Below are 57,671 nucleotides of genomic sequence, written 5' to 3'. Positions count from 1 at the left end.
TTCCGCGAAGGCGCAATCGTCGCCGAGCTTGTTCGTGATGACATCACCGAAAAGAACATCTTGGCCGCGTCATTCAGCGAGGAGAAGGCTGCATGAAGCTTTCCTCCGGCACCCTCCGCCTGATCATCCCCGCAGTGTCGCTCGCACTGCTGCTCGCGGCCGTCTTCTACATGCAGCCGCGCGCCATGAGCTATACGGGTCTCAATCTGCTCTTCAATCTCGCCGTGCCGATCGCGCTCGCGACCGTGGCGCAGATGCTGATCATGGCGGTCAACGACCTCGACCTGTCGATGGGTACATTCGTCAGCTTCTGTGCCTGCGTCACGGCGACCTTCCTGCAAGCTTCGCCCCTAATCGGCGTCCTGATCTTCCTGGGTGCGATCGCCGCCTATGCGGCCATGGGTGTGATCATCCATGTCCGGGAACTCCCCTCGATTGTTGTGACTCTCGGGATGAGCTTCTTCTGGGGCGGCCTTGCCGTGCTGATGCTACCGTCTCCGGGCGGTGAAGCGCCGGGCTGGGTGCGTTGGCTGATGACCTCGAAGCCGCCCTTCGTGCCGATGGCAATCGTTGCGAGCGTCGTGATCGCGGCCGTCACCCATTTCCTCATCATGCGCTCTTCCTTCGGCGTGCTGATCCGTGGCGTGGGCGGCAATTTCCGCTCTGTCGAGCGTGCGGGCTGGTCGGTGATCCGCATCCGGGCCGCGACCTATGCCCTGGCTGCTGTCTTCGCCGTACTCTCGGGCATCGCGCTCGTCGGCCTGACAACCTCGGCCGACGCCAACATCGCTCTCCGCTACACATTGCTGTCGATCGCCGGAGTGATCCTTGGCGGCGGAGAGTTCGTCGGTGGCAGGGTTTCGCCGATCGGGGCCGTCATCGGTGCGCTGACTCTGGCGCTGGCCGGCTCCTTCCTGTCCTTCATGCGCATTTCGCCGGACTGGCAGATCGGTGCGCAAGGCGCGATCCTGATCGTCGTGCTGGCGCTGCGCCTCTTCCTGAACCGTTTGGAGCGGCGGGAGAAAATTCAATGAACGCGCCCCGCCTCATTCTCTCCAAGCCCTGGATCTGGTCCTTCGTCGCCACAATCACGGTCTGGATCATTACGGTGCTCTTCACCGGCGGTGCAAGCTCGCTCGGCCTGTCTCAAGCGGCCCTCACCTTCGCCGCCTTCTCGGTCATCGTCGGCATCGGTCAGATGTTCGTCATCACGCTTGGTCCCGGCAATATCGACCTTTCGGTGCCCGCCACCATGACACTCTCCGGTACGCTGGCACTGAAGCTGATGGATGTTCAGGACAGCATGATCGTCGTCGGCCTGTTGCTCTCCGTTCTGCTCGGCACCATGATCGGCATCGGCAACTACGCACTTATAAAACTGCTTCGCATCCCGCCGATCATCGCGACGCTCTCCATGAGCTTCATCGTTCAGTCGACGGCGATCTGGGCGAACCGGGGCCTGCGCATCAAGCCCCCGGAAATTCTTGCAAGCTTCACTACATCCAGCCTCTTCGGCATCCCGAACGTGGCAATCGTCGCCCTCGCCCTTTCCGCTATCGCATGGTTGCTGCTGGAAAAAAGCATCTACGGCCGCTGGATATCGGCGATCGGACAGAGCACGTTCGCGGCCCGGATGACCGGTATTCCCGTCGATGGCACACGGCTTGTGACCTATATGCTCTGCGCCGTGCTCGCCTCGATCTGCGGTTATCTGCTCGCCAGCTTCTCGGGCGGTGCCGCGCTTAACATGGGAGCGGAATACCTGTTGATGTCGATTGCGGTCGTCGTTATTGGCGGCACTGCGGTCGCTGGCGGCAATTCCAATATTCCGGGCATCTGGGGCGCCTCGCTTTTCATGTTCCTGGTGGTATCGATGCTGAACACCTATGGTTTCGGCGCGGGGTTCCGCCTTATCCTCACCGGCCTCATCATCATTGCCGTCATCCTCATGGCCGGCGGCCGCCAATCCACCCGATGAAACACCCTCCCAATCGGACGACAACCATGCCGCAAACGCCTTCCATTTACGAAATCCACGACGAACGTTTTCGACAGCTGATCGTCTCCAGCGCGCGCCTCGAAGAGCTTTATTCAGAGTGCCGCTGGGCCGAGGGACCGGTCTGGTTTTCCGATCTCAACTGCCTGATCTGGAGCGACATCCCCAACCAGCGAATGCTACGCTGGACACCGGACGGCGGGGTTTCGATCTTCCGCTCGCCCTCCAATTTCGTGAACGGCAACACGCGCGACCGACAGGGTCGGCTCATTTCCTGCGAGCATGGGGGCCGCCGCGTCATCCGCACAGAGATCGATGGCACACTGACGGTGCTGGCAGACCGCTATCAGGGCAAGAAGCTCAATTCACCAAACGACGTGGTCGTGCGCTCGGATGGCAGCATCTGGTTCACCGACCCGACCTACGGCATCAAGTCGGACTACGAGGGCTATCGGTCGGAGCCCGAACAGGAGACGCGCAACGTCTACCGGCTCGATCCCGAGACAGGAGAACTCGAAGCTGTGGTGACCGATTTCGGCCAGCCGAACGGCCTCGCTTTTTCGCCCGACGAAAGAAAGCTCTATGTGGCGGACTCGGCGTCAAGCCATGACGTCAAGGCACCCCGCCATATCCGTGTCTTTGATGTCATCGAGGGCAAGCGGCTCAACAATGGCAGAGTCTTCTGCAGTCTCGACAATGGTCTGCCGGATGGTTTCCGGGTGGACGTCGAAGGCAATGTCTGGACGAGCGCTGGAGATGGCGTGCACTGCTTCTCACCGGAAGGCAGGCTTCTCGGCAAGGTTCTCGTGCCGCAGTCGGTGGCGAACCTCACTTTTGGCGGACAGCGGAGAAACCGCCTGTTCATAACCGCCACCACCTCCCTTTACTCCGTCTACGTGGCGACCAATGGCGTAGCTCTCGGCTAACGACTGCACATCATCTCAACTCTTCGGCCGGTAGCCCAGGGCGCTGGAAGCTGTCATGCCCGCGGTTGTGAGCAGGTTCACATATTCCGACTTCCTTCCTTCATCGAAGCGAAAGAGGGGAAAGGAAATCGACATGGCAGCGATCGGCTTGCCCATATAATTGAAGATTGGCGCCGCCATGCAGCGCACGCCCGTCTCGCTCTCTTCCACTTCTTCGGCAAAGCCTCGGTCGCGGGTGAGTCGCAATTGGGCGAACAGTTCTTCCCGATCCGTGATGGTCCGAGGCGCCAGTTTGATCAGTTCCATCTTGCCCAGCCGCTCGCGGAGCTCATCGTCGTCTCGCCAGGCAAGCAACGCCTTTCCGAGCGAGGTACTGTGCAGTGGATTGCGAAGTCCAAGCGTCGACTTCATCGAAAGACTGTAGGCGGAATCATATTTATGGATGTAGACGACCTTCTGGTCCCGATCATCCAGAATGCCGAGGTTGATGGATTCGCCCGTGGCTCGGGAAAGCTTACCCATCGCCTTGTCGGCTGCCCGCAACAGGTCTGCCTGTTCATTCAAGGATCTGGCTCCGAGACTGAACAGTTTCAGTGTCAGACCATATTTCTCCGTCTCCGGATCCTGCTCCACATAACCGAGGTCTACCATCGTCTGCAGCAAGCGATGCGCGGTCGTCTTGGATGTCATCGCCCGCTGAGCGAGGTCAGCAAGACTTACCCTCTTTTCCTCGACAAGAGCCTCCACAACGGCGAAGACCTTGAGGACAGCGGCAACATTTTCCGTTTTGGAGCTGGGGTCTGACATTTTAAGTGTTCTGGATTTTTCGAAATCATATTCTGAAATTTGACCTCGCCTATGTCAAGACGTGGTCGGGCAGGTCCATGAGCTTTTGCAGCATCGCACAAAGCAGCAAAAAACAAGGTTGAAAAGCCTTTAGGAGTATGGTTTCCTAATTTCCGGAATAGCGTTCCGAAATATTGGGGAGAACATCAGACATGCATCCGCTGCTGAGGCAGAAGCAACCCCTTATCCAGCGCAATGATGTGTGCGATCTCATCGATCGGCTGACCGACAACCTCATCCATATCGAGGATCGTACCGGCGAATTCCTCCTGCGCCTCGATGACGGACGTGTCATCGATACGAAGGGCTGGGCCGGATGGGAATGGACCCACGGCATCGGCCTTTATGGCCTGTTCAAGTATTGGCAATTGACCGGTAACCAGGACACGATGGGCATCATCACGGACTGGTTCGACGCCCGGCTGAAAGGGGGCACGCCCACCAAGAATGTCAACACCATGGCCCCCTTCCTGACACTGGCTTATCTTTACGAACTCAAACAGAACCCGCACTGGCGGCCTTATCTGGAGACCTGGGCCGAGTGGGTGATGCATGACATGCCGCGGACCCGCGAAGGCGGCCTTCAGCACATTGTCTACAACAACGTCAACGACCAGCAGATGTGGGACGACACGCTGATGATGAGCGTGCTGCCGCTCGCCAAGATCGGCCTTGTCCTTGATCGCCCGGAATTCGTCGAGGAGGCGAAATACCAGTTCTTGGTCCATGCCCAATATCTCTGCGACACGGAGACCGGCCTCTGGTTTCACGGTTGGACCTTCGCCGGCAATCACAATTTCGCCCGCGCCCGCTGGGCCCGCGGCAATAGCTGGATCACAATCGCCATTCCCGAGTTCATCGAGTTGTTGGACCTGAAGGAGAGCGATCCTCTGTGTCGTCATCTCGTGTCGCTGCTTCGGCGCCAGGCAACGTCCCTGCAGCAATACCAGCACGCGTCAGGCCTCTGGCATACGCTGATCGACGACCCATCGAGCTATCTGGAGGCATCGGCGACGGCCGGATTCGCCTACGGCCTCATGAAAGGTGTGCGTAAGCGATATCTTACCAAGGATTATCTGGAAACCGCCGAACGCGCCATGAAAGGGGTCATCGACAACATCGGTCCCGACGGCGAATTGCAGCAGGTGTCCTTCGGCACTGCCATGGGCCACGACCTCGATTTCTACCGGCAGATCAAGCTGACTTCCATGCCTTATGGACAGGCGATGGCCATGCTCTGCCTGACCGAACTTCTGCGCAGTTACATCTAGGCGAACTGCCCGAAGGAAGATTGGAGCGTTTCCGGCAGGAGGGGCCGGAGCGCAAGAAGTCTCGAATGATATCGAACACCCGGTGCGAATGAGGCACGTCGGATTAGAGGAGGAGGATGACATGACCAAACTGACAAGAAGAGCCCTCTTGGGCACGATAGGCGCGGCGACCGCCGCTGCTGCATTTCCGATGCCAGTGATCGCCGCGGATCGGTCGATCCGACACTACTGGTGGGGGAATCCCGAACGTGACAAACGCACCTTTGCCGTAATCGACACCTTCCAAAAGAAGAACCCCGGCATCGAAGTTTCCGGCGAGACGATCGGCTGGGGCGATTACTGGACCAAGATGGCGACCCAGACAGCCGGCCGGAACATGGCCGATCTGGTGCAGATGGATTACCGGTTCCTGTTCGAATACGTCCATCGCGGCGCGCTCAAGCCGCTTGACGAATTCGCCGGCAAGAGCCTCATGATCGCAGACTTCGATCAGGGGCCGCTCGACGGCGGCAAGGTCGACGGCAAGCTCTATGCACTCAACATCGGCTCCAACAGCCAGGTGATGGTCCACAATACCCGTGCCTTCCAGGAGGCCGGCATCGATGTGGATCTGATCAACTGGACCTGGGATGACTTTTCCAAGACCTGCGAAGCGATCACCTCCAAGTCCGGCGGCAAGATGAAGGGCTCGGACGATCTTTCCCTGATGATCGAAGCCTTCGAAGCCTGGGTGCGCCAGAACGGCCGGGAATTCTATGGGCCGGAGGGGAAGGTCACCGCGACGGCCGAGGACGTGTCCGGATGGTGGCAGTTCTGGGCCGACCTGCGCAAGGCCGACGTCGTGCGCGACAAGAACAAGACCGTCATTCTCGATCCGCCGATTGCCGAGTCGGGCGTCCCCGTCGGCGACACCGCCATGTCGCATTTCTGGTCCAACCAGCTTGTCGGAATTCAGGCAGTATCGAAGGACAAGATCGGCGCCGCGATGATACCCCACAAGGCTGGCGGCAAGCAGGGCCAGTTCATCAAGCCGTCCATGTTCCTGTCGCTCACTCGTGACGCAAAGGACACCGAGGCTGCGATCGCCTATATGAACGCCTGGGTCAACGATCCGGAAATCACCGGCATTCTGGGCCTGGAGCGCGGCATCCCCTGCTCGCCGAAGGTCCGTGCCGCGCTGGCGCCGAAACTCACCGAAGTCGAGAAGCTCTCGGTCGATTATTTCGATGCGATCCAGAGCAAGGTCGGGCCGCTCCCCCTCCCCGCGCCCAAGGGTGCCGGCGAGGTTCGAGACGCCTTCATGCGCACCGGCACCGACGTAGTGCTCGGTAAGATGGAGGTCGCGGAAGCCGCTGGCATGTTCATCCAGGATGCACAGGATATCGTCGACCGCGCCCAGTAGTGACCGCCTGAACCGAGGCCCCGGCTGTTCCATCCGGGACCTCCCTTCCGACAACAAGGTTGTCTCGATGAAGCGTTTCTTTGCCCGCAATGCGCCGGCTTATGTTTTTCTTCTGCCCTGGCTGGTCGGGTTTTTCCTGCTTGCCCTGGGGCCTATCCTGGCGTCGCTTTATTTCTCGTTCACCCGCTATGACATGGTGAGCGACCCGCGCTGGATAGGCTTGGGTAATTACGAATATATGTTCACGCGGGACCGGCGCTTCTGGAAGGCGCTGGATGTGACCTTCACCTATGTGGTGCTGGCAGTGCCGGCGCGCCTGATCGTGGCGCTCGGCGTCGCCATGCTGCTCGACCGCGGCCTGCGCACCATCGGCCTCTATCGGGCGATCTTCTACCTGCCGTCCCTGCTCGGCGCCTCGATCGCGATCGCCATATTGTGGCGCCAGCTCTTTGCCGAGGACGGCGTCGTCAACCAGGTTCTGGCTCTCGTCGGAATTCAAGGCGCCGCCTGGATCACCGATCCCGATACCTCGCTTTACACTCTGGTCGTCCTCGCCATGTGGCAGTTCGGCTCGCCGATGCTGATCTTTCTCGCCGGCCTCAGGGGCATACCGCGCGACCTCTATGAGGCAGCGGAGATAGACGGAACGCCGCGCTGGCGCCAGTTCACACGGATCACCCTGCCCCTTCTCGCGCCGGTCATCTTCTTCAACCTGGTGCTGCAGACGATCGAAGCCTTCAAGACCTTTTCGAGTGCCTTCATCATCTCCAACGGCACCGGAGCGCCGGCCGACAGCCTGCTGTTCTATACGGTGTACCTCTTCAACGAGGCCTTCAAATTCTTCCGCATGGGCTATGCCTCTGCGCTTGCCTGGGTGCTTCTCGTCATCATCGCGGTCTTTACGGCGATCGCCTTCTTCACCTCGAAATACTGGGTGCATTATGAGAACGAGCGCGATTGATATGGACCTGTCCGTCGAGATCGAGGAAGCCGCCAGGATTGCGCATGAAATGCGCTTGCGCAGCGACAAGCGGGCACGCAACGGACGCATCCTGAAGCACATCTTTCTGATCGGCGTCTCCTGTGTGATGCTCTACCCGCTGTTCTGGCTGCTCGCTTCTTCCTTCAAGCCGGAAAACGAGATTTTCGGAAGCCTGACGCTCTGGCCGTCGGAGTTCCGCTTCGACAACTACACGGAGGGTTGGAACGCGCTGCCGCAGTCCTTCACACTCTTCTACGTCAATTCGGCGATCGTCACTGTGCTCTCGGTGATCGGCAACCTGATCTCCTGCTCCTTCGCGGCCTATGCCTTCGCCAGGTTGAGCTTCACGGGCCGCCGTTTCCTCTTCGCGCTGATGATGATGACCTTGATGATCCCCTATCATGTGGTCCTCATTCCCCAATATGTGCAGTTCCTTCGGCTCGGCTGGGTGGATACCTATCTGCCGCTGGTCGTGCCTCGCTTCCTGGCCTCCGACGCCTTCTTCATCTTCCTGATGGTGCAGTTTTTTCGTCAGCTGCCCCGGGAGCTGGACGAGGCTGCGATGATCGACGGCTGTTCGCCCTTCAAGATCTACTGGGCGATTATCCTGCCGCTTTCCCTGCCCGCGATGGGCACGGCCGCTATCTTTTCGCTGATCTGGGTTTGGGAGGACTTCCTCGCGCCGCTGATCTACCTCAACGACATCAAGAGCTATACCGTGCCGCTGGCGCTGCGCCTCTTCCTCGATCAGGAAGGCAAGTCGGCCTACGGCCAGATGTTCGCGATGTCCGTGCTTTCGCTGGTGCCGGTCGTGATCTTCTTCGTCCTGTTCCAGAAACTCATCGTTCGTGGCATCGCCACCTCCGGCATGAAATAGGAAACAAGACGCATGGCAGGATTGACGCTTCGAAACGTCGGCAAGCGCTACGGGGCGCTGTCCATCATCCAGGGTTTGAACCTCGATATTCGCGACGGCGAATTTCTTGTCCTTGTCGGCCCTTCGGGCTGCGGGAAATCCACCCTTCTTCGCATGATCGCCGGCCTGGAGGACATCAGCGAAGGAACAATCGCCATCGGCGGACGGATCGTCAACGACCTGCCCGCGTCCAAACGCGAGCTGTCGATGGTGTTTCAGAGCTATGCTCTCTACCCCCACATGAACGTCAGGAAAAACCTCGCCTTCGGCCTGCAGAATTTCAACGTTCCACGCCAGCAAGTGGAACACCGGGTGGCCGAGGCAGCTCGCATCCTGCAGATCGAGCAGTTGATGGACCGCAAGCCGCGCCAGCTTTCAGGCGGGCAGAAGCAGCGCGTGGCGATCGGTCGCGCTATCGTGCGCGAGCCGCAGCTCTTCCTCTTCGACGAACCGCTTTCCAACCTCGATGCCGAGCTGCGTGTGCAGATGCGGGCCGAACTGGCTTCACTCTATACGCGTCTCGGAACGACAATGATTTATGTGACGCATGACCAGGTGGAAGCCATGACCATGGCAAGCCGCATCGTGGTGCTGAGAGGCGGCAAGATCGAGCAGGTTGGAACGCCGCAGGAGCTCTACACCCGGCCCCAGAACCTTTTCGTTGCCGGCTTCATCGGCTCGCCCAAGATCAACATGCTGCAGGCAAAGGTGTTGCGTGAGGCAGGTGAAACCCTCGTCGACATTGCCGACCTGCCCCGGTTCGCCATTCCTGCTCTTACAGCCACGAGCGAAGTCATGACCCTGTGCGTACGCCCTTCGTCATTGCGGGTGGGCGGCGGCGATGTCACGACCGAGGGAACGATCCGGCTTGTGGAATATCTTGGTAGCGAGACACTGCTGCATGTGGCCCTGCCTTCGGGCCAGGTTCTGCTTGCCAGCGATAGTGGCCGCAATCCCTGTCGCATGGGCGATCCGGTGACGATCGGCTTCGACCTCTTCGACCTCCATTATTTCGATAGCGCCGGTCAGCGCGTCGAGCCCACTCAGAACGAAAGCCTGGTCCAGTGAAGATTGCCATTGTCGGATGTGGCTCGCGGCATCAGATGTTCCGCGATTCCGTGATCGAAGATTACGCAGACAAGCACAAGATCGTCGCGCTCTGCGACAGCAATGCCCGTCGATTGGGAGAAGCAGCGAAGGCAGTCCCCAAACCGGGAACGAACGGCGTCGCGACCTATCTTGCTTCCGATTTCGACCGCCTGATTGCGGAACAGAAGCCGGATACGGTGGTCGTGGCAACGCCCGACTTCCTGCATGCCGACTATATCGTCCGTGCTTTCGAGGCCGGCTGCGATGTCATCTGTGAAAAACCGCTGACGATCGACCTTTCCCGCCTCAAGCAGATTGTCGATGCCCAGAGGCGGACCGGCCGGAAGGTCACGGTCACCTTCAACTACCGGTATTCTCCTGCCCGCACCCAGATCAAGGAGCTCATTGCGTCCGGCACGATCGGAACGGTGACGGCCGTCGATTTCCGCTGGCATCTCGACCGCGTTCATGGCGCCGACTATTTCCGACGCTGGCACCGGCAGAAGGAGAACTCCGGTGGGCTGCTGGTCCATAAATCCACGCATCATTTCGATCTGCTCAACTGGTGGCTCGGCTCGGTGCCGACCGAGGTTCTGGCATCCGGCAAGCGGGTTTTCTATCGCCCGGAAACGGCGGTCGAACTGGGGCTTGCAGGCCGCGGCCCACGCTGCACGGGCTGTCCCGTGGCCGCCAGATGCGATTTCGAGCTCGATCTGTCGGCCGACGAGAACCTTCGCGCGCTCTACCTCGAGGCCGAAGGCGAAGACGGCTACTTCCGCGATCGCTGCGTCTTCGACGAGGAGATCGGCATCGAGGATACGATGCAGGCGCATATTCGCTATGCGTCCGGCGTCACGGCCAATTACACCCTGACCGCCTATTCGCCATGGGAAGGGCTGGAGATCAAATTCCAGGGAACCAAGGGCGACATCACCCATCGCCATGTGGAAGTCCACGGCGTGTTCGGCGGCAAGCGCGCGCATGCGGACGAAGATGCCATCACCACCGAACTGCACCTGGCTGGAGAGCCGCCACGCCTGGTCCAGGTTCCAAAGGCGAAGGGCGACCACGGCGGTGCCGATCCGGTCATGCTCGGATATATCTTTGATCCGGAAGGCATGGAGCCGGACCGCTATGGCCGCGCTTCCGACCATGTCGCCGGCGCATGGTCCATTCTCACCGGCATCGCCGCCAACGCCTCCATCGAAACTGGCTCGCTCGTCAATATCCAGTCGATGCTGCGGGCTCGCGGCATCCACCTCAAAGGATAGTCCTCATGGCCTTCGACCTTCGCATCGGCGTCATCGGCATAGACCACGGGCATATCTACGGCATGATGGATGGCATGCGGGAGGCCGGCGCCACGCTCGTCGCGTGGACAACGGGCGATGAGACCCCTGATGAGGCACGCAAGACCTTCCAGGACACCTATCCGGATATGCCGCTTCGACCGAGGCAGGCCATTCTGGAAGACGCGAGTATCGATCTCATTCTTTCTGCAGGCATCAACAGCGAGCGTGGAGGAATTGCCGTCTCGGCTATGATGCATGGAAAGGATGTATTGGTCGATAAACCCGGCTGCACGAGCCTGAAGCAGCTTGCGGATATCCGTACAACTGTGGTGGAGACCGGACGCCGTTGGCTTGTCTCTTTCTCCGAGCGTGTGTCCGTTGAAAGCGCCACCTTGGCGGACCGCCTGATTGCCGAAGGCCGAATCGGAAGAGTGGTCCAGACGGTGGGGCTCGGGCCGCACCGTCTCAATGCACATCTCCGGCCGGGCTGGTTCTGGGACCGGGCGCGATGCGGTGGCATCCTGACCGATATCTGCGCCCACCAATTCGACCAGTTCCTGCATTTCACCGGGTCCACCGAAGCTCGGGTGATCTCCGCTCATGTGGCCAATGTTGCGAATCCGGATCGGATGGATTTCCAGGACTTTGGCGAAGCGCTGCTGGAAGGCAATGGGGGCCGTGGTTATGCACGGGTGGATTGGCTGACGCCACATGGCCTTCCCGTCTGGGGAGATGGGCGAATGACCCTTCTCGGGACCGACGGCTATATCGAACTGCGCAAATATATCGATATCGCGGGCCAACCCGGTGGGGATCACGTCTTTCTCGCCGACAAATCCGGCGTCCAGCGGTTCGATGCCAAAGGCGCGGGCAAGCCTTTCTTCGGAAGACTCGCCGCCGATGTGAAAAACCGAACCGAGACCGCCATGTCTCAATCCCATGCGTTCCTTGCGACCGAACTGGCGCTACAGGCACAGCTTTTGGCGGAAGGCGGCGCAATTCGATGAGCGATCACATCCGGGTGGCAGTCGTCGGGGCGGGCATCGGCAAAGCCCACGTGGCCGCTTATGCAACGCTGCCAGAACTATTCGAGGTGCGTTATGTCTGCGATCTCAACTTCGCCCGCGCGGAAGAAGCGGCCGAACAGGCGCCTAGCAGCCGCGCCATTCGGGACATAAACCAGGTCTTCTCAGACCCCGAAGTGGATCTCGTCGACATCTGTCTGCCGCCCCAACTGCATGCCTCGATGACCCTGGCCGCGCTGAAGGCCGGGAAGCACGTGGTCTGCGAAAAGCCGTTGGCGGGTTCAATCGCCGACGTTCGGCGCATTGCGGACCTCGCGGCGGAAATGCGCAGACAGGTCTTCCCGGTATTTCAGTATCGCTATGGAGCCGGCTATCGTGCAGCGCACGAGTTGAAGATACGCGGCTTGTTGGGAAAGCCCTATTTGGTGGCCTTGGAGACCCATTGGCAGCGTGGCCCCACCTATTATGAGGAGCGGTGGCGAGGCACCTGGAAGGGAGAGCTCGGTGGCGTCCTCGTCAGCCATGCTTGCCATATCCATAATCTGATGACCCACCTTGTCGGCGATGTCACCGAAATAGCAGCCTTTCTGGACACGCGCGTCAATCCCGTGGAGACCGAAGATTGCGCCGCCCTTTCCATGCGCACCAGCGAGGGGGCTCTGGTCACCTCCTCGGTCACTTTGGGTGCCGCGGGGAACAGCTCACGACTTCGTATGTGCTTCGAGCACGTTACCGTAACCTCGGGCACGGAACCTTACCAGATCGGCGCGGGTCCCTGGAGTTTCACGGCCACCGATCCGCCACGACAGGCAGAGATCGATGCGGCCCTCTCCGATATTCCCGAGACCCTTTCGAGATTCCCCGGCCTGTTTGCCGACATCCATGCCTGCCTCACGGGCCAGCCCGACCTCTATCTGCCGACGCTTCAGGAGAGCTATCACTCAATCGAGCTCATTACCGCGATCTACGCATCGGCTCGCCATAGTCAAATCGTGCGGCTGCCCCTTGGCTCGGATCATCCCTTGGCGGCGGGATGGATGCCGCAATAAAAGCTGGCACTCAAGCTTCAAATACAGGCCGACTTGCGGCTCATAGGTATCCGCGGCGGTGCCGCTGGATCACGCGTGCCAAAAACCGCGGAAAGCACTCTTTACAACTAGAAAACATAGTTGCTAAGTTATCTCCCAGATTGAACGACATCAACCCTGGATCGGTGCTGTTCATCCATCTCTGTCTTTCCCAGCCGCGCTCCAATCAAGGACATTTAACGATGACCCAAGCCTATACGCCCTTTGCCGATGACAGTTACGCCGGACGAACCGTTCTGATCACCGGAGCCGCGAGCGGCATGGGGCTGGAAACCGCCCGCGCTTTTGCCGCCAAAGGAGCAGAAGTGGTGATGGCCGATCGCGACGAGGCGGGGCTCGAACGCCATGGTTCAGAGCTGCGGAAAGGCGGAGCGAAGATCCACACCATCAAGTTGGACGTCAGCAATCCCGAGAGCATCGCAGAGGCTTTCGCCTATTGCGATGCGCATCTCGCGCGGCTGGACAATATCGTCACCTGCGCCGCAATCATCACCGCCAAGCGCCTCTTCGAACAGGATTGGGGCCATTGGCAGCGCGTGCTGAACGTCAATCTGCTCGGGACCTTCTTTACGGTGCAGGCCGGCGTGAAGCGCATGCTCGAAAATCCGGCAGGCGGCAACATCGTCTGCGTGGCCTCGGATGCCGGCGTTCATGGGGGCGGCGGGCTGATCGCGGACACCGCCTATGCAGCATCGAAGGCTGCGACACTGTCGCTGGTCAAGTCCGTAGCGCGTGAACTTGCCGGCAAGAAGGTCAGGATCAATGCCCTCAACCCCGGACCGACCGATTCCCCCATGCATGCTCATATCGATCCTTCGCTGAAGGAGCGCATCGCTGCAAATCTGCCCATGCGGCGGATGGGCAGGCCGGAAGATATGGCCGCCGCCATCCTGTTCCTCTGCTCGGACGCGGCCAGCTTCGTCTACGGCGCAGCGCTCGACGTCGACGGCGGCTCGATGTTTCGCTGATACCGAAGGGGAATGGGATGGAGGAGACTGAGCAGCGCTACGCCTATTCGGCCGATATTCCCGAACTCGATGACGTCGACGTGCTCGTCATCGGAGGCGGACCTTCGGGAATATCGGCCGCCGTGGCGGCGGCGCGCCTGAATGTGCGAGTTCGCCTGATCGAACGCTACGGCTTTCTCGGAGGAAACCTGACAGCGGGCCTCGTCGGCCCGTGCATGACATCCTATTCGCTCGACGGGAGCCAGCAACTCATCCGCGGCGTATACGAGGAATTCGTGCAGCGCATGATGGCGATTGGGGGTGCCCTGCATCCGAGCACCATTCCGGCCGGATCGGCCTACTGCGGCTTCATCGTCTATGGTCATGACAAGGTCACGCCCTTCGAGCCGGAGGCGGCAAAGGTGGTGGCGCAGCGTATGTGCTTGGAAGCCGGTGTCCACCTGCTGCTGCATACGATGGTCGTTGATGCCATTGTCGACGACTGCGAGGCGGTCAATCCGCGGATATTGGGTGTCGTCTGCGCGGGCAAAGGCGGCCTGAAGGCCGCCCGAGCGAAGGTCGTGGTGGATTGCTCCGCCGATGGCGACGTCGCCCACTTCGCAGGCGTGCACACGCGACAGGGGCGAGACAGCGACGGCCTTGCCCAGCCGCAGACCCTGTTCTTCCGCGTCCAGAACGTCAACGATCAGGTGGTTGAGGAATACGTCCGGTCTCACCCGGAGGACTACCGGCCTTACGCCTCGATTGTCGCGAAGGCGACCGCGGAAGGCCGCTTCCCGGCGCCACGGCGTGGCATCGGGCTCTACAAGACCATGGAGCCCGGCGTCTGGCGCATCAATACCGGCCGTGTGCTCCGCCGTAACGGTGCTGATGCAAAGGAGTTGACCCTGGCGGAGATCGAAGGCCGCGAGCAGACCTTGGCATTGCTCGATTTCTTCCGCAACAATCTCCCCGGCTTCGAAAAGGTCGAACTCAGAGATACCGCAACGCAGATCGGCGTTCGGGAGACGCGCCGCATCGATGGCGACTATGAACTGACCCTGGACGACCTCCGTTCGGGCCGCTCGTTCGAAGATGTGATTGCCCTTTGCGGCTATCCCCTCGACATTCACGATCCGACAGGATCGGGCGGCGGGACGGGTGGCGATGCACCGGCCACAGCCAATATCTACCAGATACCCTACCGTGTAATGCTGCCGCGCTATCACGATGGCCTTCTCGTATCAGGCCGGGCAGTTTCAGCCACCCATGAGGCACTGAGCGCCATCCGCGTCATGCCGCCCTGTTTCGCACTCGGACAGGCCGCCGGGATTGCTGCCGCGCTCTCGGTGGGCAACCGGGCGAGCCCTCGACATGTCGATTATGAAGACCTGCGACGCGAGCTTCTGGCGCAGGGCGCCTATCTCGGCTGAATGAAACGATAAAGGGGGGAGAGATCTCTGCCCTTTATCATTCAGGCTTTTAGATGCAGCGTAACCAGCACGGTGCATTCTGCGCCATCCTCGAAACGCGTCGCAACGCGCAACCAGTTTCCGAAGCCTTTGAGACGGGCGACAGCGATGCCGTCGCGCTGCAAAGGCATGGCGAATTCCGTTCCCTCCGGCACCCAATGCATGCCATCGGGGGAGATCTCGACCCAGCCCTTGGGCATCTTGCCGACCGGATCTTTAAGGGCGCGGACAAAGAAGACGGCTTCATGCGCCCAGCCGGCTTCATAGGGCTCGCTCGCGGCATCGCCGCTCCAGCGCTCGTTGCGGGAGACGACGGCGGTGATATTTTCGGGCAGCATCAGAAATCCCCGGAAATGCAAATGGAATCCACATACAGGAAGGCGCGCTTGGCGACGTCCGTCTCCGCGAACAGGCAGAAATTCAGCATGCACCACAGGTTCTTCATTGCCGGAATGCGGATCGAATCGAAGCCCGAGAGATCGAAGCTGCGGTCGTTGCACTGAAGACCGAGCGCCTTCATCGAGACGAGGTCGAAGTCAAAGCGCAGGTAGCTCCAGTTCACTTTGGTCGGAATTTCGTTGTAACAGAGTCGTTGCTCGCCATCCGGCAGATCGAGCCATCCCTCGGGGGCAAGGTGATAGTGGCTGACGGTCTTGTCTTCGCTGCCGATCGGCATGAGGCGCGTGGTCTCGCGCTTGTACTGCCATTTCTGCAAATGCTTGCCGTCGAGCGCGTTCAGAAAACGCAGATGAGGCATGACACGTTCGCCGTCGCCGTCACGGTCGCCGCATTGAAGGTCGAACAGCAAACCGATCGAGCGCACATCGGTCTCAGAGAGTTTCAGCTCCGTCGCTTCAGGCTTGAAGGTGAAGAAGAGCTCGAAGCGGATCGGTCCGCGCCTCCGAAACGTGTGGCGTTTGATCGCAACGTTCTGCGCGCCGGACCGCGCCCTCGTGGCAATTTTCAACGCATAGGAGGAATCCATGCCGCCATGGGAGCCGGCATCCCAATGCCCCAGAGTAGAGAGCATGGCGCTGGAATGCTGCGCATAACCCGGCAGCATGGAATCGAGACTGTCCTCATAATTGCCGACCAGCTGCGACCAGCCGCAATGGCCGCGCGAAAAGTCGTCGAAGGAGAGTATGCGCGGCAGTGGGTCGAAGCGGCTCAGCGCGGGGTCGGCCCGGAGCATGGCCAGGCGCATTGCTTCGGTCATTTCGGCCATGGGGGAGTGAAAGGGTGTCGTCATCGTGTCATGGCCTCACTGCACGCGGAGCCGCTTTACGGCGTCCCAATTGATTTCGATGCCGAGGCCGGGGCCGGTCGGAACATCAAGCGTGCCATTTCTCTGCCGCAGGCAGCCCGGATCGAGATCGGCGAGCTCGCGCTTGAAGGGGCTCAGGTCGCATTCGCATTCCATGACCCGAAAATTCGGAAGTGCGGCCGCCAGATGAACGCTTGCCGTTTCGCAGATAATGCCGGACATGCCGATATGGGGAGCATAAGCGACATCATGCAAGCCGGCATAATCGGCCATGCGCCGCGTCTCGGATATGCCGCCGGCGCGGGCGACATCCGGCTGGAGGACGGAAAGGGTGCGGTTGGCGACGAGCCGCTGTGCCTGATCGGCAGTGAAGTTGCTCTCGCCAGCAGCGATCGGCACGTCGCAACGCTTGCGCAGTTCTTCGTAGCCCTGCTCGTTTTCCGGCGGCAGCGGCTCCTCGAACCAGAAATAGCCATTGGCGCCCAGTGCCCGTCCGACCTCGATCGCCTCATCGAGATTGTAGGCCCAATTCGCATCGACGCAGAGGCCGATGTCGTCGCCAGCGCGCTTGCGCAAACGCTCGATACGCCGGCAGGCTTCCTTCACCGGGTTCGCTACCTTCACCTTGATACGCGGAAACCCTTCGTTGATATAGCGCTCCAGTTCCCTGTCGGCCTCGGCGTCGTCTACCCAGTTCACGGCGGCGGCATAGACATCGATTCGCTCGCGCCCCATGCCGCCGAGCAGTTTGGCGACCGGAAGGCCCGCCGCCTTTCCGAGAATGTCCCAAAGCGCGATATCGACTCCCGCGATCGCTTCGATCAGCATGCCGCCGGCGCGACCGGAGAGCGAGCGGCGCATGGATTGCCACAATGCACCGATGTTGCGTGCATCCTGCCCGACAAGGCGAGGGTTGAGCGAGGTTTCTATCAGTTCCGTATAAGCCTTGGGTGAGAACCGCGCGAGCGTCTCGCCGACGCCGATGATACCGGCATCGGTTCGCACCTCGACCAGCACGATCGAAACCTGACTGTAGGTGCCCCAGGACGTTACCGTCGGTTTCGGCAGCGTCTGACTCAGGGGATGGGCGATCACATCCGTTATGCGGATCGCCTTCTTGGTTGCAGGATGCGGGGGCTCCATCGGCGTTGTCGTCCTCCAAAATTCAGTCGCCGCTTTCGGGCGATTTTGTTAGTTTTAGCGATCAGCTATCATCTTGGCAACTGATAAACCTAGTTGCTAAGTTATAAACCGTTGTGCTAGTGTTAAAAATATGAGGACACAGATGACCGACAACCCGGAACGGAAACCCGTATTCACATCCAAGCCAGCCAGCCCGTCGCGACTGGCGGACGGGGTGTCCGACGCGATCGCAGCCGCCCTGTTCGATGGTCGCATTTCGCCCGGCGAACCTCTGCCGCCGGAAGGTGAAATCGCCAGGGAATTCGGCGTCTCCAAGCCGATTGCGCGCGAGGCGCTGCGCCAGTTGACGGCAGCCGGGTTGATTTTCACCCAGCAGGGCAAGGTCGCGCGCGCCAAGGCGCTCAGCGGCGAGCCGATGGATCGCATCTATGGCTACGCGGTACGTTCCAGCCTGAAGCGTCTGCAGGAAGCCAACGAAATGCGCCGGGTAATCGAGACGGGCATCGCCCGGCTCGCCGCCGAGCGTCGCGATCCGGAAGGTCTTGAAGCCATGCGGCAGGGCCTGGTCGACATGCAGGCATCGCTGCATGAACCTGCCGGCTTCACTGCGGCCGATATTCTTTTCCACCTCGGCCTTGCCATGGCCACAGGCAACGCCATGATCCGCGTGCAGATGGAGGGCATGCGCTCCGTGCAGCGCGAGGTTTCCGAACTGTTTTCGCGCCGGGCCAACCGCAGCGATGCCGATTGGCGCGCCACGATCGCCCGCCACCAGGCGATCTATGACGCGATTGCCGCCGGCGATGCCGATCTGGCCGAGCAGAGCATACGGGTTCATTTCGACGCTGCCGACATCGCATCGCTGGAAGTTGCCGACAAGTTGGGTGGCGGTGCGTCATGACATCGCCGTGTTTCTCGCTGAAAGGCAGGCGTGCGCTGGTGACCGGCGCAAGTTCCGGCATTGGCCGGGCTGTGGCGCTCGGACTCGCCGAGCAGGGCGCCGACGTCATCCTCCACCATTTCGGCAACGAAACGGGTGCAAGAGAAGTAGCGCGCGCGATCGGCGATGACACCCCGGTGCTTGAGGCGGACTTCACCGATCAGCGGGCCATAGCGGCATTTGCAGATAATGTGGTCAACCGGTACGGCCCGATCGGCATTCTGATCGCCAATGCCGCCATCGAACGCCGCCTGCCCTGGCAGGAGGTGGATGAAGCCCATGTCAATGCCCATGTCGCAGCCAACTTTTCGGCGTTGCTGGCCCTCACGGGCAAGCTTGTTCCGCCAATGGCTGAACGCGGCTGGGGCCGGGTGATTGCGACCGGCAGCATCATGGCGACACGGCCCCGGGCCGAAACCGTGGTCTACGCATCGCTCAAGGCGGCACAATTGACGGCGGTGCGCGCCATTGCCCGTGACGTCGGGCATCGCGGCGTTACGCTCAATGTCGTTTCGCCGGGCGCCATCCAAATCGAGGCCAACGCCGAACGCTACAGTGATCCGGAATTCCTCAAGGCGGTTACGGCCAAAATCCCCGTGGGCCGACAGGGCCAGCCGGAGGATCTGGTCGGAGCTTTCGTTTTTCTCTGCAGTGATGCTGCAAGCTACATCACGGGCGCGAACATTCCAGTCGACGGAGGATGGTCGATCGGTGATACGCCCGGCACTCTTCCCGGAGCGTCCGGATGATCGGCGCGCGCGGGATTTGAAGACAACTGTGGCGGATCTATTCGCCGCAAGGGTGGCCTGTTCAAACAGGCCGCAGCTAACTGCCCACAATCGGAGGGAATGCCAAGGCATTCACTCGATGAGGGCCGATGACCAGCGACCAAAGGGGAGGAAACCATGAGGGCCACACTAGCAGGTATAGCAGCATCCGCTCTGACATTATACGCAATGACGTCCACCGCCTTCGCGACGGATCTTCGCATGACGGTATGGACAGGCAGCGAGGTGCATCTCAAGATGCTCAACGGCATCGCCGAAGGCTTCAAGGCCAAGCATCCTGACGTCAACGTGAAGTTCGAGACGGTGCCGGTCAACGACTACACCCAGAAGCTGACCTTCCAGGTTGCCGGCGGAAATCCGCCCGACATCGCCTGGATGATGGAGGATGCCGCGCCGGCCTTCGAGAACGCCAATCTGCTGATGGATCTCGGTCCGACGCTCAAAGCCACCGAAGGCTATGACTTCGCCGACTTTTCTCAACCGGCAATGGGGCTCTGGCAGAAGGGCGATACGGTATACGGCATTCCCTTCTCCACCTCGCCGTTCATGATCTATTACAACAAGGACATGTTCGACAAAGCCGGCCTCGATGACCCATTGGCGCTCGCGGCAAAGGGCGATTGGAACATGGACAGGTTCCAGGAGGTCGCCAAAAAGCTGACCGCAGCCAATCCCGGCAAATGGGGTTTCGAGTTCAAGGACGGCGAAGGTTATGCGTCGCGCATGACCCACGCCTTGTTGCCGCCGATCCGGGCCTATGGTGGCGACATCTGGTCGAACCATGAATGCGGCTTCGACAAGCCCGAGGCGGTCAAAGCGGTCAAGCAACTGCACGATATGGTGTTCAAGGACAAGTCGATCGTGCCGCCCGGCGAACAGGGTGATTATTTCTCCGGCAATTCGGCCATGACGGTGAACCAGATCTCGCGCGCATCGAAGATGGCGGAAGCCGGCTTCAAGTGGGGCATCGCACCGCTGCCGTCCGGACCCGGTGGTGAATCGCCCGTGATCGGCCAGGCCGGTCTCGTCGTCTTCGCACAGGGCAAGAACAAGGACATTGCTGCCGAATTCATAGCCCATATGACTAGCAAGGAGAATGTCGCCATCATGGCGCAGTTCTTCCCGCCGGCGCGCAAGAGCGTGCTTGAAAGCGACGCCTTCATTAACGGCAACAAGCTCATTCCGCCGGAAATGATGAAGAACGTCGCAGCGGCAATCGCCAACGGTCGGGTTCATCCGGCTCACGAAAAATCGCCGCAGATTCTCGCCGCCATGGCGCCCCGCGTCGATGCCCTGTGGAAGGCCAATGCCGATGTCGACGCAGCCATCAAGGGAATCTGCTCGGCGATCCAGCCGCTGCTCTGACACGACCGAAGATGACCGATATCATTCACAACCTCAAGACGACGCGCAGTAGCCAGAAGCCCTGGCTCACGCTGAAAGCAAGGGAGATGATGGAGGCGTGGCTGTTTGTCAGCCCGTCCTTCATCGGCTTTCTTATCTTCTTCCTCGGCCCGTTGTGCGCTGTTGTCTATTACTCGCTGACCGAATGGAACCTACTGACCCAGCAGGCGACTTTCGTCGGCCTGCGCAACTTCGAGAATGCGTTGCTGGAGAACCCCGATTTCTGGCATGTCGTACGCAATTCGGTCATCTTCGCACTCGGCCTCGTGCCGCTCAACATGGCGCTGGCCCTGACGCTTGCGCTTGCGCTCTCGCGACCCTTCTTTGGGGTCGTATTCTTCCGCACGGTGTTTTTCGCACCGGTGATTACTTCGGCGATCGCCTGGGCGATCGTGTGGAAATTCCTGCTGCAAGGTGAAGGCGGCTTCATCAATCAGGTGCTGGCTCTGGTGGGCATCACCGGACCCAACTGGCTGCGCGAGCCCGGTTGGGCGATGGCAGCGGTGATCATCACCCGCGTCATCAAGATGGTCGGCCTCAACATGATCCTCTACATTGCGGCGCTGCAGGCCATTCCGCGGGATTACGAGGAGGCCGCGCGTCTTGAAGGTGCCTCACGCCGGCAGATCTTCAGCATGATCACCTGGCCGCTTCTCGCGCCGACGACGCTGGTGATCATGGTCATCACCACCATCGGCTCGTTCAAGGTGTTCGACCACATCTACCAGATGACGGGTGGTGGTCCGGAAAACGGCACACTGGTGCTCGCCTTCTACATCTACCAGCAGGGTTTCAAGTTCTTCAACGTCGGTTACGCCTCGACGCTCGCCATGATCATGTTCGTCATCGTCATGGCGCTGACCATCGTGCAGGTGATGCTGAGACGAAAGGGCATGGAATGACACAGCGCCAGATCCAGATCCTTTATCGCGCCTGCTGGACGATAGCCTTGCTGATTGCCGCAATTCCCTTCGTCTTTCCGTTTATCTGGATGGTCTCCGCGGGCTTCAAAAGCGTGACCGAGATTTTCGGCGCGCCCACGCTCATCCCGCGTGTCTGGCGCTGGCAGAATTTCATCGAGGTCTTCACCTATCAGCCCTTTGCGCGGCAGTATTTCAATTCGCTCTATATCGCGATCCTGGTGACGGTGCTCACCCTCCTCATCGCCTCGCTCGCAGGCTACGCGCTGGCGCGCATGCGCTTTGCGGGTGCCGGGTTGCTGATGCTGTTCCTCATCTCCGCGCTGATGGTGCCGGAAGAGGTGACGATCATCCCGAACTTCTTCCTGATGCGCTGGGCGGGTCTGGTGGACACGCACTGGCCGCTGATCCTGTTGCCGACCTTCGGCCCCCATGGCGTGATGGCGACGTTCCTCATGCGACAGTATTTCCTCGCGCTGCCGAAGGAACTGGAGGAAGCCGGCAAGATGGACGGCCTTTCCCGCTTCGGCGTCTGGTGGCAGATCGCACTGCCGATGTCGCGCCCGGCGCTGGCGGCCGTTGCCATCATCACCTTCCTCTTCTCCTGGAACCTGTTCCTGGAGCCGCTGATTTTCGTGAGCTCGCTGGAGATGTTCACACTGCCGCTCGCGCTCTCCAATTTCAACGACAGCTACGGTTTACCCCTTTGGAACCTGCAGCTCGCCGCAACCAGTCTCGCCGTGGTGCCGATCCTGATCGTCTATCTGATCGCGCAACGACAAATCATCGAGAGTTTCGCGCTTTCCGGCGTGAAGGGATGAGAAAGCTATTCCCATGACCAGTCTATTGCTCAAAGGCATCGAAAAACACTTTGGCAGCGTCAACGTCATCCGCGGCGTCGATCTAAGGATTGATGACGGCGAGTTCGTCGTGTTCGTCGGCCCTTCCGGCTGCGGAAAATCCACGCTCCTGCGGCTTATTTCCGGGCTCGAACATATCAGCGACGGGGAGCTGATGATCGGAGACCGGCTGGTGAACGAGGTCCAACCCTCCGAGCGCGGTGTTGCCATGGTCTTTCAGTCCTATGCCCTTTATCCCCATCTGACAGTCAGGGACAACATGGGCTTCGGACTGAAGGTGCGCAAAGTACCGGCAGGGGAGCGCCAGCGGCGCATCAACGAGGCGGCCGCTACGCTCAAGCTCGACGCCCTGCTCGATCGCTACCCGCGCGAACTCTCCGGCGGTCAACGCCAGCGCGTGGCGATCGGGCGCGCTATCGTCGGCCATCCGGACGTGTTTCTTTTCGACGAGCCGCTTTCCAATCTCGATGCCGAGTTGCGCGTGCACATGCGCTCGGAAATCGCAGCCCTGCACAAACGGCTGTCGACCACGATGATCTATGTCACTCATGACCAGATCGAAGCGATGACACTGGCCGACAAGATCGTGGTGCTCCGCGACGGGCGGATCGAGCAGGTAGGCTCACCACGCGAGCTTTACGAAAGGCCCGCCAATATGTTCGTCGCCCAGTTCATCGGCAGTCCCAAGATGAACGTGCTGCCGGCAGCCAATGCGCAGTTGCTCACTCCCGCGGCCATTGTTCCGGCTTCGGCTGAGAGCGTGGGTGTGCGCCCCGAGCATCTGAAGGTGAGCGAAGCTCGAGACGGCATCTTGCGCGGCAAAGTCAGTCTCTGCGAATATACCGGTGCCATCACGCTTCTCCATGTCACGTTGCCGGATGGACAGCTGTGCCTGGTAACCAGCGATGACCATATGGCGCCACCCCTCGGCAGCGAGATCGGACTCACGGCGCAAGCGGAAAAACTGCATTTCTTCGATCATCAGGGCCGCAGGGAAAAGCCGGCGCCCGACGCTGGAGTTCAATAACCGACGCAGGAAAACGCCTGCCCGGCAAGCGCCACGATCCACGGCATACATTAATCGCCTCGACGATCCCGTCGGGTCATTCCGCTGCCGCCGCAAGGCAGCCATTGATGATCCCTCTGATCTCGGCGCGGCATGAGCCGCAATTCGTCCCGGCTTTAGTTTCTCTCCCCACCGCCTCAACGCTGTAGCAACCGCCGCGAATGGCGGAGATGATGCCGTTCACGCCGACCGAGAAGCAGGAACAGACAGTCGCACCGGGATCCGGCTGATCGGCGCCCGGGCGCCCGGCAACGACGGCAAAGCGCCTGCGAAGATCGACATGCTTGGCGGCAAGCTGACCAACCGCCCAATTGCGCGCGACTGCAACCGGCTCGCGTGCGAGAAAAAGCGCGGCAATCAGTCGTTCGCCCTCGAAGAAGACAAGCCGTAGATCCCCGGACTGAGCATCGGCATAACCCAGCGGTTCGATCTCTTCAGGGATGCCGAACGCGGTACGGCACCAGCCCACCCAGTCCTCCATCGCATCCATGAAAGCGAGCTCTATTCGCCAGCCGCCGGCCGCCTTGGCGAGCGCCCAGTATTCTGCCTGCGAAACAGCTGGCCTATCGACGGAAATCGCGAAACCATAGAATGCAGCCTTGAAGGGGCGGACAGCAATTGCGACATTCTTGGAAGCCGGCTGACCGGAGAAGGGGTCGGTAACGGGTGCGACCAGCGCATCGATACGGGCCTTGGCGGCGAACTGGTCGTTCCAGTGCATCGGCACGAAGATATTTCCGCGCGCCTGCCGTTCGGTCACCAGTGTCCGGACCACCGCCTTGCCATACGGACTTTCGAGTTCGACCAGATCGGCATCCCGAATGCCAAGTTCCATCGCATCTGCTGGATGCATCTCCGCGAAGGGCTCGGCGATGTGGCTGCTAAGCCGGGCGCTTTTGCCGGTCCGCGTCATCGTGTGCCAATGGTCGCGGATGCGGCCGGTGTTCAATGTCAGCGGGTATTGTTCATTGGTGCGGCTGGTGGCAGGGGCCTGCACGGCTATGAACCGCGCGATGCGATCGGAGTGATAGAATCCGCCGTCTGCAAAGAAACGGGTCACGCCGGGTTTCATGCCGGCAGACCGCGGCCACTGAAAAGGGGCGATGGCGTCATAGGCGGGACGGTCGATTCCGACATAGGCACCGATATCGAAATCACGGCCGCCATCGTTCTCGAACGCCGAGAGCGCCGCGTGCTCGGCAAAGATGTCGGCCGGCGAATGGAAATCGAAGCCGGCAAAGCCCATTCGACGTCCGACTTCTGCTACCTGCCACCAATCAGCCTTCGCTTCGCCAGGCGTGGGAAGGAACGGCCGCTGACGGGAGATGCGTCGTTCGGAATTGGTGACCGTGCCGTCCTTCTCGCCCCAGCCGAGCGAAGGCAGCAGCACATGCGCATGGCGGGCAGTATCGGTTTCCCTCAGAATGTCCGAGACCACGACGAACGGACAGGCCTTGATTGCCGCCTCGACCGCATCGGCATCCGGCATAGAAACGGCCGGATTGGTCGCCATGATCCAGAGCGCCTTGATGCGTCCATCGGCGACAGCACGGAACATGTCGATAGCCTTGAGCCCGGGCTTAGACGCAATGGTTGGAGAGACCCAGAAGCGCTGCACGCGATCGCGATCCTCGGCGCTCTCGATTGCCATATGGGCTGCCAGCATGTTGGCGAGCCCCCCCACTTCGCGCCCACCCATCGCATTCGGCTGGCCGGTCAGCGAGAAAGGCCCCATGCCGGGCCGGCCGATGCGGCCTGTCGCCAGATGACAATTGATGATGGCATTGACCTTGTCCGTGCCGGAAGAGGACTGGTTGACGCCCTGGCTATAGCAGGTGACCACCTTTTTCGTCGTCTCGAACAGGCGGAAAAATTCGCGGATCTGCATGGATGGCAGACCGGTGCGCTCCATAAGGTCGATGAAAGAGAGCGCCGAAGCAGTAGCAAAGGCTTCGGCAAAACCCTGTGTATGAGCGGCGATGTAGTTCTGATCGATCGCGGAACTGGCCACCAGATGGGCAAGCAGCCCCATGAACAGCGCAACATCGCCATCGGGCCGGATCGCAAGATGGAGGTCGGCAATATCGCAGGTCATAGTGCGGCGCGGATCAATGACCACGATCTTCATGCTTGGCCGTGCAGCTTTCGCTGCGCCCAATCGCTGATAGATCACCGGATGGCACCAGGCGAGATTGGAGCCGGTGAGGATTACAAGATCTGCAAGCTCCAGGTCCTCGTAAGCACCTGGCACTGTGTCGGACCCGAAGGCGCGGCGATGGCCGGCGACGGAAGACGACATGCAAAGCCTTGAATTGGTATCGATATTGGCCGAACCGATGAACCCCTTCATCAGCTTGTTGGCAATGTAATAATCCTCGGTCAGCAATTGGCCGGAGACGTAGAACGCAACTGAATCCGGTCCGTATTCGGCTATCGCCTTCGAGAATTTTTGCGCGACGAGATCAAGTGCCGCGTCCCAACTGGCGCGCTGGCCCCCGATCTCGGGAAAAAGCACGCGCCCGTCCAGATCGATGGTTTCCGCGAGCGCGGAGCCCTTGGAGCAGAGCCTGCCGAAATTGGCCGGATGCTCCGGATCGCCTCTTACCGTCACGACGCCGTCATCCGCCACGGAAGCGATGACACCGCAGCCGACACCGCAATAAGGACAGGTAGTCTTCACATCGGTTGCCATTTATTCCGCCGCCACCGTCATCAGAGTCTCAAGCGCGGTGAAGAGCCTGCCGTTGTCGTTTCTGAGGGGGATGGTGCGAACCTCCCCCTCGTCAGCACCGAGCGCCTTTCCGGTTTCGAGCGAGATCACCCAGTTATGCAGCGGGCAGGTGACGGCTTTGCCATGCACAATGCCCTGGCTGAGCGGCCCGCCCTTGTGGGGACAACGATCGTCTGTCGCAAACACCTCGTCTTCCGCCGTCCGAAACACCGCGATCCTGCCCTGCGGTGTCTTCACGCACCGCGCACCGCGCAGCGGAATGTCGGAAATATCGCCGATCAGATGCCAGTCCATAGGTCTACCTTCCTCCGTAATCGGTACGGGCCTTCGCTGGGGCTGTTAATCTCAGGACCTCAGGTGGCGGCCACCGGCTGAGCGGAGAGCCCCTGACGGTCGAGTTGCTTTACCGACAAGTGCATCCAGACGAGCGAGATTGCGACGATCAGAAAGAGCAGCACGAAGCAGCTGGACCAAAGGCCGGTCATGTCCTTAAGCACGCCGAAGGCGATCGGAAGAATGAAGCCGCCGAGACCGCCCATCATGCCGACGATACCGCCGACGGCGCCGACACTTTCCGGGTAATATGCCGGAATATGCTTGTAGACGGCGGCCTTGCCGAGGCTCATCATGAAGCCCAAAACGAAAATGACGACGATGAAGACGCCCGGCGTGATCCCGAGTGCGGAGCCGGTTCCGGCTGCCGGTAGCGAAAGGATGAGCGTAGCAACGGCCGATACCGCGAACATCGCATACATGACGCTGCGCGCACCCTTCCTGTCCGACAACACGCCGCCGAAGGCACGGAAGATGCTGCCCGGAATGGAATAGGCAGCCGCGATTATGCCGGCGACTCCAAGGTTGAAGCCATAGACGCCGACGAGATAGCGAGGCAGCCATAACGACAGGGCAACGAAGCCGCCAAAGGCGAAGAAATAGTAGAGCGAGAAGCGCCAGACCTGAGCGTTCTTCAGCGGTGCGAACTCCTGAAGCAGGCTCTTGGAAACAACACCATGCTCGCGGCGAAGGCGGAAGGCCGGATCATCCGTCGTGGTGAACCAGAAGACGATTGCCATCAACGCCAGCCCTACGGCCCAGATCTGCGCGACAGCCTGCCATCCCCATGCGATGAGCACGAACGGTGCAGCGAATTTGGTCACGGCCGCGCCGACATTGCCGGCGCCGAAGATGCCAAGTGCCGTCCCCTGCTTTTCGGCCGGGAAGAAGGGCGAGACATAGGCGACGCCGACTGCGAAGGAACCACCGGCAAGGCCGACACCGAGACCGGCAATCAGCATCTGTGTGTAGGTTTGAGCATAGGACAGCAGGAAAGTCGCCAATGCAGCGGCCAGCATGGTGAGCGTGTAAACGAGGCGGCCGCCATAACGGCTGGTCCAGACGCCAAGGAGGATGCGGATGAGCGAACCGGTCAGGACCGGCGTGCCGACCAGCAATCCGAACTCGGCTTCGTTCAGTCCGAGATCCTGCTTGATGCGGATCCCGATGATCGCAAAGATCGTCCATACGGCAAAACAGACGGTGAAGGCGATCGTGGACATCCACAATGCTTTGGCTGGTTCGCCGGCGGACATGGGCTGTGTTTTCTCAAGTACAGACATGGCTTCTCCAGGGCCCGACAAGGTCGTGCCGATCCATCGCTAGGGGTTAAAAACAAAAAGCCGCTGGCCAGGTACGCGGACACCAAAGGTGTGCGAGATATCCTGATCAGCGGCTTTGCCTGGGGCGCCCGTCGTTGGACGCTAAAAAATGCGGCCCTTTGGCCTCACCAGTTTAGAAGCAAGAGCTGTGCCAAATGCGAAAAGGTAATTAAATCCGTTATTTCGCTCTCAAGTCGTGCTCGCATCTGCCAAACATCAATCACATAGGCGCCAAAAATTGTGCAGTGCGCCCAAAATAGGCACGGGCTCAACCCCATATTCGGCACCGCGGGGACGACCCTGTGCCTTCAATCCCTCCTATTAGAGTTCAACGCCGGCAGGAGAGAATGAAGCGCCGGTAAAGCAGCGTTCTCAATCGGTTTCTCAGATTGGCGGTCTTGCGCTGTGCCGCGGCGATCGGCCGGTGGGAGGAAATCTCTATGTCCTCAAAGCCCGCCGCTTCGACCAACGGCTTAAGCCTCTCCACGGTAAGGCCCTCACCAAACGGCAGCCAGGCCATGATGTTCTGGTGCCGGTCACTCATGGCGCCATCATAGTGCGGATCGATTCCGCTCAGCCGGTCGATGAGACGGATGGCGTAAGACGCGAATTTCCCAACCGGCGTCGGCCTTGCCCAATCGCCGTCGAAGATCAGGAGTTTCCCTCCCGGCTTCAGGACCCGACACCAATCGGCAAGGGCCTGTTCAGGTTCAGTCAGCGTCCAGACGAGATGACGGCAGACGACGGCGTCATAGCTTGCGTCCGGCTCCATCGTCTGCTCCGCATCGGCAAGGATGAACCGTACCCGTTTCCGCCCCGCATGCTTGCGCCGCGCGACATTCAGCATTGCTTCGGAAAAATCGAGCGCCGTGACCTCGTGCCCCAGGGAGAGGAGCACATTGGTCACCTCGCCGGTGCCACAGGCAAGTTCGAGCACCTTGAGCGGTTCGTTGCCGAGGCTCCGACGGACTGCGGCGGCCCAGGCCTCAAGTTCCGGCCCAGGCGGTATGCGATGACCAAAGGCGAGATCGAAGGTTTCCGACCGCTTGGACCAATATTCGCGGATATCCTCCTTGAGGTGGTGGTTGCGTCCGTCCATGCTCACGATCCCCTATTTGCAATCGACTTCAGCCGTGCATCTTTCCCGAACGATGATGCCGTATGGGGCGAACCCATGGCTATGTATGTAGCGGATGAAGCAACTGCCATCGCTGCCCTGATCGATCTCCGCCTCCACGCCGAAGACCTCCCGAATGCATTCGACCGTCAGCACATCGCTCGGTGCGCCGAGCGCCACCAGTTGCCCGCCCTGCATGACGGCAAGGCGGTCGCAGAACATGGCCGCATGATTGAGATCGTGCAGAGCCGCCGCCACAGTCAAACCTTGCCGGCGCACCAGATCGAGCAAGCCGATCTGGTGGCCGATGTCGAGATGGTTGGTGGGCTCATCGAGAAGTAGGATTCGCGGATGTTGTGCGAGCGCGCGGCCGATATGCAGGCGCTGGCGTTCGCCGCCGGAAAGCGTGTGCCACAACCGGCTGGACAGGTGGAGCATATCGACGTTTTGAAGCGCCGCCTCTACGATCGTGTCGTCCTCCGGCGACCAGGGCGACAGCGGCTCTAGATAGGGCGTGCGTCCAAGTTCGACCGCCTGCCGGGCGGTAATCCGCTCGCCGGTCTCCGCCTGCTGCTCCACCAGCGCCAACCGCCGGGCAACCTCACGCCGCCCGAGCGTGCCGATCGGCACACCGTCCAGCAGGACTTCGCCCGACTTCGGCTTGCGGATGCCGGCAAGCAGCGCCATCAGGCTCGTCTTTCCCGAACCGTTCGGGCCGATGATGCCGAGAAATTCGCCTGACCGCACGTCAAGCGAGACATCGCGCAGGATTTCGGCGCCTCCGGCTGCCCATGAAACATTCCTGGCTGAAAGCATCATGCGCGGCCTCTCCTCTGTCCGAGAATCAAGGCGAAGGCCGGCGCTCCGATGAGCGCGGTGATCACGCCGATTGGCAGAACCTGGCCCGGAATCAAAATGCGCGACAGGATATCCGCCACAATCATGAAGGCGGCGCCGATCAGCGCCGCCGCCGGCAGGAGCACGCCATGGCGGACCCCAACCAGCATGCGCGCCGCATGCGGGATGACCAGCCCGACGAAGCCGATCGACCCGACGATGGAAACCATGATCGCGGTCATCATCGCGGATATGCCGACCAGCGTGAGATAGGTCCGGCGAACCGAAATGCCGAGCGAAGCGGCCGATTCCGCGCCGAAGGTGAAAGCATCAAGCGACCGGGCATGCCAGAGGCAGACCGCGAGGCCGAATAGAGCCGCAGGAATGGCGAGCCAGGCATCCGGCCAACGGACGCCGGAAAGATTGCCGAGCAGCCAGAACATGATGCCGCGCGCCTGCTCGGCGGTCGCCGCCTTGGTGACGATAAAGGAGGTGAGCGCGTTGAAGAGCTGCGAACCCGCGACGCCGGCAAGGATGATGGCGGCCGTACCCCTGCCCGCCTTGGCGGCCAAAAGGCCGACAAGCGCGAAAGCGACGAGGGCACCAATGAAGGCTCCCATCGGCAGTGTCAGGAGGCCCGCACCAACTCCCAGGATCGCCACGCCGACAGCACCGGTGGAAGCCCCGGCCGATATGCCAAGGATATAGGGATCGGCCAGCGGATTGCGCAGCAGCGATTGCAGCACGACGCCGGATAAAGCGAGTGAGGCGCCGCAGCAGGCTGCGACTACGGCGCGGCTTAACCGATAGCTCCAGACAATGCCTTCGTCGATCGGTTCCAGCGGATAACCCGCATCCCATAGCCGGTTAGCGACCGTCTTGGCGACCACCTCGAGCGGGATCGCTGTCTCACCGATCGCCGCACCCAGCCAAAGCGCGGCGACAAGGACGACGAGCGCAAGGAAAACCGCGCCCATTCGTCCGATTGAGGATATCGCCCGGCCCACTTGGAGGGTCACTTCGCAAGGCCGGCAGCGGCGATGGCATCGGCCAACGCCTCGATGCCTTCGATGGTGCGGATCGTCGGGTTCATCGCCTGTGCATCCATGTCGAAGACATGACCGTTCTTCACGGCCGGCATCAGGCTTGCGACGGGATCCATCTCAAGGAACTTGTGCTTGGCTTCGATACTGTCCAGCGGATAACGCCGCCGCTCCATGGCGCCCGCCACGATCATGGTCGGATTGGCCTTGGCGATGGTTTCCCAGCCGATCGTCGGCCACTCGTCATCGGTCTTTATGATGTTCTCGATGCCGAGAGCCGACATGATATAGCCGGGCGCGCCATTCTCACCTGCCATATAGGGATCAGAATCCTGCTGGGCGCTGGAGAACCAGAAGACGGCGGAAAGCTTGCCTTCCGCCGGGGCGACCTTGGCGCGGGCAGCCTCCTCGCGCCGCTTCAGGTCGGCCACGACCTCCTCGCCCTTGTCCTGGACGTTGTAGATCTTCGCGAGATCGCGGACTTCTCGATAGACGAGTTCCATGGTGAAGACCTGATGGCGGATGCCGTCGCTGGCGGCGGAATTTTCCTTGCCGATGCAATCGGATGGCGACGTGTAGACCGGAATACCAAGTTCCTCGAACTGCTCGGGCTTGGCGACCACGCCCTCGGGCCCGACCTGCCACTGGAACTGAACGGCAACGATGTCCGGTTTCTTGCCGAGCACGCTTTCGAAGCTAGGCTCGTTGTCTGCAAGCCGTTCGATCTTCGTATTCACATCCTCATAGCCTTTGAGGACCGGTCCGACCCAAAGCGCCGTACCGACCACCTTGTTCGCCAGCCCCAGGAGATAAAGGATTTCGGTGCTGCTCTGACCGATCGAGACCGTACGCGACGGTGCCTTCTCGAAGGTGACCTGCCGGCCGCAATTTTCGAGCGTGAGAGGATAGCTGGTTTCCGCCGCAGCGGCGCTGTGGAACAGGCCGGAGGCGATCAAGGAGAAGGCGCCGAGGCCAACATGCAACGGCCGTTTCAGAAAGATATGCATCGTGTTTCCCCGAAATGTGACGTGAACGCCGGCGGCAAGCCCGCGTGCCGGACGGTGGTGAGGCTCAGAATGCCCGTGAGGCAGCCCGATCAACGGAATAATCGTCGAGATTTGGGGGATACGAAGTGCCAGGGCGCCAAAAGGCGCGGATGATAGTCATGTCCTGCTCCTGTTCCGGGCATCCCCGCCCGTGACGATGGATCGATATTCGACGGCAGGTCTCCTGGCTTGCGGATATCTGTCGTCCATCTGCCTTCCCGCGCCGGGCTGCGCAGTGGCATGGCACCTTTCGGCGCCACGAGGATGGACGGCAATCCGCTTACAGTTGCGGGGGCAGCCACGGTCTTGGATCCCCTTCGGGTCTCCGCACCGTGTTCCCATTTCATCCCTTCGCATTGAACTCGGGGAACCGTCACTCGCCAGATAAAGACCACTCGAGATCGCAGTCAAGTGGCGAATGATTGTGAGCGAGCCATTGGCTTCTCCCGATGTCGGCATTTATGTAATGTAATATCATTACATATGCAAAGGATGCTCACCTGTCCAGCGGCTTTCAATCTCAGCCGTCTTTTTTTGTTTCAGAGCCGGAGCGCAGCAAAATGCCGATGAAATATCAGGAGGGAAGGCTACTTTGGCTTGGTCGCGCAAATCGCATACCGATCCTGCACCATGCGCTCGAGCCCGCGCAGGAAGGGCATCTTGCGGGCTTGCGCCCAGTGGATGTCGAACAGCTTGCGATCGACGACAATGTCCTCGAAACCGGCTTGACGCAGCAAATCCACAATCGCTTCCGCCGGCATTCGTTCGGAGAAGTAGACCCGTGATCGGATGCTTTGATGCCGTGCCATCATCTCTGGCGCCATGTGGCTCACAAGCTGCTTGCCTGTCATTTTCGCCCAGAACTTCTGAAGGCTCTTGACCCAGGTTTCCTTGCCCATGTTTCCGTCGACGATCAGGACCTTCCCCCCTGGCTTCAGGACGGAGAGCCATTCGCGGAAAGCCGCCGGCGGATCGACCAGCGTCCAGACCAGGTGGCGGTTGGTGATGGCGTCGTAGCTCTCCTTCGGCTCCATCGTGTTTTCCGCGTCGCCCGAGACGAAACGGATATCCGCGCCTCGCGTCTTCGCCTTGGCGCGCGCCTGCGCCAGCATCGCATCCGACCAGTCGAGGCCCGTCACCCTGAAGCCAACGTTGTTCATCAGGTGCGAGATGACCGCCGTGCCGCAGGCGAGATCGAGTGCCGCCCGGCCTTCTCCTTCGCCCAGATGCTTCCTGATCAACCGTAGCCATCCTCTCCGCTCCTCTTCGGAGAAGATTTCATGGCCGACGCTCTCGTCGAACGTTGCAGCCCTTTCCGACCAGAAATCACGAATTTCATCGCGGATAGAGTAATTGGTGTTCATCAGGTTCATCACAGCCACCCCTGCACATCAGCACTTTGGAAAAGCTCTAAAACATAAAACTTGATTCCAAAAGTCATAATTCTTATGCCTGTTGACATTATCAGTCATCGGGGGAGTTTCCAGATGAATTTCATGAAGTTGTCTGCAGCAACTGCGGTTGTGCTTGGAGGCCTTCTGGCCTCGCCTGCAATGGCACAATCCTTCACGGTGAAGGACGTGGCTGGCCGCGAAGTAGCCTTCGACAAGCCGGTCGAGCGCGTCATCCTGGGTGAAGGCCGCATGCTCTACGCCGTGGCGCCGATCGAAAAGGAGGATCCCTTCGCAAAGGTCGTCGGCTGGCGTAACGACCTGTGGACGACCGACAAGGACGGCTTCAACACCTATGTCACGAAGTTCCCGAAGGGCAAGGAACTTCCCTTCCTCGGCAACCTGACGGATGGCACGCTACAGACCGAGACGGTCGTCAAGCTCAATCCCGATGTCGTGCTGCTCCCGATTGGCAACAAGCAGGCCGCCGACGAAGTCAAACTCGAGGATATGCTGAACGGCATAGGCGTGAAGATCGTCTATATCGACTTCCGCGAACACATTCTCGACAATACGGAACCGAGTCTGAAGATTCTCGGCAAGATCCTTGGCCACGAGGACCGTGCCGAAGCCATCGCCGCCTACTGGAAGGAGCAGATGGCGCGCGTCACTGAAAAGCTCAAGGCGGCCAATCCGCCGAAACCCAACGTCTTCATGTACCGCGCTGCCGGACTCGTGGAGTGCTGCGGCACGTTCGGCCCGGACAATTTCGGCCTGATGGTGGATTGGGCCGGCGGCCACAATCTCGGCTCCGATTTCCTGCCTGGCTACACGGGCTCCATCAATGCCGAACAGGTTGTTGCTTCCAATCCGGATATCGTTGTCGTCACGGGATCCAATTGGAGCCAGACGAAAAATGCCAAGGACTATGTGAACGTTGGCCCGAGCGCCGCGTCCACCTTCAACGATAGCCGCAAGGCACTGAATGCGCTGATGGAAAATCCTGCTTTCACCGGTTCGAAAGCTGTCGCCAGTGGCAATGTTCATGCGATCTGGCATCAATTTTATACGAGCCCCTATCAGTTCGTCGCCGTGCAGCAGATGGCCAAGTGGTTCCACCCGGACCTTTTCGCCGATCTCGATCCGGACGCCACCTTCAAGGAATTCCACGAGAAGTTCCTGCCGGTCGCCTATCAGCCGGGTTATTGGATCAACGCGAAAGAGGATCGGTAAGCGCCGATGGCCGAGGTCGCAGCTCCGTCGATCGAAATCGAAGCCGGGCGGGAGCGCTATCGCGCCCTCGCCCGGCGCAAGCTGACAATTCTTGCGGTGATGACGGGCGCGCTTTGCCTGTCATTTGCCGTCGATCTCGCCTGGGGGCCGGCCCGCTACGACCTCGGTGAAGTCGTCGCTGCCCTTCTCGATCCGTCCTCCGTCTCGCCGCAGGTCCGGGCCGTCGTCTGGGATATCCGCATGCCGGTCGCCATCATGGCAATCGTGGTCGGCGCCGCTCTTTCCGTTGCAGGGGCTCAAATGCAGACGATCCTGGCCAACCCGCTTGCGAGCCCCTTCACGCTCGGCATTTCGGCCGCGGCGAGCTTCGGTGCCGCGCTTGCGATCGTCACCAGCGTCTCGCTCCTGCCGGTTGCGGCCGGTATGCTCGTGCCTGTCAACGCCTTCATCATGGCATTGATCGCCACGCTTTTCATCCATTTCATCTCGCAAGCCCGCGGCGTTTCGGTTCAGACGGTCGTCCTGCTCGGCATTGCTCTGGTTTTCACCTTCAACGCCCTGCTCGCCTTCCTGCAGTATCTCGCCACCGAGCAGGCTTTGTCGGCGGTCGTCTTCTGGACGATGGGAAGTCTCACCAAGGCGACCTGGCCGAAGATCTGGGTCACGCTTGCCGTCCTTCTGATCGCCCTGCCGCTGTTTGCGCGCAATGCCTGGGCTCTGAGCGCCATCCGTCTCGGCGAAGACAAAGCCGCCAGCTTCGGCGTGAACGTCCGCCGCATCCGGCTGGAGACCATGCTGATCATCTCGCTGCTGGCCGCTGTGCCGGTGAGTTTCGTCGGCACGATCGGCTTCGTGGGCCTCGTCGGACCGCATATCGCCCGTATGATCCTAGGCGAGGATCAGCGCTTCTTCCTGCCGGGCTCGATCCTCTCCGGCGCACTCCTGCTCTCGCTGACATCGATCGTGTCGAAATCGATCATTCCAGGCGTGGTTTTTCCGATCGGCATCATCACCGCGCTGGTTGGGGTACCTTTCTTCTTCTCGCTTATCCTCTCCAACAGGAGCCGCTCATGGTAGCGTTGCAGTTGCAATCGGTCGGCGCCTACCACGGTCGCAAGCTCTTCGTCGAAGGCGTGACGACACCGATGATGAAATCCGGTGAAATGATCGCGGTGATCGGTCCGAACGCAGCCGGCAAGTCAACGCTCTTTAAGCGGATCACCGGCATACTGAAGGGGCCTGGCAGTGTTGTGATCGACGGAGCCAGGAGAGGGAATGCCATCGGCTACATGCCTCAGGACACTTCCGCCAACGCCGTTCTGACCGTGTATGAGTCTATCCTGCTGGCCCGCAAGCAGGGCCAGTCCTGGGCCGTCAGTGACGGCGATCTGCGTTTCATCGACGAGATCATGAAGGCGCTGAATATCACTTCGATCGCCTTCCGAGACCTTGGCGCACTTTCCGGTGGCCAAAGGCAACTCGTCTCCATAGCCCAGGCGTTGATCCGGGAACCGGAAATCATGCTGATGGACGAACCGACCAGCGCGCTCGACCTTCATCGCCAGGTCGAGGTGCTCGACTTCATGCAGCGCCAGGCGCGCACCAAGGGCATGATCGTGCTGATTGCAATCCATGACCTCAATCAGGCGCTGCGCTTTGCCGACAAGGTGTTGGTCATCGCCAATGGCCGCATGCGCGCCTGCGGCAAGCCTCGCGACGTGGTCACCGCCGAAATGTTGCGCGAGGTCTACAAGATTCATGCGCGCATTGAAAAATGCTCACTGGATCATGATCACGTCATCGTGGATGGAACCGCACACTGACGACCGAAGGCTTGACTTAGCCCTCGCGGCTGCCGACGCCAATGGTAGGCGTCTGAGTTGCCTTGTCGTGACGAAGGCCGCACGATGATGAGCAGGCCGCAAAGATCATCATACTAATCGCGCTGGGATCAGGTCACTTGAAGAGACCGGTCGCTTGAGCCTGATCGACCTCGAGCATCAACTTATCTTTTGAGCAGTGAACCGCTCTGGACACGAGCAGCGGCATAAGATTCTTGCGTCCGATAACGATAATTGGTCGGGGAGAGATATCCGCCGTCGACTCGTCCATTGAAACGAAGCCCTATTTGTCATACATGTCTGATGAATCGAAATTTCAGGATTGCACATTGAGGTGGTGCTCCGAAAGGCCAATGCAAAGGGATCAAGGCGTGGCAGTACAAATGAAGGATCGCAGCAGGGGTCCCGGATCGCTGGTCTCACAAGTTGGAGAAAGCCTTCGGCAGGCTATCTTGAGCGGTCAATACTCTCCCGGCGACAAGCTTCCGAGCGAAATCGAACTGACCGAGACGCACGGCGTCAGCCGCACCGTGATCCGGGAAGCGGTCGCGGCACTTCGCTCCGATGGGCTTGTCGAAGTGCGCCAGGGAGCCGGGATATTTGTTCTCGGCACCGAGGCGTATCCATCGCTTTCCGGACGACGGGTCGACAAGGCGCGCGTATCCTCCGATCTGGAAGTCCTCGAAGTCCGCGCGCCGCTCGAGATCGAAGCGGCAGGCCTTGCGGCGCTGCGCCGGTCGCCGGCGCAGGAGGAGGCGATTTTCGAGTGTCATCGGAAAATTCTCAGATGCATCGAGAATGATGAATCGATCCGCGAAGCGGATCTCGCCCTCCACTTCGCCATTGCCGAGGCCACCAATAACCCGCTTTTCAAGCAGCATCTGGAGTTCCACGGTTCCGCGGTCATTCCCCAATCAAAGATTGTCAACGAGTCGCGGGCGGCCGAACAAACCGCTTATCGAAAAATGATCCACAAGGAGCATGAGGCAATCGTCGTGGCGATCTCCGATCGGGACGAGGAAGCCGCACGCAACGCCATGCGCGACCATTTGAGAGGCAGTCAGATCCGATATCGAGACCTGCTCAAGGACTTCCGAACATTTCCGGGCTAGGTCAGCCAGCACCTTACATGGGTGATCCTCGCCACCCATACCCGGCCCTAGTCAACGTCTCTTCCCCACACTTCGATCTGTGTCAACGCCGGAAAGAATGAAGGGTCTTCGGCCTTGACGAGGCTGTGCAAGCGGATCCATTCGACAGTCCTGGGCCTTATCGAAAAGGATTGCCCTGCCCCTGACTTAGCCAATGGAAAGCAAGCGGTTTCGCCGTCCGAAAAGGTGATGCTTGCCTTTTTCCACCATGAGTCATGCGGGAAATCCGCTCGCAGATAGAAGACGACTTCGTCGATCCGAACCTGACGACCGAACCCCACCGTGAGTGCCGCTTCCGGATTTCTATTGATACCCCAGCTCGTGTAGGGCCAGAAACCGTGATTGTCGTTGGCCTTCTCGCCGTCGATCGCATTGCGCGCGGCAAACACCGCTTCGCCGCGCGTCTCCGCATTGGCTTTCACATGCGGGAACAGCGTCGTATTGGCATGATCATCCCATGGATTGAGAGCCAGGTTCCTCCGTGAGGCGATCTCGTCCGGCCGGGCCTTGCGCACATGGAGCCGGTGGATATCACCCTGAAATGCACGGGGGGAATAGCAGGCGCGCTTGTCGCCGAAAGGGACTTTGAGAGAATAGCAGGGACTCTTGAGGTAGGCTGCCGCAGAGCCGATCGTGTCGTCAAGCGCGAGAACGACATGTCCCGGTTCCGATGCCAATACAACGATCCGATCACCTTCCCGGTAGTCCTGGCGGTAAACGAGAAAGACCTCGTCCTTTCCTGTCGCACTTGCCAGGACGGTCCCATTGACGCCAAGGACCTTCAACGTCAACTCCATCCCGTCCTCCTCAGGCGATCCGTAGTGTCAGTTTTTTTCCGGCAAGAGGGATAAGCAGCCGGTAGATCCTGGCGGGCCAGGATTCCCTCAACCGTGCATCCTCTATCTCGATGGGCTCCACTTCCACTCTGCCGGCGCCTTGCAACTCGATCCGGCCGAGGGGCGGCACTTCGATCACCCCCGTCGCGACTGATGGTTCGAAGCAGGTCATGAGCGACAGAACAGCCGGCAAATCCCCTTCACAAATATCCGAAATCTCCACGTGGCGCCCCCGAAGGAGTGAGACAACGCGCCGGTAGCTATGGACCTGCGCCTCCGGCGGATAGGCGCCGGCGATATCGAGGGAAATGCGCGCTTCCGCCTCATCGAAACTGGTCTCCACATCCCGCGCAGCAAAGCCTTCGCCATCCGACTGCATGACGCCGCCGAAGGTCGGCAGGTTGTGAAATGCCGACTGCATCGTCCATATCTCGTATCGTCTCGGAGAAAAGGTCTTGGCAGTGTAGGTTTCGACGCCGACATCGATGAGGAATGGCTGGCCATCCTTATAGAGCGTCACGCTTCCGACGTCGTTGTGGTTGTGGCTTTCGCCGTTATGGCCACCCTTCACTGCGAGCGCGAAGTGTTCGTCGCGTGCAATGAGCAACTCGATGCCGGGATAGAAGATATCGCGTGCCGGAATCTGATCAGGTTTATCGGAGATCTTCGGTCCCGCCAGCAACTCCTGCACCCGGTACCAAAGATTCCATTCCTGCGGCAGGTGCGGGTTTTCCGCACGCACTCTGTCGGCTGCGGCAAACGATGCCAAAGCCTCTGATCCGACCGCCTTGCCGAAGAGATACTCGCGCATGCTGCAGGGCTCGACGATCGCAGAGGAATCCGCGAAATTGAAATAGTGACGGCCGCAAACATGCATGTTGAGAATATATTCGGCCATGTTGCGGATTTTCGGCTCGCTCCGGAGGGACGTGAAAACGCCCGGTGCTGCAGCATCCAGGATGGTCATCGCGCCATGCACGCAGAGCGCGGCATGCCGGTAATAGACAACGCCTTCCTCGCAAGCACCATCCTCGGCATAATCTTTCAGAAAAGCATCGAGGCTGCGGAGGGCCTTTTCGACGACTTTCCGGCGCAGTTGCTGCTCAGTGCGAAGGGAGAAAACGGACAGAAGGACATTCTGGGTTATCCAGGCCGTCCAGTTGTTCATCCGCTCGCTGCCGCGGCCCATCCACCAGAAATGCCTGGCCAAGTAAGGTTCAAAGATGCGAACCCCGATCTCCCGTTCGATACGGGCGACGATCTCGGGGCTCATCGCATCCAGTTCGTTCCGCATCAATGCCACGACAGTGGCAAGCAGCGCTGCGGTTTCGGCTGCAAAAAGATCGATCACGGGCCGGGCGGTATCGGGAAGAGCAGAACGCGGGCCACCCCTCTCATAGGAATTGTGTGCCGGCAACTGCCAGCCGCTTTCCTCGGCAATCAGGAAAATGCCGTCGACGATGGCCGGTAGGAAGCGTTTCCTCCCCTCGATCAACTCCCCGAGCACAAGGTTGTTCAACATGCGTCGCCGGCTGAAGTAAAGCTCCTCGAAACGGGACCGATTGCCCGTTTCACCGTATTCCCGGTAGTCGGATGCCAGGATAAGCGACCATGGCCGCTTGAGCGTTTCTTCGGCATCCTGAAGAACCACGGCGCGAAGGGGAGCGGGCACAGCAGTCCAGGCAGCGCGGTCCGAGAAAGGAGCACCGGGGCAGAAATCGACCAAATTGCCTGGCAGCTTCCCCGTCATCTCACCGAACATGTTCCTCCTCCCAAAGCGCAGCCAGTTTCAGATCGCAACCCTCACCTATCATACGTATTCTGCCGTCGCCACAAAATTCATATGATTTATTCATAACTTGTTTGACCAATGTGGAAGATATGCTATGTGGTGCAGCAGCAGGAGGCAGGGAGGAGCGCAAGGATGCGCCCGTAGGCAAGAACGGAATTGCGTGCCTGGCGGCTTTCATGTCGCAGGCGGTCAGCCGGGAGGAGAGGATCGGTGTCCATTTCGAATACGGCCACGGCGATAGACCATGCACCGGCAGATCCCCGGCGCAAGGTGAAGGCCTTGTCAAAGCGCCGCCGCAAGATACAGAATGCGCTGGTCGCCTATTCCTTCATCGCACCGAATTTCATCGGCTTCGCCGTCTTCACTCTCGGACCGATCGCCTTTGCGTTCGCGCTGGCCTTCATGCATTGGGATGGCTCCAACGCGATCACCTTCGCAGGGCTGGATAATTTCTGGCGGCTTTTCGAGGACAAGGCCTTCATCGCCGCTTTCTGGAACACCATCGTCTACACGGTCGTTTCCGTGCCGGCGACGCTTCTCTGCGCGCTCGGACTCGCAATCCTTTTGAACCAGAAGATCTTCGGCCGCGATTTCTTCCGAACCGCGATGTTCTTCCCATATGTCGCGTCGCTGGTCGCCGTGGCCGTCGTCTGGAACATGATCTTCAATCCCGAAATGGGACCGGTGAACATGATCCTCTACACGCTCGGCCTCGATCCAAAGGACATGCCGGGCTGGGCGGCCGACCGGCATTGGGCCATGGTCACGGTCGTCCTCTTCGGCATCTGGAAGAGCATGGGCTATTACATGGTCATCTATCTGGCCGGCCTGCAGGGCATCAATTCCGAACTCTACGAGGCGGCCGACCTCGACGGCGCCAATTCCTGGCAGAAATTCATTTATGTTACCGTGCCGCAGCTCGCGCCGACCACATTCTTCGTGACGGTCATGCTGACGATCCAATCCTTCAAGGTATTCGATCAGGTCTACATGATCACCCAAGGCGGTCCGGGCACATCCACGCTCGTCCTCGTTTACCACATCTACAACGAAGCCTTCATCTCCTGGGATCTAGGCTATTCCAGCATGATCGCGCTGGTTCTTTTCTTCCTCGTGCTCGCCGTCACGGTCATCCAGTTCCGCCGTCAGAGGGAGGACTGAGGTCATGAGGATCGCCGGACGCAAAATCACGGCCAAGACCGTAGCCATCTATACGATCGCCATCGTCATCACCGCAGTGATGCTGATGCCCTTCGCCTGGATGCTGTCGGCTTCGCTGAAGCTCAGCCGCGACGTCTTCGCCTTCCCGATCGAATGGATCCCGTCCGAGCCGCAATGGCAGAACTACGTGGACATCTGGACGAAGATTCCGCTGGCGCTCTTTATCTATAACACGTCCAAGCTGACCATCATCGTCACGCTCCTCCAGCTCCTGACGTCGAGCTTCGCGGCCTATGCCTTCGCCAAGCTCAACTTTCCCTACAAGAACACGCTCTTCCTCGGCTATATCGCAACGATCGCCATGCCCTGGCAGGTCTATATGGTGCCGCAATTCCTGCTGATGCGGGAGTTCGGGCTCAACAACACACATCTCGCGCTGATCTGCCTGCAAGCCTTTACCGCCTTCGGCGTCTTCCTGATGCGGCAGTTCTATATGTCTATCCCGACGGAACTCTGCGAAGCGGCGCGCATCGATGGCATGAACGAGTACCAGATCTGGGCGAAGATCATGCTGCCGCTCTCGAAGCCGGCGCTTTCGACGCTGACCATCTTCACCTTCGTCACCACCTGGAACGACTTCCTCGGGCCGATGATCTATCTCACCAAGACCGAGCTGAAGACCATCCAGATCGGCCTGCGCATGTTCATTTCCCAATATTCGGCTGAATACGGACTGATCATGGCCGCCTCGGTCGTAGCACTCATCCCGGTTCTCGTCGTCTTCCTGTCTCTGCAGCGCTTCTTCGTCGAGGGTGTCGCCTCGTCGGGTCTCAAGGGTTAAGTCCATGAATGCCGCCTCGTCCGTCGCCCCGCAGCCGATCACCGATACCGAGGTTAAGACCGCGCTCGATATCGCCGTCGAGCAGGTCAGGCGGAATCTGCCGGAATTCACCTATGTCTCGCAGAATCATTCGAGCGTCGGCAATGTCTATCCTGCAGTCGAAAACAACCAGTGGACCGCCGGCTTCTGGCCCGGAGAGATCTGGCTCGCTTTCGAGCATACCGGCGACAAGATCTTCCAATATGCTGCGCAGATCCAGGTCCAGAGCTTCCTCCACCGGATAGAGAACCGCATCGAGACGGATCATCACGACATGGGGTTCCTCTATTCGCCGTCCTGCATCGCCGCATGGAAACTGGTCGGCGATGAGGATGGCCGCAAGGCTGCGCTACTCGCGGCAGACCAGCTGATCGAGCGCTTTCAGCCGATCGGCCGGTTCATCCAGGCCTGGGGCCGCAAGGGCGTCGCGGAAGAATACCGCTACATCATCGACTGCCTGCTCAACCTGCCGCTCCTCTATTGGGCGAGCCGTGAAACGAACGATCCGAAGTATCGCGATATAGCGCTGATGCATGCCCGAACGACGCTAGCAAATTCCATCCGGCCCGATGACTCTACTTATCATACCTTCTACCTGGACCCGGTGACGGGAGCACCTGTCCGTGGCGTGACAAAACAGGGATACAGCGACGAAAGCGCCTGGGCGCGTGGCCAGGCCTGGGGCATCGCCGGGATGGCGGTTTCCTACCGATATGAACGGATCGAAGAATATCGCCAGACCTTCGATCGCTTGTTCGCCTTCTATCTCAGGCGCCTGCCGGTCGATATGGTGCCCTATTGGGACCTCATCTTCTCGGACGAGGACGGCGAGCCCCGTGACAGCTCCTCCGCTTCGATCGTCGCCTGCGGCCTGCTCGAAATGGCTGATCTGGTCGAGCCTGAGACCGCATCGCAATACCGCGAAGTGGCACGCCGCATGATGAAGAGCCTCGTGGATCGCTACGCCGTCAAGGATCCCGCCGTATCGAACGGCCTCGTCCTGCACGGGACTTATTCGAAGAAATCCCCCTACAACACCTGCCGCGGCGAAGGCGTCGACGAGTGCGTCTCCTGGGGAGATTACTATTACATGGAAGCTTTGACGCGCCTTTCGCGCAACTGGTCTTCCTATTGGTGAGAGGACCTGATGGCCAGCATTTCACTCAGGAAACTGAACAAGACCTACGGCGCGCTGACCGTCGTGCACGACATCGATCTCGAAATCGCCGACAAGGAGTTCATCATCCTGGTCGGCCCCTCTGGCTGCGGCAAATCGACGACACTGCGCATGATTGCCGGGTTGGAGGAGATTTCCGGCGGTGAGCTCAAGATCGGCGGCGACGTGATGAACGATGTTCCCTCCAAGGACCGCGACATCGCCATGGTCTTCCAGAACTATGCGCTTTATCCGCATATGACCGTTTACAAGAACATGGCCTTCGGCCTGCAGCTCCGGAAGGCGAAGCGGGACTTCGTCGACAGCCAGGTGCAGGAAGCGGCAAAGATCCTCGATATCACGCATCTGCTGAACCGAAAGCCGAAGGCTCTCTCCGGCGGCCAGCGCCAGCGCGTCGCGCTCGGCCGCGCCATGGTGCGCAATCCGGCCGTCTTCCTGCTGGATGAGCCGCTTTCCAACCTCGACGCGAAGCTGCGCGGCACGATGCGCGCCGAAATCACCAAGCTCCACAAGCGGCTCGACGCGACCTTCATCTATGTGACCCACGACCAGATAGAGGCCATGACCATGGCGGACCGGATCGTGGTGATGAAGGACGGCCATATCCAACAGGTCGATACGCCGCAGAACCTTTATGACCGGCCGATCAACATGTTCGTGGCCGGCTTCATAGGCGCACCGCAGATGAACATGCTGCGCTCATTGATCCAACGTCGCGGCGATGGTTATGTCGCACTCTTCGACGGCCGGGAACTGCCGCTGCCGGCCCATTTCGACAAGAGCCGCATTGCACCTTACGAAAATCGGGAACTGGTGCTCGGCATCCGCCCGGAAAACTTTCACGAGCTGCCGCCGGCCGACATCCCTGCGGAGAATCTGGCCCCGTTCAAGGCGATCGTGGAGCTGGCTGAGCCAATGGGCTCGGAAGTGCATCTGAACATGGTGGCGGGCGGGCGCGGTCTGATCGCTCGCGTCTCACCGCGGTTCAAGGCAGGAATCGGAGACGAAGTCATGCTCGTCGCCGACATGAGCAATATGCAGCTGTTCGACAAGGAGACGGAGCGCTCGATCCTGTATTGAAGCTCCGCGGGGAGAGGCCATGCAATGGCTGCGCGACATGTGGACAAAGGAAGGACGGGGCATTCCCAAGGATGCCCCAAAGAAGACCGGGCTTGCCCTGTTCGCAGAAATTTTCGCGCGTGAATGGTGGGAAATGGTCAAACTCAACATCCTGTTCATTCTCGCGGCGATGTTCGTCGTGACCCTGCCGGCGGCAATCGCCGCAACTGCGCGTATTTGCGTCGCTTTCGTCGAGGACCGCAATATCTACCTGCTGCGTGATTTCAGCGAAGCATTCATCCGCTATTTCTGGCGCGCCACGGGGTGGGGGCTTGCTTTCACCGTCGCCCTTGGCGTGGGGGCCTACGCGACTGCGAGCTACGCTTCCGCGGCCAGAGATAATCTGGCTTTGGTGGCGCCCTTGACCGTCAGCTTCGTCGTGACTGCCGTCATTGCGGTCATGGCATGTCACGTCATCGTCCTGATGGTGATGCGCGATCTTCCGGCGTTGAGGCTGCTGCGCCTCGCGGCGATTGCCTCAATTATCCGCCCGCTTCCGGCGCTTGCGGCAATCGCCTTTGTATCGGCCCTCTGGCTCGCCCACATCGCCTTCTATCCGGTTTCCGTCTTCATGCCGGCAACGCTGAATTTTTCACTTGGAATGTTTGCCGTCGCATTCGGCGTTCATCGGGCGACGACGATGGTTCTAGCCCTGCCAATCGCAATGCAAGAGCAACGCGAGCCGCACGCCCGCAACACGACACAAAACATCTAATCCAGAAACACTCAGGGAAGGAGAATCGGAATGTCTTTGGATCATTTTGGGAGAACAATGAAACTTGCCTTGGCCGGACTGGCCTTGGCCACGACGGCCGCGGGTTCTGCGCTAGCCCAATCAGCCGACGCGGTTACACTCAAATGGGCGCTCTGGGATTGGGACAAGGTCGCCTATTACAAGCCGTTGATCGAGGCTTACGAGAAAAAACATCCGAACGTCAAATTCGAGCCTGTCGATCTCGGCTCGCAGGACTACCAGCAGATGATTTCAACGCAGTTGACCGGTGGATCGAAGGATATCGACATCGTCACGGTCAAGGACGTTCCCGGTTATGCCAACCTGGTGCGCGCCGGTTCGATCAGCGATCTCAGCGGCTTCATGAAGGAGCAGAAGATCGATGCGGCGCCCTTCGGCGGCCTGATCGAGGAACTGACGGTAGATGGCAAGATCTATGCCCTCCCCTTCCGGTCCGACTTCTGGGTCGTCTATTACAACAAGGACATTTTCGACAAAGCCGGCGTGCCCTATCCGACGAATGACATGACCTGGGCGCAGTTTGACCAGATCGCCACCAAACTCACCGGCGGCATGGGCACGAACAAGACCTATGGCGCCCTTTTCCATACCTGGCGCTCGACGGTGCAGCTGCCCGGCATCCTGGACGGCAAGCATACGCTGGTCGATGGCGATTATGCCTTCCTCAAACCCTGGTACGAGCGGGCGCTTGCCCTGCAGAAGGACGGTGTGGTCCCGTCCTATGCGTCGTTGAAAACCTCCAATACCCATTATTCGGCTCTGTTCTTCAACGGAACGATCGGCATGTTGCCGATGGGCACCTGGTTCATCGGCACGCAGATCGCCAAGGTCAATTCAGGCGAGTCCAAGAGCAAGAATTGGGGCATCGTGAAGTATCCGCATCCGGAAGGCGTGCCGGCCGGGACCACCGCAGCGCAGATCTCCGGCCTGGCCGTCAACGCGAATTCCGATCACAAGGAGGTGACGCTTGATTTCATAAAGTTCGTCACCGGGCCGGAGGGGGCGGCAATCATCGCGTCCACCGGTACCATTCCGGCCCAGCGCACAGACGATGTCGGCGAAAAGATCGCGTCCGTTCCCGGCTTCCCGCAGGATGCGAACAGCAGGGCGGCACTTGAGGCTGGCAAGTCCTTCCTGGAAATGGCGGTGAACCCGAACGCGGCAAAGATCGAGGTCGTGCTGAACCGTACGCATGACGCGATCATGACGGACAATATCTCTATCGATGAGGGCCTGACGGAAATGACGGAAGGCGTGAAAGCGATCAAATAACTCCTGCCATGATTGACCGCGGGACTGCTCCTCTCGCGGTCAACTCTCTTTGGACATATTCCTGGATATCGCTCGTGATTTACGATCCCGCTCAGGCCAATCCTCTTTTCGGCAACCCCCTGAAGACCCGTGACGACCTTTCGAGGGCGATCATCGATCTTTTCAAGCCGATCTTGCCTTATTTTTCCGAAGGCGGTGCTCGCGTACGCCTGAGCGCAACCGGCGCTCTCTTCGATAGGGCCGCGGCCGATCTGGAGGGTTTTGCACGACCGCTCTGGGGTATTGTGCCCCTGGTTGCCGGCGGTGGCACTTTTCCGTTCTGGGATCTGTATCGACGCGGCCTCGCAAATGGCACCGACCCCTCCCATCCTGAATACTGGGGCGACGTTGCCGATCGAAATCAGCGGCTGGTGGAACTGGCTGCCATCGGTTTTGCTCTCGCAATGGTTCCGGAGCATATCTGGGAACCGCTGGCCCCAAAAGACAAGGGCACAATCGCAGCCTATCTCGTCAACGCCCGCGAGCGCGAGTTCGTCGACAACAACTGGAAATTTTTCCGCGTGCTGGTCGACCTTGGGCTTGAGCGCGTCGGGGTGGACTTCGACCGGTCGAAAACCACGGCCTACCTCGACGAACTGGAGGCATTCGACATCGGCGACGGCTGGTATCGCGACGGACCGGTGCGCCGGGTCGATCATTACATTCCCTTTGCCATGCATTTCTACGGCCTGATCTATTCCGCCCTGGCGAAAGGCGACGAGGCCCGCAAAACCCGCTTCCGGGAGCGCGCACGAACCTTTTCCAGAGATATTCGCCACTGGTTTGGCCCGGATGGAGCAGCGCTCGCCTTCGGACGCAGTCAGACCTATCGATTTGCCGCCGGCGGCTTTTGGGGAGCACTCGCCTTCTCCGAAGTCGAGGCACTGCCCTGGAGCGAGATCAAGGGCTACTATATGCGGCATATCCGCTGGTGGTCGGACAAACCGATCGCCGATCGTGATGGTGTCCTCTCGATCGGCTACGGCTATCCGAACCTCTTGATGAGCGAGAGCTACAATTCGGCGGGATCGCCTTACTGGGCGCTCAAATTCTTTCTGCCTCTGGCGCTGCCGGCCGATCATCCGTTCTGGACCGCGGAAGAAGCGCCGGCGCCAGAATTTCCACAACCGGTTCCGCTGAAGGGGCCGGGCATGGTCGCCATGCACACGCCTGGAAATGTGGTAATCCTATCGTCCGGACAGCAGCACGACAAGATGCGCGGGGCGAACGAGAAATACTCGAAATTCGTCTATTCGACGCGCTACGCCTTCAATATCGAAGCCGATGACCGGCATTTTGCTGCCGCCAGCTTCGACGGCATGCTTGGATTGTCCGACGACGACGTGCACTTTCGCATGCGGGAGACCTTGGACGAGGCATTGATCGCCGGTGACCGGCTTTATTCGCGCTGGTGTCCCTGGAGCGACGTGGTTGTCGAGACCTGGCTTCTGCCTGCGAATCCATGGCATATACGCGTCCATCGGATCACCACGCCGCGAGGGCTGAAAACCGCCGAGGGTGGCTTTGCCATTGAGCGTGCCGATTTCAATGTGGATCGGGCTGAGCAGTCGGAAGGCCGGGCGATATGGCACGGCCAAAGCGATATCAGCGCCATCATTGACCTTTCACCGAATGTGCGGCGGGCGGGTTTTGCGATGAGCCCTATTGCCAACACGAACCTGATTCATGCGAAAACGCTGCTGCCGCAATTGCGCGGCGACATCCCCGCAGGTACGACGGTATTGGCGACCGCCGCTATGGCACTTCCCGTCGGCGATGATGCGACGAGATCGCTCCACGCTTCACTCATATGTCCTGACATCGGCGAGCTTGAGCAGCTCTTTCTCCGGAGAGGTTCACCCGTTTCTGCGTTCAAACTCGAGTTATAGGCTCTTGGTAGAAACGCAGAAGACCCGGCCAAATGCAAAGCGCGGACGTCAGGACCGACGCTTTGCGACGCGAAAGGAAAAGACATGACCGCCACCGTTCAAACGCGCCATGCAATCCACTACAGCCAGTCCGAACGTATGACAGGCGCAGAGATCAGGGAAAACTTCCTGATCGAGACGCTTTTCGTCCCAGGAAGCCTCCAGGCGGTCTATACCCATTATGATCGGATGCTCGTTGCCGGTGCCATGCCCACGAACGGTCGGCTGATCGTCGGCGAAGAACTGGCAAAGCTCGTCGGGACCGATTATCTACTGGAGCGCCGTGAGCTCGGTCTTATCAATATCGGTGGCCCGGGCCGCGTCATGGCCGATGGCACGACTTGTGATCTCGAACCCATGGACGGGCTTTATCTCAGCCAGGGAACGCAGGAAATCGCCTTCGAAAGCGTTGACCCGTCGACACCTGCAAAATTCTATATCAACAGCGCGCCAGCTCACACGAGCTTTCCATCGCGGATCGTCAGCAGAATGGACGCGATCGAGAACGATCTCGGGGACGGCGCCACCTCGAACAAGCGCAAACTTTACCAGTATCTCCATCCGAAGGTTCTGCCGACCTGCCAGCTCCTGATGGGACTGACACGGCTCGAAACCGGCAGCGTCTGGAATACCATGCCGGCCCATCTGCATGATCGCCGCATGGAAGCCTATCTCTATTTTGACCTGCCGGAAAACGCGTTCGTCGTGCATCTGATGGGACGCCCCGAGGCCACGGAGCATCTGATCGTCAGAAGCGAGCAGGCTGTCCTTTCTCCGCCGTGGTCAATCCATTGCGGCGCAGGCACCTCTGCCTATGCTTTCATCTGGAGCATGGCAGGAGACAATCAATCCTTCACCGACATGGACATGGTCGACATGAAGAGCCTTCGGTAGGAAATAGCGTGGGCTGTTGAAAGAGCGAACCTTCGCCTTCGTCGGATAAGACGCACGGACAGGGACAGGGAACTGATCCTTCCACGGCTTGATTCGGCTGGGGCGCTGCCGCTTGCCAACTTCTCCAGTATCAGAATGATTTTCTTAACCTTTGCGACCTTTATAGATTTTGTTTGATCCGAAGCGGCGCTTGAGGTACCTCTTTTCGCGCCGAGGTGATTTTTGAAATTTTATCGCGGGGACATCATGACGGCGATCACTTACGCCCCTTTTCGGAGGGCAGCCTGCCTGGTTGGATTCGCCCTTCTGGCTGGCTGCACGTCGTCTCAGACGACATCGTCAATCACCAAGGATTCCGTGAAGACGAATACCGCGTCGATTGAAAGCGCGAAGCAGGTGTACACCTATACCGCAACTGACCGCGAATGCTTGAAACGGGCGATGTATTTCGAATCCAAGCGGTCAAGCAAAGACGGCTTCATGGCCGTCGGCAGTGTGGTGATGAACCGCCTGACTTCCGGTGCTTATCCGGAGACGATTTGCGGCGTTGTTTCGCAAGAGAAGCAATTCGCGCCGGGCGTGATGACACGCGTGATGAAAGAAGAAACGGCGCCTGAACTGAATGCTGCTGCAGACGCCATCCTTCGAGGCGAACGAAATCCCGAAGTGAAGGAAGCCATGTTCTTCCATCAGGATGGGCTGAAATTCCCTTACGACAACATGCACTATGTGACCGTGGCCGGTGGCAATGCGTTTTACGAGAAACGCGACGACGAAGGTGATCTGCAGACCCCTGCCCCAAAGCCGGCGGATGAATATATCCTCGCCTTCGCGCCGCATCTTGCCGCTTCGCCAAGCATGGTGGCCGTGAACGATGTCGGAGCAAGTGCCACGCAGGCAGAAGGGGATGATCTCGTGCTTCCGCTTGATGCCCCGGTTCCCATTCAACGACCCCAGCCTGCAAGCATGTCCGCCACAGGGCAGATGGCTCTGGCTCAGCCGGAAGTGTGGTCCTTGCGCCCCGCCGGGAAGTGATCTGCGTCGGGCCAAGTCAAGGCTCGCTTCCGTGGCTGTGGACATCTTCCCGGGCAGGTAACGTCCCGATTGCCTCGCCGATTTGCTGGCCATAGAAAGTCATGCGCCACTTTAAGGGGAAGCTGGCGGAATATTTCGGGGGCTAGTCAATGAATTCGCGTTTTTCTTGCGTGGCCGCACTCGGTGTGCTGGCCATGATCATGGTCGGCTGTACGACGACGGAAGAAGCCAACCAGGCGATCCAGTCCAAGTGGATCGGCCAGCCGGTCGATTCCTTCTTCACCTATTACGGGCCGCCCGTTTCGTCTTTCCCGCTGAACGACGGCGGAACGATCTATACCTGGGTCGGCGGCGAGACGACGCGTTATATTCCAGCCCAGTATCAGACACCGCAACCCGCCAAACAGGATGCGAACCGGGTTATGCGCACGACGACGGAAACGCAGAAAAAGGCGGATGGCAGCACCGTCACGACCACCAAAACCTCGTCTTTCGGCATTTCGGCTCAACCGGCCGCGCCACAGATGATTTCGCCGGCCCGCACCGAGGATCTCTTCTGCGAACTGCAGATTACAACCGGCGCCGACAAGATCATCCGCATGCTGCGCGCGACGAAAGACACCGATGGCGAAGGTTTCAGCTTCTCGCGCTGCGCCGAAGTGATGGGTGTCAAGAAGTAGGCCGCGTCAACGCAGCCTTACATGTTCCATCCGAAAGCCAAGGCCGATGAGGCGTCCTGCCAGATGGGCAAGCACTGGCCATCGGGCAATGCCGCGGATAAAGGCGGGCGGGCCTTTTCGTCTCTGCTCGTCCGCCTGATCGGCGCGGCGGCGGCTGCGCATCATCAGCTGCAACTTCTGTGTCGCTTTGGTCGGAAAGCCGCGGCGTTTTTCCACGGCCGCCAGATCGGCATCGGAAAGGCGGTTTTCCCCTAATGGAGCCGCCAGGATGTTGGCTGCCGCCACGGCATCCTGGATTGCCAGGTTAACGCCGACACCGCCGATCGGCGACATCGCATGTGCCGCATCGCCGATGCAGATGAGTCCCGGTCGCCACCACTGTTTCAGTCTGTCGATGCGGACGGTGAGCAAGCTCGTATCGTCGAATGTCCGGATTTCCTGCATGCGGTCCGCCGGCAGCGGCGAAACATCGATCACCATCTGGCGGAAGACCTGGATGCCTTTCTCGCGGATTTCGGCAAGCGTTCCCTTGCGGATGACATAGCCGCATTGCCAATAGTCACCGCGATCGATCAGCACGAAGCCCTGTCGCGGACCGGCATGCCCCATCACTTCGTTTGGATCGCCTGGCTGTTTCGAAAGCTTCATCCAGACCACCTCGCTCGGAATGCCGAAACTTTCGACGATGAGCCCCGCCTTCTCCCGCACTACCGAGTTCCGGCCGTCTGCACCTATAACGAGCCTGGAATGGACGGTGAGACTGCCTTCGGTCGTTTCTGCCACGAGGCCTGAAATCCGATTACCCTCTTCCAACAGTTCCGTGACCTTTGCATTCATGATCAGCCGGAAATTCGGATATCCCTGCGCTTGAGCTGCAAGGAAGCTCAGGAAATCCCATTGCGGCATGAAGGCGATGAAGCGGTTCTTCACCGGCAGGCGGGAAAAATCGGCGATGGTAATCGTTCGGCCCGCCATTTCAGCGGACAATTTCGGCGCCCGCGTATGCGGCAGTTTCAGGAACTCGTCGATGAGGCCGAGTTCCTGCATCACTTCCATGGTCGACGGGTGAATCGTGTCGCCGCGAAAATCCCGCAGGAAATCGCCATGCTTCTCTATCACCACGACATCGACCCCCGACCGCGCCAGCAGATAACCGAGCATCAGGCCCGCCGGCCCGGCTCCTGCGATCACGCATGTGGTCTTTATTTCCTGTCTCGCACTCATGACCTATTTCGCTTGAAGTCACTTCCCGGATCAAGCAGCACTTGGTCGCGGCCTGATGAAATTCAAGCCTTGTGAGCTGCGACTTTCGCTTGTAGACCTGCGGCAGCTTTATGAAACGGAAGATATCATGGCCGGTACCGGCAAACGCCGCATCAGCATTCTTGGCTCCACAGGCTCGATCGGCGTCAACACGCTCGATGTCGTGGATCAGCTCGGCGGTCGTGAGGCTTTTGACGTCGTTGCGATCACCGGCAATGCCAATATCGCCCTCCTGGCCGAACAGGCTAAGGCCTGCGGCGCGAGACTGGCCGTCACTGCCGATGACGCTCAATATTCTGCCCTGAAGGACGCGCTTGCGGGCAGCGACATTGAAGTGGCCGCCGGGCGCGACGCACTGATCGAAGCGGGCGCGCGGGATTCCGACTGGGTCATGGCGGCAATCGTGGGCACTGCGGGGCTCGCACCGACGCTGGCCGCCGCACAACGAGGCGCCGACATCGCCCTTGCCAACAAGGAGTGCCTGGTCTCTGCCGGTGAGCTTTTTATCAACGCGGTTGCCGAAGGCGGCGGGCGGTTGATTCCGGTCGACAGCGAGCACAGCGCAATCTTTCAGTCGCTGGAAGACGACCAGCATCATGCCGTGGAACGCATCGTTCTGACTGCATCAGGCGGCCCCTTCCGCACCTGGACACGCGAGGCGATGGCGGGCGTTACGGTAGAGACCGCCCGTGCCCATCCTAACTGGTCGATGGGATTGAAGATCTCGATCGGCAGTGCCTCCATGTTCAACAAGGCGCTGGAGATGATCGAGGCGAAACACCTCTTCGATCTGAAGCCGGACCAGATCGAGGTGATCGTCCATCCGCAATCGGTCATCCATTCCATGGTCGGGTACACGGACGGCTCGGTGCTTGCCCAGCTCGGCTGCCCGGACATGCGCACCGCGATCGGTTATGCGCTCACTTATCCGAACCGGCCAAAGCTCAATGTCGAACGGCTGGATTTCGCGAAACTCGCACGTCTCGATTTCGAAGCCCCGGACGAAGTGCGCTTCCCTGCACTGCGGCTCGCGCGAACGGCGCTTGAACGCGGCGGCATACAGGGCGCAGCCATGAATGCAGCAGAAGAGACCTCCTTCCACGCCTTCTGTGCCGGCCGCATCGGCTTCCTGAATATGGCCGACATTACCGAACAGGTGATGGACAGCATGGCAAATTACGGCGCAGCCACGACCATGGACGAGGTTTTCGCGGCGGATGCAGAAGCCCGCAGGCGGGCCGGTGAAATCATCGCGAAAAATGAAATGGCCGCATAAGCGGCCATTTGGCTTATCCGATTTTCAGACCGGTTACGCAACGTGCCTTGCCAGCGCACAACGCGACCAGAGCTGGTGCAGCGAGCCGACCAGATGCTCGATATCGGCATCCGAATGCAGCGGAGTCGGAGTGATGCGCAAGCGTTCGGTCTTCTTCGCCACGGTCGGGTAGTTGATCGGCTGGACATAGATGTCGCAGGTATCGAGCAGGATATCCGAAATCCATTTGCACTTTGCAGCATCGCCGACCATGACCGGCACGATATGGCTGGGATTGTGCATGTGCGGAATGCCGCGCTGGTCGAGCATGGTGCGCAACTTGCGAACGCGATCCTGATGACGGACGCGCTCGAAGGGGCTTGCCTTCAGATGCCGGATCGAAGCAAGCGCACCGGCAGCCAATGTCGGCGGCAGTGCCGTCGTAAAGATGAAGCCGGAGGCGAAAGAGCGAATGAAATCGCAAAGTGCTGTGGAGGCAGCGATATAGCCACCCATCACACCGAACGCCTTGCCAAGCGTCCCCTCGATGACCGTCAGCCGATCCATCAGGCCTTCGCGCTCGGCAATGCCGCCGCCACGCGGACCATACATGCCGACTGCATGCACTTCATCGAGATAGGTCATCGCTCCGTATTTGTCGGCCAGATCGCAGATTTCCTTGATCGGGGCAATATCACCGTCCATCGAGTAGACGGATTCGAAGGCGATCAGTTTCGGCGCGCTCGGATCGGCGGCCGCGAGCTTCGCCTCCAAGTCATCGAGATCGTTGTGCTTCCAGATCACCCGTTCGCATTTGGCGTAGCGGATGCCCTCGATCATCGACGCATGGTTCAGCGCATCGGAGAAAATGATCAGTCCCGGGATCTTCTGGCCGAGCGTTCCAAGCGTTGCCCAGTTCGACATATAGCCCGAGTTGAAGATCAGGCCCGCTTCCTTGCCATGCAGATCGGCAAGCTCGCGCTCGAGGAGAACGTGGTAGTGCGTCGTTCCAGAAATATTCCGGGTGCCTCCCGCACCCGCGCCACAGTGATCGATGGCTTCCTTCATCGCCTCGATCACGGCGGGATGCTGGCCCATGCCGAGATAGTCGTTGGAACACCAGACGGTTACTTCCTTCGGACCGTCGGGAGTGTGGCGTGTGGCGCGCGGGAAATTGCCACGATGCCGTTCGAGATCGGCGAACACCCGATAACGACCCTCCGTGTGAAGCCCGTCCAGTTCGCTCTTGAAAAATGCCTCGAAATCCATGTCACACTCCAGAACCTGCTTTGGTTTTGGTTTCAGTCGCGCTTTTCGTCAACCCCGCGATGCGTGATAAAACCCACCTGCGGCAAAAGGCCCGTATTTTTGAATTATTCCAATAAAAGACTTAGCCAGTATCGGCAATGTCATAATTGATCCACGTCAATGAGGAAGGAAAGAGCAGCGCCTGCGCTCCTTCCTTTCCGGTTCGGATCGCGACTGGTTATCAACCCGCAGCAACGACGGCTCGTTTCGCCATGACCTTCACGAGGTTGGCGCGATACTCCGCATTGGCATGCAGGTCCGAGAGAAGATTGGACGAATCCACCGGGATGTTCGACAGAGCATCGGCTGACCAGCTGGAAGCGAGCGCCTGTTCGAAGCCCGAATGGCGAAAGACACCGTTCGAGCCGGCGCCGGTCACGGCAACACGCACGCCGCTGGACGTCTTTGCCACGAAGACGCCGGCCATCGCGAAGCGCGAGGCCGGATTGTTGAACTTCGCATAACCCGCCTTTTCCGGCGCATCGAAGGAGACCGCGGTCACAATCTCGCCTTCCTCAAGGGCGGTCTCGAATAGGTCCGTGAAGAACTCATCCGCCGCGATCGAACGTCGGTCGGTAATCACCGTCGCAGCAAGGCCAAGTACGCCAGCCGGATAATCCGCCGCCGGATCGTTATTGGCAATCGAGCCCCCGATCGTGCCCATATGGCGCACATGCGGGTCTCCGATATGGCTTGCGAGTTCGCAGATCGCAGGGCAAATAGAATGAAGTTCACGGGAACCGGCGACATCGGCATGCGGCGTGGCGGCGCCGATCGTCACCTTGCGGCCGTCGATCGAAATCCCGCGCAGAGCCGCGATATGCCGGAGATCGATGAGATCGGTCGGCGCGGCGAGCCGCTGCTTCATGGTCGAGATCAGCGTCATGCCGCCGGAGAGATATTTACCCTCCTCATGCGCGGCGCGGAGTTTGACGGCATCTTCCACGGAGGAAGCCCGGTGATAGCTGGTTGCATACATTGTCCATTCCTCCTCAATGAGCCGCGTGCATCGCCTGCCAGACCTTCATCGGGGTCGCTGGCATGGTAAGCCCGTTATTGCCGATCGCATCGGTGATGGCGTTGATCAGCGCCGGCGGCGAGCCGATCGCACCTGCCTCACCACATCCTTTGATACCGAGCGGATTATTTGGGCAAGGCGTGTTCTGGTGCGACAGCTTGAAGGACGGCAGGTCGTCGGCGCGCGGCATGGCGTAATCCATGAAGCTCGCCGTCAGGAGCTGACCGTTCGAATCATAGTGCACAGCCTCGAGCAGCGCCTGGCCGATGCCTTGGGCCAAACCGCCATGCACCTGGCCCTCTACAATCAGCGGATTGATGATATTGCCGAAGTCATCGGCGGCGACGAACTGGATGATGTCCGTCTCGCCGGTTTCCGGATCGATCTCGACCTCCGCGATATAGCAGCCGGCCGGGAAGGTGAAGTTGGCCGGATCGTAGAAAGCCGTTTCTTTAAGCCCGGGCTCCATACCGGCCGGCAGGTTATGGGCCGTATAGGCGGCGAGCGCCACCTGGAACCAGGGCAAGGCTTTATCCGTACCGGCGATCTTCAACTCGCCGTTTTCGATCACGACATCCTGCTCGTCCGCCTCCATCAGATGCGCCGCGATCTTCTTTGCCTTGGCCTCGACCTTGTCGAGTGCCTTGACGATCGCCGACATGCCGACTGCGCCGGAACGGGAACCATAAGTGCCCATGCCCATCTGCACCTTGTCGGTATCGCCATGAACGATGTTGATGCTGTCGATCGGCACGCCGAGTCGGCCGGCGACGAGCTGGGCAAACGTGGTTTCGTGACCCTGGCCGTGGCTGTGGGAGCCGGTCAGAACCTCAATCGTTCCGACTGCGTTCACCCGTACTTCCGCCGATTCCCAAAGACCGACACCTGCGCCGAGCGAACCGACCGCCTGCGACGGTGCAATACCACAAGCTTCGATATAACAGCTCATACCGATGCCGCGCTTCTTGCCACTGGCTTCCGACTGCGCCTTGCGGGCAGCAAAGCCGTTCCAGTCGGCCGCCTGCATCGCAGCATCGAGCGAAGCTTCGTAATCGCCGGTGTCGTAATTCATGATCACCGGCGTCTGATAGGGGAAGGAACGGATAAAATTCTTCCGCCTCAGTTCAGCCGGCGAGACGCCGAGCTCGCGCGCCGCCGTCTCGATCGTGCGCTCAAGCAAGTAGGTGGCTTCCGGGCGTCCGGCACCGCGATAGGCATCAACCGGCACGGTATTGGTATAGACGGTGCGGACATTAGCATGAATCGCCGGGATCGCATATTGGCCAGAAAGCAGCGTCGCATAGAGATAGGTCGGTACGGCCGAGGAGAAGAGCGACATATAGGCGCCGAGATTGGCGATCGTGTCGACCTTCAGCGCCGTGATGCGGTTGTCCGCATCGAAGGCCATCTTCACCTTGGAAATATGGTCACGGCCGTGGGCGTCGGTAAGGAAGGCTTCTGTGCGGTCGGAAGTCCATTTCACCGGCACTCCGGTCTTCTTCGAAGCCCACAGGCAGACGATCTCTTCCGGATAGATGTAGATCTTCGAGCCGAAACCGCCGCCGACATCCGGCGCGA

At 59.8% G+C, this 57,671-nt stretch carries 53 protein-coding genes and 1 riboswitch (2 of these 54 only partly in view); of the genes, 35 read left to right on the top strand and 18 right to left on the bottom strand.

Going from position 1 to position 57,671, the window contains the following annotated elements:
• The 4 genes in view from JL39_RS24750 to JL39_RS24735 are tightly spaced (at most 26 nt apart) and all read left to right on the top strand, a layout consistent with a single transcriptional unit that may run on beyond the window.
• A protein-coding gene (locus JL39_RS24750; protein ID WP_037156959.1) for a sugar ABC transporter ATP-binding protein crosses the window boundary here: on the top strand, positions 1-96 show its 3' portion. Its footprint begins 1,368 nt before the window's first position; 96 of the gene's 1,464 nt are visible here — the last part of the coding sequence; its start codon lies off the left edge, out of view; the stop codon is at positions 94-96.
• Positions 93-1,034: an ABC transporter permease gene (locus tag JL39_RS24745; RefSeq protein ID WP_037156957.1), complete on the top strand. Its 942-nt coding sequence runs from the start codon at positions 93-95 to the stop codon at positions 1,032-1,034. Before JL39_RS24750 ends, JL39_RS24745 begins: the two co-directional genes overlap by 4 nt.
• Positions 1,031-1,978, top strand: coding sequence for an ABC transporter permease (locus JL39_RS24740; RefSeq protein WP_037156955.1), 948 nt, complete (start codon positions 1,031-1,033; stop codon positions 1,976-1,978). Before JL39_RS24745 ends, JL39_RS24740 begins: the two co-directional genes overlap by 4 nt.
• A gap of 26 nt (positions 1,979-2,004) precedes the next feature.
• Positions 2,005-2,922: an SMP-30/gluconolactonase/LRE family protein gene (locus tag JL39_RS24735; protein WP_037156951.1), complete on the top strand. Its 918-nt coding sequence runs from the start codon at positions 2,005-2,007 to the stop codon at positions 2,920-2,922.
• A gap of 15 nt (positions 2,923-2,937) precedes the next feature.
• On the opposite strand, the gene kdgR is transcribed toward JL39_RS24735, so the two are convergent.
• Entirely contained in the window at positions 2,938-3,729 is a 792-nt protein-coding gene (gene kdgR, locus JL39_RS24730; RefSeq protein WP_037156950.1) for a DNA-binding transcriptional regulator KdgR, read from the bottom strand.
• Positions 3,730-3,920: 191 nt separating this feature from the next.
• Between kdgR and JL39_RS24725 the strand changes: the two genes are divergently transcribed.
• From JL39_RS24725 to JL39_RS24680, 10 genes are all read left to right on the top strand, one after another.
• The gene (locus JL39_RS24725; RefSeq protein WP_037156948.1) at positions 3,921-5,039 is read left to right on the top strand and encodes a glycoside hydrolase family 88 protein; all 1,119 of its coding nucleotides are present in this window, start codon (positions 3,921-3,923) and stop codon (positions 5,037-5,039) included.
• A gap of 121 nt (positions 5,040-5,160) precedes the next feature.
• Entirely contained in the window at positions 5,161-6,441 is a 1,281-nt protein-coding gene (locus JL39_RS24720; RefSeq protein WP_037156946.1) for an extracellular solute-binding protein, read from the top strand.
• Positions 6,442-6,508: 67 nt separating this feature from the next.
• Positions 6,509-7,402: a sugar ABC transporter permease gene (locus JL39_RS24715; RefSeq protein WP_037156944.1), complete on the top strand. Its 894-nt coding sequence runs from the start codon at positions 6,509-6,511 to the stop codon at positions 7,400-7,402.
• Between the two features lie 127 nt (positions 7,403-7,529).
• Complete coding sequence (locus tag JL39_RS24710; protein ID WP_227705228.1) at positions 7,530-8,300, top strand: carbohydrate ABC transporter permease; 771 nt, start codon at positions 7,530-7,532, stop codon at positions 8,298-8,300.
• A 12-nt stretch (positions 8,301-8,312) separates the two neighbouring features.
• Positions 8,313-9,407 (top strand): sn-glycerol-3-phosphate ABC transporter ATP-binding protein UgpC, encoded by a 1,095-nt coding sequence (gene ugpC / locus JL39_RS24705; RefSeq protein WP_037156940.1) that lies wholly within the window; start codon positions 8,313-8,315, stop codon positions 9,405-9,407.
• Positions 9,408-9,442: 35 nt separating this feature from the next.
• A complete protein-coding gene (locus JL39_RS24700; protein WP_244446955.1) occupies positions 9,443-10,699 on the top strand; it encodes a Gfo/Idh/MocA family oxidoreductase in 1,257 nt (418 codons plus the stop codon).
• A gap of 5 nt (positions 10,700-10,704) precedes the next feature.
• Positions 10,705-11,727: a Gfo/Idh/MocA family oxidoreductase gene (locus JL39_RS24695; protein ID WP_037156936.1), complete on the top strand. Its 1,023-nt coding sequence runs from the start codon at positions 10,705-10,707 to the stop codon at positions 11,725-11,727.
• The gene (locus JL39_RS24690) at positions 11,724-12,794 is read left to right on the top strand and encodes a Gfo/Idh/MocA family oxidoreductase (RefSeq protein ID WP_037156935.1); all 1,071 of its coding nucleotides are present in this window, start codon (positions 11,724-11,726) and stop codon (positions 12,792-12,794) included. Before JL39_RS24695 ends, JL39_RS24690 begins: the two co-directional genes overlap by 4 nt.
• A 221-nt stretch (positions 12,795-13,015) precedes the next feature.
• Complete coding sequence (locus tag JL39_RS24685) at positions 13,016-13,801, top strand: SDR family oxidoreductase (RefSeq protein WP_081952975.1); 786 nt, start codon at positions 13,016-13,018, stop codon at positions 13,799-13,801.
• Between the two features lie 17 nt (positions 13,802-13,818).
• Complete coding sequence (locus JL39_RS24680) at positions 13,819-15,213, top strand: FAD-dependent oxidoreductase (protein ID WP_037156933.1); 1,395 nt, start codon at positions 13,819-13,821, stop codon at positions 15,211-15,213.
• Between the two features lie 41 nt (positions 15,214-15,254).
• Here JL39_RS24680 and JL39_RS24675 read toward each other — a convergent pair whose 3' ends face one another.
• From JL39_RS24675 to JL39_RS24665, 3 genes are read right to left on the bottom strand one after another with little or no spacing between them, the layout of a single operon-like run.
• Positions 15,255-15,590: a hypothetical protein gene (locus JL39_RS24675; RefSeq protein ID WP_037156931.1), complete on the bottom strand. Its 336-nt coding sequence runs from the start codon at positions 15,588-15,590 to the stop codon at positions 15,255-15,257.
• On the bottom strand, positions 15,590-16,456 hold the full coding sequence (locus JL39_RS24670) for a DUF6772 family protein (RefSeq protein ID WP_037157305.1): 867 nt from the start codon (positions 16,454-16,456) through the stop codon (positions 15,590-15,592). Before JL39_RS24670 ends, JL39_RS24675 begins: the two co-directional genes overlap by 1 nt.
• A 57-nt stretch (positions 16,457-16,513) precedes the next feature.
• A complete protein-coding gene (locus JL39_RS24665; RefSeq protein ID WP_037156929.1) occupies positions 16,514-17,659 on the bottom strand; it encodes a mandelate racemase/muconate lactonizing enzyme family protein in 1,146 nt (381 codons plus the stop codon).
• 142 nt (positions 17,660-17,801) lie between these two features.
• On the opposite strand from JL39_RS24665, the gene JL39_RS24660 reads away from it, so the two are divergent.
• From JL39_RS24660 to JL39_RS24635, 6 genes are all read left to right on the top strand, one after another.
• Positions 17,802-18,560, top strand: a complete 759-nt coding sequence (locus JL39_RS24660; RefSeq protein WP_037156926.1) for a FadR/GntR family transcriptional regulator — start codon at positions 17,802-17,804, stop codon at positions 18,558-18,560.
• Complete coding sequence (locus JL39_RS24655; RefSeq protein WP_037156924.1) at positions 18,557-19,348, top strand: SDR family oxidoreductase; 792 nt, start codon at positions 18,557-18,559, stop codon at positions 19,346-19,348. Before JL39_RS24660 ends, JL39_RS24655 begins: the two co-directional genes overlap by 4 nt.
• A 156-nt stretch (positions 19,349-19,504) precedes the next feature.
• Entirely contained in the window at positions 19,505-20,752 is a 1,248-nt protein-coding gene (locus JL39_RS24650) for a sugar ABC transporter substrate-binding protein (protein ID WP_037156922.1), read from the top strand.
• Positions 20,753-20,763: 11 nt separating this feature from the next.
• A complete protein-coding gene (locus JL39_RS24645; RefSeq protein WP_037156920.1) occupies positions 20,764-21,693 on the top strand; it encodes a sugar ABC transporter permease in 930 nt (309 codons plus the stop codon).
• Positions 21,690-22,532 (top strand): carbohydrate ABC transporter permease, encoded by an 843-nt coding sequence (locus tag JL39_RS24640; protein WP_037156919.1) that lies wholly within the window; start codon positions 21,690-21,692, stop codon positions 22,530-22,532. The genes JL39_RS24645 and JL39_RS24640 overlap by 4 nt, the downstream gene beginning before the upstream one ends.
• Positions 22,533-22,545: 13 nt before the next feature.
• Positions 22,546-23,598, top strand: a complete 1,053-nt coding sequence (locus JL39_RS24635) for an ABC transporter ATP-binding protein (protein WP_052183093.1) — start codon at positions 22,546-22,548, stop codon at positions 23,596-23,598.
• Between the two features lie 76 nt (positions 23,599-23,674).
• On the opposite strand, the gene JL39_RS24630 is transcribed toward JL39_RS24635, so the two are convergent.
• The 8 genes from JL39_RS24630 to JL39_RS24595 form a co-directional block, all read right to left on the bottom strand.
• Entirely contained in the window at positions 23,675-26,329 is a 2,655-nt protein-coding gene (locus JL39_RS24630; RefSeq protein WP_037156917.1) for a nitrate reductase, read from the bottom strand.
• A complete protein-coding gene (gene nirD, locus JL39_RS24625) occupies positions 26,330-26,662 on the bottom strand; it encodes a nitrite reductase small subunit NirD (RefSeq protein WP_037156915.1) in 333 nt (110 codons plus the stop codon).
• Positions 26,663-26,721: 59 nt separating this feature from the next.
• A complete protein-coding gene (locus tag JL39_RS24620; protein ID WP_037156913.1) occupies positions 26,722-27,984 on the bottom strand; it encodes a nitrate/nitrite transporter in 1,263 nt (420 codons plus the stop codon).
• Between the two features lie 367 nt (positions 27,985-28,351).
• The gene (locus JL39_RS24615; protein WP_037156911.1) at positions 28,352-29,122 is read right to left on the bottom strand and encodes a methyltransferase domain-containing protein; all 771 of its coding nucleotides are present in this window, start codon (positions 29,120-29,122) and stop codon (positions 28,352-28,354) included.
• A 12-nt stretch (positions 29,123-29,134) separates the two neighbouring features.
• Positions 29,135-29,959 carry an ABC transporter ATP-binding protein gene (locus JL39_RS24610; RefSeq protein WP_052183092.1) on the bottom strand — a complete coding sequence of 275 codons (825 nt, stop codon included), beginning with the start codon at positions 29,957-29,959 and terminating at the stop codon, positions 29,135-29,137.
• Entirely contained in the window at positions 29,956-30,954 is a 999-nt protein-coding gene (locus JL39_RS24605) for an iron ABC transporter permease (RefSeq protein WP_052183091.1), read from the bottom strand. Before JL39_RS24605 ends, JL39_RS24610 begins: the two co-directional genes overlap by 4 nt.
• 38 nt (positions 30,955-30,992) lie before the next feature.
• Positions 30,993-32,027 (bottom strand): ABC transporter substrate-binding protein, encoded by a 1,035-nt coding sequence (locus tag JL39_RS24600; RefSeq protein WP_037156907.1) that lies wholly within the window; start codon positions 32,025-32,027, stop codon positions 30,993-30,995.
• Positions 32,028-32,222: 195 nt separating this feature from the next.
• A riboswitch (cobalamin riboswitch) is annotated at positions 32,223-32,456 on the bottom strand.
• Between the two features lie 197 nt (positions 32,457-32,653).
• Positions 32,654-33,439: a methyltransferase domain-containing protein gene (locus JL39_RS24595; RefSeq protein ID WP_037156905.1), complete on the bottom strand. Its 786-nt coding sequence runs from the start codon at positions 33,437-33,439 to the stop codon at positions 32,654-32,656.
• 114 nt (positions 33,440-33,553) lie between these two features.
• Here JL39_RS24595 and JL39_RS24590 point away from each other — a divergent pair, with 114 nt between their 5' ends.
• The 4 genes from JL39_RS24590 (at position 33,554) to JL39_RS24575 (ending at position 37,643) form a co-directional block, all read left to right on the top strand.
• On the top strand, positions 33,554-34,690 hold the full coding sequence (locus JL39_RS24590) for an ABC transporter substrate-binding protein (protein ID WP_037156903.1): 1,137 nt from the start codon (positions 33,554-33,556) through the stop codon (positions 34,688-34,690).
• Between the two features lie 6 nt (positions 34,691-34,696).
• Entirely contained in the window at positions 34,697-35,767 is a 1,071-nt protein-coding gene (locus JL39_RS24585) for an iron ABC transporter permease (RefSeq protein ID WP_037156901.1), read from the top strand.
• Complete coding sequence (locus tag JL39_RS24580) at positions 35,761-36,513, top strand: ABC transporter ATP-binding protein (RefSeq protein ID WP_037156899.1); 753 nt, start codon at positions 35,761-35,763, stop codon at positions 36,511-36,513. Before JL39_RS24585 ends, JL39_RS24580 begins: the two co-directional genes overlap by 7 nt.
• A 371-nt stretch (positions 36,514-36,884) precedes the next feature.
• Complete coding sequence (locus JL39_RS24575; RefSeq protein ID WP_037156896.1) at positions 36,885-37,643, top strand: FadR/GntR family transcriptional regulator; 759 nt, start codon at positions 36,885-36,887, stop codon at positions 37,641-37,643.
• A 47-nt stretch (positions 37,644-37,690) separates the two neighbouring features.
• On the opposite strand, the gene JL39_RS24570 is transcribed toward JL39_RS24575, so the two are convergent.
• Together JL39_RS24570 and JL39_RS24565 are read right to left on the bottom strand one after the other, a co-directional pair.
• Positions 37,691-38,479, bottom strand: a complete 789-nt coding sequence (locus JL39_RS24570) for a carbohydrate-binding protein (RefSeq protein WP_037156893.1) — start codon at positions 38,477-38,479, stop codon at positions 37,691-37,693.
• Positions 38,480-38,489: 10 nt separating this feature from the next.
• Complete coding sequence (locus JL39_RS24565; protein ID WP_037156891.1) at positions 38,490-40,280, bottom strand: heparinase II/III family protein; 1,791 nt, start codon at positions 40,278-40,280, stop codon at positions 38,490-38,492.
• A gap of 240 nt (positions 40,281-40,520) precedes the next feature.
• On the opposite strand from JL39_RS24565, the gene JL39_RS24560 reads away from it, so the two are divergent.
• From JL39_RS24560 to JL39_RS24515, 10 genes are all read left to right on the top strand, one after another.
• The gene (locus JL39_RS24560) at positions 40,521-41,471 is read left to right on the top strand and encodes a sugar ABC transporter permease (RefSeq protein ID WP_037156889.1); all 951 of its coding nucleotides are present in this window, start codon (positions 40,521-40,523) and stop codon (positions 41,469-41,471) included.
• Positions 41,472-41,475: 4 nt separating this feature from the next.
• Complete coding sequence (locus JL39_RS24555; RefSeq protein ID WP_037156887.1) at positions 41,476-42,312, top strand: carbohydrate ABC transporter permease; 837 nt, start codon at positions 41,476-41,478, stop codon at positions 42,310-42,312.
• 4 nt (positions 42,313-42,316) lie between these two features.
• Positions 42,317-43,489, top strand: coding sequence for a glycoside hydrolase family 88 protein (locus JL39_RS24550; protein ID WP_037156885.1), 1,173 nt, complete (start codon positions 42,317-42,319; stop codon positions 43,487-43,489).
• A 9-nt stretch (positions 43,490-43,498) separates the two neighbouring features.
• Complete coding sequence (locus JL39_RS24545; protein WP_037156883.1) at positions 43,499-44,608, top strand: ABC transporter ATP-binding protein; 1,110 nt, start codon at positions 43,499-43,501, stop codon at positions 44,606-44,608.
• 19 nt (positions 44,609-44,627) lie between these two features.
• The gene (locus JL39_RS24540; protein ID WP_037156880.1) at positions 44,628-45,362 is read left to right on the top strand and encodes a DUF624 domain-containing protein; all 735 of its coding nucleotides are present in this window, start codon (positions 44,628-44,630) and stop codon (positions 45,360-45,362) included.
• 30 nt (positions 45,363-45,392) lie between these two features.
• A complete protein-coding gene (locus JL39_RS24535) occupies positions 45,393-46,673 on the top strand; it encodes a sugar ABC transporter substrate-binding protein (RefSeq protein ID WP_037156878.1) in 1,281 nt (426 codons plus the stop codon).
• Positions 46,674-46,747: 74 nt separating this feature from the next.
• Entirely contained in the window at positions 46,748-48,601 is a 1,854-nt protein-coding gene (locus JL39_RS24530; protein ID WP_037157299.1) for a DUF2264 domain-containing protein, read from the top strand.
• Positions 48,602-48,685: 84 nt separating this feature from the next.
• Entirely contained in the window at positions 48,686-49,534 is an 849-nt protein-coding gene (gene kduI, locus JL39_RS24525) for a 5-dehydro-4-deoxy-D-glucuronate isomerase (protein ID WP_037156877.1), read from the top strand.
• Between the two features lie 246 nt (positions 49,535-49,780).
• Positions 49,781-50,569, top strand: coding sequence for a cell wall hydrolase (locus JL39_RS31280; protein WP_081952987.1), 789 nt, complete (start codon positions 49,781-49,783; stop codon positions 50,567-50,569).
• A gap of 149 nt (positions 50,570-50,718) precedes the next feature.
• Positions 50,719-51,249: a hypothetical protein gene (locus JL39_RS24515; RefSeq protein WP_037156875.1), complete on the top strand. Its 531-nt coding sequence runs from the start codon at positions 50,719-50,721 to the stop codon at positions 51,247-51,249.
• Between the two features lie 6 nt (positions 51,250-51,255).
• Here the strand turns inward: JL39_RS24515 and JL39_RS24510 are convergent, their stop codons facing one another.
• Positions 51,256-52,473 carry an FAD-dependent oxidoreductase gene (locus tag JL39_RS24510; RefSeq protein ID WP_037156873.1) on the bottom strand — a complete coding sequence of 406 codons (1,218 nt, stop codon included), beginning with the start codon at positions 52,471-52,473 and terminating at the stop codon, positions 51,256-51,258.
• 124 nt (positions 52,474-52,597) lie between these two features.
• On the opposite strand from JL39_RS24510, the gene dxr reads away from it, so the two are divergent.
• On the top strand, positions 52,598-53,788 hold the full coding sequence (gene dxr / locus JL39_RS24505) for a 1-deoxy-D-xylulose-5-phosphate reductoisomerase (RefSeq protein ID WP_152601269.1): 1,191 nt from the start codon (positions 52,598-52,600) through the stop codon (positions 53,786-53,788).
• 33 nt (positions 53,789-53,821) lie between these two features.
• Here the strand turns inward: dxr and hemA are convergent, their stop codons facing one another.
• The 3 genes from hemA to JL39_RS24490 form a co-directional block, all read right to left on the bottom strand.
• Positions 53,822-55,036 carry a 5-aminolevulinate synthase gene (gene hemA, locus JL39_RS24500; RefSeq protein WP_037156871.1) on the bottom strand — a complete coding sequence of 405 codons (1,215 nt, stop codon included), beginning with the start codon at positions 55,034-55,036 and terminating at the stop codon, positions 53,822-53,824.
• Positions 55,037-55,256: 220 nt separating this feature from the next.
• Positions 55,257-56,054 carry a xanthine dehydrogenase family protein subunit M gene (locus JL39_RS24495; protein ID WP_037156869.1) on the bottom strand — a complete coding sequence of 266 codons (798 nt, stop codon included), beginning with the start codon at positions 56,052-56,054 and terminating at the stop codon, positions 55,257-55,259.
• Between the two features lie 13 nt (positions 56,055-56,067).
• Positions 56,068-57,671 carry the 3' portion of a xanthine dehydrogenase family protein molybdopterin-binding subunit gene (locus tag JL39_RS24490; protein ID WP_037156867.1) on the bottom strand. Its footprint extends 742 nt past the window's final position, so the window shows 1,604 of its 2,346 coding nt (coding positions 743-2,346); its start codon lies off the right edge, out of view; its stop codon occupies positions 56,068-56,070.

The sequence above is a fragment of the Rhizobium sp. YS-1r genome, from assembly GCF_000757525.1.
GTDB classification, from domain to species: Bacteria; Pseudomonadota; Alphaproteobacteria; order Rhizobiales; family Rhizobiaceae; genus Neorhizobium; species Neorhizobium petrolearium.
The sequence above is the reverse complement of the archived record's forward strand: the minus strand, read 5'-3'. Positions and strand labels throughout refer to the sequence as shown.

Excerpts from the sequence above, each read along its gene's own strand:
- JL39_RS24745 (WP_037156957.1), top strand. The coding sequence starts at position 93 with ATGAAGCTTTCCTCCGGCACCCTCCGCCTGATCATCCCCGCAGTGTCG.
- JL39_RS24740 (WP_037156955.1), top strand. The coding sequence starts at position 1,031 with ATGAACGCGCCCCGCCTCATTCTCTCCAAGCCCTGGATCTGGTCCTTC.
- JL39_RS24735 (WP_037156951.1), top strand. The coding sequence starts at position 2,005 with ATGCCGCAAACGCCTTCCATTTACGAAATCCACGACGAACGTTTTCGA.
- kdgR (WP_037156950.1), bottom strand. The coding sequence starts at position 3,729 with ATGTCAGACCCCAGCTCCAAAACGGAAAATGTTGCCGCTGTCCTCAAG.
- JL39_RS24725 (WP_037156948.1), top strand. The coding sequence starts at position 3,921 with ATGCATCCGCTGCTGAGGCAGAAGCAACCCCTTATCCAGCGCAATGAT.
- JL39_RS24720 (WP_037156946.1), top strand. The coding sequence starts at position 5,161 with ATGACCAAACTGACAAGAAGAGCCCTCTTGGGCACGATAGGCGCGGCG.
- JL39_RS24715 (WP_037156944.1), top strand. The coding sequence starts at position 6,509 with ATGAAGCGTTTCTTTGCCCGCAATGCGCCGGCTTATGTTTTTCTTCTG.
- JL39_RS24710 (WP_227705228.1), top strand. The coding sequence starts at position 7,530 with ATGCTCTACCCGCTGTTCTGGCTGCTCGCTTCTTCCTTCAAGCCGGAA.
- ugpC (WP_037156940.1), top strand. The coding sequence starts at position 8,313 with ATGGCAGGATTGACGCTTCGAAACGTCGGCAAGCGCTACGGGGCGCTG.
- JL39_RS24700 (WP_244446955.1), top strand. The coding sequence starts at position 9,443 with ATGTTCCGCGATTCCGTGATCGAAGATTACGCAGACAAGCACAAGATC.
- JL39_RS24695 (WP_037156936.1), top strand. The coding sequence starts at position 10,705 with ATGGCCTTCGACCTTCGCATCGGCGTCATCGGCATAGACCACGGGCAT.
- JL39_RS24690 (WP_037156935.1), top strand. The coding sequence starts at position 11,724 with ATGAGCGATCACATCCGGGTGGCAGTCGTCGGGGCGGGCATCGGCAAA.
- JL39_RS24685 (WP_081952975.1), top strand. The coding sequence starts at position 13,016 with ATGACCCAAGCCTATACGCCCTTTGCCGATGACAGTTACGCCGGACGA.
- JL39_RS24680 (WP_037156933.1), top strand. The coding sequence starts at position 13,819 with ATGGAGGAGACTGAGCAGCGCTACGCCTATTCGGCCGATATTCCCGAA.
- JL39_RS24675 (WP_037156931.1), bottom strand. The coding sequence starts at position 15,590 with ATGCTGCCCGAAAATATCACCGCCGTCGTCTCCCGCAACGAGCGCTGG.
- JL39_RS24670 (WP_037157305.1), bottom strand. The coding sequence starts at position 16,456 with ATGCGCCTGGCCATGCTCCGGGCCGACCCCGCGCTGAGCCGCTTCGAC.
- JL39_RS24665 (WP_037156929.1), bottom strand. The coding sequence starts at position 17,659 with ATGGAGCCCCCGCATCCTGCAACCAAGAAGGCGATCCGCATAACGGAT.
- JL39_RS24660 (WP_037156926.1), top strand. The coding sequence starts at position 17,802 with ATGACCGACAACCCGGAACGGAAACCCGTATTCACATCCAAGCCAGCC.
- JL39_RS24655 (WP_037156924.1), top strand. The coding sequence starts at position 18,557 with ATGACATCGCCGTGTTTCTCGCTGAAAGGCAGGCGTGCGCTGGTGACC.
- JL39_RS24650 (WP_037156922.1), top strand. The coding sequence starts at position 19,505 with ATGAGGGCCACACTAGCAGGTATAGCAGCATCCGCTCTGACATTATAC.
- JL39_RS24645 (WP_037156920.1), top strand. The coding sequence starts at position 20,764 with ATGACCGATATCATTCACAACCTCAAGACGACGCGCAGTAGCCAGAAG.
- JL39_RS24640 (WP_037156919.1), top strand. The coding sequence starts at position 21,690 with ATGACACAGCGCCAGATCCAGATCCTTTATCGCGCCTGCTGGACGATA.
- JL39_RS24635 (WP_052183093.1), top strand. The coding sequence starts at position 22,546 with ATGACCAGTCTATTGCTCAAAGGCATCGAAAAACACTTTGGCAGCGTC.
- JL39_RS24630 (WP_037156917.1), bottom strand. The coding sequence starts at position 26,329 with ATGGCAACCGATGTGAAGACTACCTGTCCTTATTGCGGTGTCGGCTGC.
- nirD (WP_037156915.1), bottom strand. The coding sequence starts at position 26,662 with ATGGACTGGCATCTGATCGGCGATATTTCCGACATTCCGCTGCGCGGT.
- JL39_RS24620 (WP_037156913.1), bottom strand. The coding sequence starts at position 27,984 with ATGTCTGTACTTGAGAAAACACAGCCCATGTCCGCCGGCGAACCAGCC.
- JL39_RS24615 (WP_037156911.1), bottom strand. The coding sequence starts at position 29,122 with ATGGACGGACGCAACCACCACCTCAAGGAGGATATCCGCGAATATTGG.
- JL39_RS24610 (WP_052183092.1), bottom strand. The coding sequence starts at position 29,959 with ATGATGCTTTCAGCCAGGAATGTTTCATGGGCAGCCGGAGGCGCCGAA.
- JL39_RS24605 (WP_052183091.1), bottom strand. The coding sequence starts at position 30,954 with ATGGGCGCGGTTTTCCTTGCGCTCGTCGTCCTTGTCGCCGCGCTTTGG.
- JL39_RS24600 (WP_037156907.1), bottom strand. The coding sequence starts at position 32,027 with ATGCATATCTTTCTGAAACGGCCGTTGCATGTTGGCCTCGGCGCCTTC.
- JL39_RS24595 (WP_037156905.1), bottom strand. The coding sequence starts at position 33,439 with ATGAACCTGATGAACACCAATTACTCTATCCGCGATGAAATTCGTGAT.
- JL39_RS24590 (WP_037156903.1), top strand. The coding sequence starts at position 33,554 with ATGAATTTCATGAAGTTGTCTGCAGCAACTGCGGTTGTGCTTGGAGGC.
- JL39_RS24585 (WP_037156901.1), top strand. The coding sequence starts at position 34,697 with ATGGCCGAGGTCGCAGCTCCGTCGATCGAAATCGAAGCCGGGCGGGAG.
- JL39_RS24580 (WP_037156899.1), top strand. The coding sequence starts at position 35,761 with ATGGTAGCGTTGCAGTTGCAATCGGTCGGCGCCTACCACGGTCGCAAG.
- JL39_RS24575 (WP_037156896.1), top strand. The coding sequence starts at position 36,885 with ATGCAAAGGGATCAAGGCGTGGCAGTACAAATGAAGGATCGCAGCAGG.
- JL39_RS24570 (WP_037156893.1), bottom strand. The coding sequence starts at position 38,479 with ATGGAGTTGACGTTGAAGGTCCTTGGCGTCAATGGGACCGTCCTGGCA.
- JL39_RS24565 (WP_037156891.1), bottom strand. The coding sequence starts at position 40,280 with ATGTTCGGTGAGATGACGGGGAAGCTGCCAGGCAATTTGGTCGATTTC.
- JL39_RS24555 (WP_037156887.1), top strand. The coding sequence starts at position 41,476 with ATGAGGATCGCCGGACGCAAAATCACGGCCAAGACCGTAGCCATCTAT.
- JL39_RS24550 (WP_037156885.1), top strand. The coding sequence starts at position 42,317 with ATGAATGCCGCCTCGTCCGTCGCCCCGCAGCCGATCACCGATACCGAG.
- JL39_RS24545 (WP_037156883.1), top strand. The coding sequence starts at position 43,499 with ATGGCCAGCATTTCACTCAGGAAACTGAACAAGACCTACGGCGCGCTG.
- JL39_RS24540 (WP_037156880.1), top strand. The coding sequence starts at position 44,628 with ATGCAATGGCTGCGCGACATGTGGACAAAGGAAGGACGGGGCATTCCC.
- JL39_RS24535 (WP_037156878.1), top strand. The coding sequence starts at position 45,393 with ATGTCTTTGGATCATTTTGGGAGAACAATGAAACTTGCCTTGGCCGGA.
- kduI (WP_037156877.1), top strand. The coding sequence starts at position 48,686 with ATGACCGCCACCGTTCAAACGCGCCATGCAATCCACTACAGCCAGTCC.
- JL39_RS31280 (WP_081952987.1), top strand. The coding sequence starts at position 49,781 with ATGACGGCGATCACTTACGCCCCTTTTCGGAGGGCAGCCTGCCTGGTT.
- JL39_RS24515 (WP_037156875.1), top strand. The coding sequence starts at position 50,719 with ATGAATTCGCGTTTTTCTTGCGTGGCCGCACTCGGTGTGCTGGCCATG.
- JL39_RS24510 (WP_037156873.1), bottom strand. The coding sequence starts at position 52,473 with ATGAGTGCGAGACAGGAAATAAAGACCACATGCGTGATCGCAGGAGCC.
- hemA (WP_037156871.1), bottom strand. The coding sequence starts at position 55,036 with ATGGATTTCGAGGCATTTTTCAAGAGCGAACTGGACGGGCTTCACACG.
- JL39_RS24495 (WP_037156869.1), bottom strand. The coding sequence starts at position 56,054 with ATGTATGCAACCAGCTATCACCGGGCTTCCTCCGTGGAAGATGCCGTC.